This is a genomic window from Nostoc sp. PA-18-2419 (genome assembly GCF_005869855.1).
In the GTDB taxonomy this organism is placed as follows: domain Bacteria; phylum Cyanobacteriota; class Cyanobacteriia; order Cyanobacteriales; family Nostocaceae; genus Nostoc.
Genome location: NZ_SZNH01000044.1, coordinates 1 through 43,433 on the forward strand (window position 1 = coordinate 1; position 43,433 = coordinate 43,433).

The window sequence follows — 43,433 nt, forward strand, 5'->3', positions numbered from 1 at the left end:
ATTGTGGGTGGGAGCGGCTGTAGTCATGGATAATCTACCAGTACATCAAGCCCTAGTAATTCGAGAAGCTATTGAAGCTGTTGGTGCGCGGCTTGTCTTTTTACCTCCCTATTCGCCTGATTTGTCTCCTATCGAATTGTGTTGGTCAAAACTCAAACAGTGTTTACGTACTGCAAAAGCCCGTACTTGTGAGCAACTTAACCAAGTATTAACACAGATTGTGACTGAGCATATTTCCTCCGATGATGCTTGCGGCTGGTTTGCTCATTGTGGTCTATTCATTTGAAAACTGCTGTAAAATGTTAAAGCAGCTTAAATAAGTAAGTATTTTGTTATAATCAATACTTTTTAAACCAAAAAGATGAAAATAAGTAAGCTGCAATTTGTAATACCAGTATTTTTTCGACTGTTACTCTGGGTTGGGATAGTTGCAGCGATCGCCTATCTTGGCATCTGTCTATTTCTCTTTATTAATCAACCTCGGTTCATTTTCTTTCCCTCTGTTGTTATTGAAAAGACACCAGAGTTTTTCAATCTTCCTTATGAAGAGGTTTGGTTACCTGTAGCTGTTAAAACAGGTAAGGTAGAACACATTCATGGTTGGTGGATAAAAGCCAAACAACCAAATACCAAGGTGTTGCTATACTTCCACGGTAACGGTATTAATATTGGCGTAAATATAGCTCATGCCAATCGGTTTCATCAATTAGGGTTTTCGGTGTTGCTAATTGATTATCGGGGTTATGGTCGCAGTGAAGGTTCTTTTCCCAATGAAAAGCGGGTTTATGAAGATGCAGTCACAGCATGGAATTACTTGGTGCAGCAACAAAAAATTCCACCCAGGCGAATTTTTATTTATGGGCATTCTTTGGGGGGTGCGATCGCTATCGATTTGGCAGTGAAACACCCACAAGCCGCTGGTTTAATCGTGGAAAGCTCTTTCACCTCCATCCGCGATTTAATCACTTATCGAAATATGTTTTGGATGTTTCCTGTGGATCTAATCTTGACACAGCGGTTTGAATCGATTAAAAAATTGCCAAACTTAAAAATACCCGTTTTATTCATTCATGGCGTTGTGGATTCAGCTGTACCCTCTTTCATGAGCCAAAAACTTTATGCTGCTGCTCCCGAACCAAAGAAACTATTGTTGGTTCCAGGAGCAAACCATAATGACACCGCAGTAGTTGCCGGTTCCCAATATTTGCAATCGGTAGATTCTTTTGTTCAGCAAGTGCTGACAAGTCATAAGCTATAACTTCTAACGTAATATTACGCGTTTGCTCGACCTCATCAAAACACTTACATAACATACGTTTTACCCTTTCCTGAAGTTTGAGGAGGGGCAGTTTTGGCTTTGGATAAAACCGGGGCGGGTGAGTCGAAGAGTGATGATATAGCACGAAGCAGAAGGCAGGAGGCAGAACTATTATTATCCCTAGCATTCATGCTTGTCATATGTCCTAAAGGGTGTGACTACGGCTATACGTGAGTAAATTCAAAATCATGTCTTGACAAGGATTTCACATTACAGCAGTTTTCATCTATTTAGACCACATACTCATCTTCCTCTGTGCGACTTTGTCTTGGAAAGTTCCGATGCCTGGGGCAAGCCCTACGGGTTCGGGGGATCACAATCGACGGGAACCGCCAAGACCGCGACCTCCTCACCGTAAAGCGTCTACGGATAGCGCAGCAAAAAGTCTGCGAGCGTCGGAAACCTCCGCTCAGACTTTCCGCTGCGCCTGGAGCGTGAAAAAAAATCCCTGGTTGATTTACCTGAAAATAGCTGTAAGTTGACGCCTATGTACAGATACGCTCCTACTGGCATCATCTGTTTCATTCAAAAATCTTTACAAAATTCTATCGCGATATATCGCGATATATTCCGATATATCGTATAGTAGAGAAAGTTGATTGGAAATTTACTTATGTTTAGACACTTTCGCTCGCGCTTTGGAGTACCTGCATGGGCAGGAGTTAGCGAAGATGATTTTTTGTTTGTCAAGTCTCGGTTTGAGCATCGCAGGCATCATGGTAGAGATCGTGGCAAACACTTTGGTGATGAAATGTCCGGTCGTGGTTGGGGAGATGAATTTCGGACTCGTAGGGGTGACATCAAGTTCATCTTGTTGGAATTGTTATCTGAGCATCCCAGTCATGGTTACGACCTAATTAAAGAGATGGAAACTCGCTATGGTGGTTTCCGTCGCCTCAGTCCTGGTTCAGTGTATCCAACACTCCAATTGCTGGAGGAGGGTGGTTATTTAACTAGTTCACAGGAAGGTGGTAAGCGGATTTACACAATTACAGATGAGGGTAGACAACTTTTAGCAGAACGTGCCCAGCAAGAAACTTCAGACTCTCCTTGGGATACCTTCAAAAGTTTCATCACTGGTAAGCCCCAAGAGTTTATTGAGTTGCGGAATGTTGCAACAGAATTAGCTGCCGTAGTGGTGCAGGTTGCTCGCAGTGGAAATATAGAGCGAATAAATCGAGTGCGTCAGCTACTAGAAGAAGTTAAACGGGAAATTTACGCGATTTTGGCTGAAAAATAAATAGAGACGCTAAAAGTGTCTCTATTCTTGAAATTCTCAGTTTTGTACTTAAAAATCAGAAGCGATCGCAGTTAAATCTGGCTCGATAATTGAATTTAGCAGTGTCCACAACTGCAAATCAGTAAAATCTGGTATTGCCATGAATGCGCCGACTTCCAGTAAAATTAGAGGATTGTGGGTAGACGCTATACCAATAGTGCGGATATCTGCGCCCACTGCCGCCCGAATTCCAGAGGGAGAGTCTTCTAGGGCGATCGCTTCCTCTGGTTGAATCCCCAACTGATTTAAAGCAACTTGGTAGGGTGTGGGGTCGGGTTTACCCGCTATACAATTTTCAGCTAAAACAATTGTATGGAAAGCTTCTTTTATACCTAAAACTTCTAGCATATATTCTGCATTTAATCTTGGAGCATTAGTTACTAACGCACGTTTTAATTGATGTATCTCTGTCCATGCTAGTAGTTCAGAAAATCCACTCATTGGTTGTAGATGAGAGGCAAGTTTGCGAAAAAGTGCCTCTTTTTCGTCTGCAAATTTTTCTTTTTCTGCTAGTGATAGTTGTGGCAAAATATCTTCAACAATTTTTGGATTTAGCCGCCCGCTAATTCGTGATTTATAAAATGTTTCATCGAGTTCTATGCTGAAATTTAACAGCATTTCTTCCCAAGCTCGGTAGTGTATTGGATCGCTATTGACAATAGTGCCGTCTAGGTCAAAAAGAATTGCAGCCAGCATAATTTTTTGGTACTATGTAAATAATTGTTAACTTTATTCACATAGTTTACATTGTTTTTTGTCCTTTAGTGATTGTTTTGTCAATAGAGGGGACTAGTATTGCAAAGCGAAAGTCAAAAGTCAAAAAGCTTGTGTTGTCGCCTTTTCCATGATTGTGAATGGTATCTGTATTTATGCTGTGCTGGACTATGAGTTGGGGACTGTAGAAAAATTCTCCTATTAAGGGCAGCATTTTAACCAAATCTTAAGAGTCGCAAATTAATCTGCTAAATTCTAAAATCTATCTTCTATAACTGGATAAGGCATTTAAGCTCATGCCATCCATAAAAGGGTATGCAATCTCACATTAATTATTAAGCGTCAACTGTCAACAGTCAATATTATTGATAACTTCTGTGTAAGCAAATGTTAGCCGCTACAAACTTTTTTCATATTGACGATTTATTGGTGCAGATTTACAACTCTGAAGTCGAAATGGCGCTCTCAGTTGCACAAATCACCCAAAGGTATTTACAGCAGGTTCTCAACGAACAGGATACAGCTGCTGTCTTATTAGCAACAGGTAACTCCCAACTGAAATTTCTTGATGCTTTGATTGCACTGGGTGGTATAGATTGGTCGCGGATTACTTTATTTCATCTAGATGAATATTTGGGAATTAGTGCCGATCATGCTGCTAGTTTCCGGCGTTATCTACGAGAACGTGTAGAGAAACGGATTGCTCCTTTGGAATTTCACTATATAGAAGGTGATACATTGCAACCAGTGACAGAATGCGATCGCTATACTAAATTATTGCAAGCCCAACCAATTGACTTGTGCTGTCTTGGTGTTGGTGAAAATGGACATTTGGCCTTTAATGACCCAACAGTAGCAAATTTTCAAGATCCTTACAGCGTGAAACTAGTTAAACTAGATAATGCCAACCGCCAGCAACAAGTAAACACAGGTCACTTTCCGAATATTGAAAGTGTGCCGCAATACGCTTTTACTGTTACGATTACAATGATTTGTTCCGCTAAAAAAATTATTTGTCTTGCTCCAGAAAGACGTAAGGCAAATGTGGTAAAAGAAATGTTGCAAGGAGCCATAACTACGGACTGTCCCGCTTCTATTCTCCGTCAACAACCCCAGGCTACGTTATTTTTAGATATAAATTCTGCTAGTCTGCTTTAAGTTATAAACTAATCTGCGTCCAAGTTACATATTCTCTAGTTAAGACTCATCAAGTCAGACTACACTATTGCAGGTTCTTCAAATCTTTTAACCTGACCAACAAAATACTTAGCCTAATTGGTCATTAATCGCTTGTAAATACAACTCGACTAATGACCAATGACAAACAGATAATTTGATAGCTTGTGACTTCCTGAGATCTAAACTTCAGAGACAACAAGCCGATTATCTTATTTTAAGCGAGAACCTGTTACTTCATTAGGATCGCTATAAGTTTTGACTTTATCCCGATTACGGACTAGACCTGCTAAACCAGCTAGACCAAACAAACCTAGCCAACCCCAATCGAAACCGCGATCGCTACTTTGTTGGTAAACCGTAACAGGTGTATTCCGGTTAGTACCTGTAGTGCCAGTGCCATCTGTGGTTGCACCAGTGCCACTACTATCAGTACTTGTAGTGCCACCACTACCTGTGCCATCTGTAGTCGTTCCAGTACCTGTACCTGTAGTACCAGTGCCCGTTCCAGTTGTGCCAGTACCGTCAGTACCTGTAACGCCACCACCACCTGTGCTATCTGTAGTCGTTCCAGTACCTGTACTGCCAGTGCCTGTTCCAGTTGTGCCGGTGCCAGTACCATTTGTGCCTATGCCGGTACCTGTTCCAGTTGTACCAGTGCCAGTACCAGTTCCATTTGTACCAGTGCCAGTACCAGTTCCATTTGTACCAGTGCCAGTACCTGTTCCAGTTGTACCAGTGCCAGTACTACTTGTGCCACTTGTGCCTGTTCCACCTATACCAGTGCCAGTGCCTGTTGTGCCACTTGTGCCTGTCCCACCTGTGCCAGTGCCAGTACTACTTGTGCCACTTGTGCCTATGCCGGTACCTGTTCCAGTTGTACCAGTGCCAGTACCACTTGTGCCACTTGTGCCTGTTCCAGAACTACTTCCTGAGCTACTGCCACTGCCGGAACTTCCTGATTGAGCAGAAACAGAAATAGGTAAGGATGCAGAAGCGAAAGTGATCGCAAATAGACTAGCCAAAACAGCTTGAGATAAATTAATGGGTCTCATGATAATGGTTCCTCGTATGTCTTAGATTGCAATGGTTTGTTGATTTTTAAAACTGCTATTGCCTAGTAATATTTGCTACTTTCATAGAGTAGATTTTGACAATACAGATTTAGGAATCTCTCGCCTAATCTTTAAATGCTAAAAAGCATTTGATTAGTCCTCTAAATTAAATTCAAAATAATTTTCTAAATATTTCCGCATCATTTTACAGAAAACTATAATTCTATTTGTCAGCATGTTTTTTTTAGAGGAAAATAAATCATACCTTTTTCCGAACTTAATTCCTTGTAGAATGGCATCAATATAATATATTTTTGTTCTGAGACCTCCGTACTTTTAATTTACACTAACTATCGTCTACTCGCCGAGTTGGCTATTAAATATAATACATGCTCCTATTATGCCAAACTTCTATCATTAAGAATAAAACCATTTATACCAAAAGAATTAAATTTTTAGTAAATTTGTTCTTTGGAGTTTGACAATTCTCCTATATCTCTTAAGTAGGTCAAAACTCAAAATCTAAGATCTATTTTTTTCGCGATTGCTTCGCAACACTTCTCTACCTTGGGCTGCGCCAACAAGACGCACTCGCGTTCGCGTCTACATTTCATTTTGCTCGTAATGATATTTCACATTTAACTAGTTGAACTATTTATCGCTTAAAACTAGATAAGCAAGCCTCAAGATAAACACAATCTTCACATTGAAGGTTTTGTCCGGGACTGGTACATCCACAAGGAGGATTTATATAACATTCAGAAACGTCTTTATGTATTGAAGACTTATTAAACACAAAGTGTAAAATTGCTTCTTGTAGACAAAAAATTAAATCTTTTACCATAAAATCTTGAAATGATTGTAGTTAAAATGATAAATTATGAGATTATTCTTATAAACGAGGAAAAATTAAATACAGTTTGAGATTGCCAACTGTTAGAAGTTTACTGTCATGACATTTATATTTTCTTTCACCTGAGTACTTATAACTTCATACTCCAGGGGTGTCTTATTTAAGACTCAAGGTATATTTTTATTATCGTTTAGATTGTAACCAAGGATATATGGTAATACACTTCAAATCCCGACTTCTTGAAGAAATCAGGAATATTGTTGTCTAATTCTCTTGAAATTAGTCTATTAGCAAACTTCTTTGACTAAATAACCATCTTCCATATGAATTATGCGATCGGCAATATCTAAAATTCTGTTATCGTGAGTAACCATTAAAATGGCACAATTCTGTTCTTTTGCTAGTTCTTGCATTAAGGTGACAACATCTCGCCCTGTTTTACTGTCTAAAGCCGCTGTCGGTTCATCAGCTAAAACTAATTTAGGATGACTTACTAAAGCACGCGCAATCGCTACCCGTTGTTTTTGTCCTCCTGAGAGATCGGATGGATAATAATTAACTCTATTTTCTAATTTAACGGCATTGAGCATAACTTCTGATTTACTTTTAGCTTCAGATTCGGAAATATTTTTGTGTAATTCAAGTGACATTTGAACATTTTGTCTAGCTGTTAAAAAATCTAACAGGTTATGAGCTTGGAAAATATAGCCAATATGACGACGTACTTTAACTAATTGCTGATTATTAGCTCCCAAAAGTTCATGTCCTAGAAATTTCAAACTTCCCTCTTGAATAGAGCGTAGTCCACCAATTAAAGTTAGTAAAGTTGTTTTTCCTGAGCCTGATGGCCCAGTCATAATTACAATTTCTCCAAATTTTATATGAAAATTAATATCAAATAAGATTTGGGTGCGAATTTTTTTTTCGCCAAAATAGTGGTTGAGGTTTGTAATGCTAACAATATATCTTGTGTTCATTTGTTTATAATATGTAATTTAGAAAATATCTGCCGGATCTACTTTTCTCAGTTTATTTGTAGATAAAAAAGCAGAGGTTAAGCACATTAGTGTAGCTGATATTAATACTAATATTGCTTTATCACTACTCATAATTACTGGTAATTTTGTGGCATTTTTAGAAATATCATAGAGACCTATAGATATAATAAAACCGGGGACATAACCTAACGAAGCTAAAATTAAAGCTTGTTTAAAAACTACACTTAATAAGTATTTGTTTTTGAATCCCATTGCTTTTAAGGTTGCATATTCAGTTAAATGATTTGAAATATTACTATAAAGAATTTGATAGACAACGATTACACCAACAACAAAACCCATTAATACCATCAAATTAAATACAAATCCAATAGGTGTTCTGAGAGACCAATAGCTTTTTTCAAGAGCAATAAAGTCTTTTTTAGTAATAAGTTTTACATCATTAGGTAAATTAATTGATAAATCTGCCAAAACTTTTTCAGGATTAGCATTAGGTTTGAGCTTAATTAACCCTATATCTATCTTTTGTACCGAACGATCTTGAAATATTCTCAAAAATGTTGAATAACTAACAATTAAATTTCCATCAACTCCAAAGGAAGGGCCTAGTTTAAATAAACCACCAATTTTAACTTTGTAACCAACAAATCCAGAATAACTGTATATTTCAACTTTTACGGTTTTTCCTTGCTCAAAATCTTTAGCGATCCCTCCAAACTCAGGTCGAGAATCGCGGTCAAATAAAATAATATTAGGAATTCTAATTCTATCGATATTTTCTTGGATATTTGCTAATTTAAAAACTGTTCTAACTGGGTCAAAGCCAAGTACATATACTGGATATTTTAAACCATTATTTGGATTTTTAAATTTGGCAAATTGTACATATAAAGGGCTAACTGATTCTATACTGGGAAAACTTAGTAATTGGTATAAAGACGAACGATCAAAGCTTTGATTGGATGTCAGAGATTTATATTGGGCACTGATTAAGAATAAGTCTCCTTCTAAATTCTTATGTAGCTGTGTAGCACTGTCATAGAGAGCATCTTGGAAACCAATTTGCATAAACATGAGAACTGCTACAAAAGCAATCCCAGCCAAAGCTACAAGAAAGCGAATTTTTTGTCGGGCTAATTGTAGCCAAGCAAGAGGTATATTGAGAATCATTTAGTAAACCTCAACAATCTAAATTAGTCAAAATTTATCGTGATTGGAAGTGCTGAGTTAGGAGTTATTATTCTCCCTCTACCCTTCTATTGCCTCATCTGCTCCACCCCCATTCCTAATCATAATAAGATAACTACTATAGCAGAGCGGAAATAAACCAACCATTTTAAATGTCTCAAATCCTTCCTTATGAATTAAAAATTACGCCTTGCAATACTAGCAATTTACGTTAATAATTTAAGAGTCGATAATCAAAATCAAACTGAAAATTGAAAAAAAATATACTATAATTTATTTTTTTGTAGAATATTAAGATTGAATATCAAGGTTTACTGAATTATCGATTCGGAATTGTTACATTAAATATAAATCATTACCTCTACTTGTAAGTCCGTAAAGCCAGCGACTTGGCGATTATCTGCTGGGTTATCAATACGAATTTTAACATCAACTATTTTATTGTCTGTATCTGCTTGAATAGTGTTATTAAAAATATTTTGTTTGCCAATTTGTAAACCAATATCTGTAACTTTTCCTCGTAATTTTCCGGGGAAAACATCGCTAGTAATAGTGGCTGACTGACCTAGACGCACTTTTTGAATATCAGTTTCATAAATTTCTGCAACAACATACATCTGTTGTGTACGACCTAAATCAGCTATTCCTGTAGTGCCGATAATTTCTCCCGGCCAACTATTAATTTTCATGATTTGACCAGTTATGGGCGATCGCACTGTACTTAAATCGAATTCTGCCTGAGCCTGTTTAACTGAGGCGATCGCGCTGTCAACATCAGCTTGTGCTGCTGCTATATCGGTGGGACGAACCTCGGCAATACTCTTGAGTCTGGCTTTGCCTTCGGTTAACTGCTTTTGCAGAGTTTCGATAGTCCGCTTGAGAGAAGCTTTAGCTTCATTGATCTGTTGATTAACAGTATCAACTCGCAAACGTTTAGTATCTGCGTCGGAAGCGGAAATTGCACCGTCTTTATATAACTGCTGATATCGCTGATTTTCGCTCTCAGCATTACGCCATTCTGCCTGTAAGCGAGCGATCGTTGCTTGTTGTGCAGAAGTTTCACCCTCCAACTCAGCTTTTAAGCGGGCAATGGTTGCTTGTTGTGCAGAGATATCTCCGGCTTTTGCTCCGGCTTTTACCTGGTTGAGACTAGCTTGAGCAACTAAGACTTGTTGTTGGGCTTTTTCTAGGGCTGCGAGACGGGAATAGTAAGTGTCAAGAATTGCAACTACTTGCCCTTGTCGCACCATGTCTCCTTTATTCACCAAGAGTTTTGTAACTCGAACACCCGCTTGGGAGTCAGGAGCTGACAGACGAATAACTTCTCCTTGAGGTTCTAAACGTCCCAAAGCAGAAACAGCAGTTATTCTCGGAGAACTATTTGGAGTAGCCACAGGCTCGACTTTAGAAGACAAGTGAAATTGTGAAAAGGTGTAAAGTGATGCACCGGTAGCTACAGCCATAGTAGTTGCCAACATGACTGACGACCAACTTACAGGTTTGATAAATGGTTTTATAAATGACTGTTTTTGTTTTGGTATCATAATTATCTTTTAAAGTTCCCGAATAAGGTAAAAGAATTCAGAATTCAGAATTTAGAATCCAGAATTCTTATTTTTTTACTTTTATGCGTGGTAAAAATTCAGAATCCAGAATCAGTGAATCTATCAGACTTAGATAGCCTAAGTTGATAATTTTTAGAAAACCAAGTAGTTGTACCACCCTTGATTTTCCAGCCATCTGACCTTTGACTTAACTCCTAAATTCTGAGTCCTGAATTCTGACTATGGATTTAGCTAGGGCTATTTTTATTTATTTAGCACTGCCTCTTTTTTACTTTTAATGATCGCTAAGTATTCATTGCGAGTTCCATCTATCCGATAGTGATCACAAATTTGGCAGAGTTTCAAGATATCCAATCTGCTGAATACTTTTTGATGCTCAATTCCATTGTCATTTCTCCACCGCCAGAAAGTTGTTCTGTCGATGCGGCGATTGCTTTCAGGCCATCTTCGTCGGGATAAAAAATCTACCAGTTCTTCTTCATAAAACGAGTAGCCTTTTGGTAACTTTAGGAGTTCTTCTCTTAACTCAGTTAGCGGTATGAGTGGATCTAGCTCAGATAGTCTCATGCCAGCAAGCCCTTATATTTTAATGACAGTTCAATTATGCAGAAAGCTTCGTACAACACGGGTCATTGCATAAATTGCATTGTAATACTGTACAGTTAGGAATCTATGGAACGAGCGAGTAATCAGAGCAATTTATATTTTAATTCTTCCTACTTCTATATCTTTCCACTTTCGTTAACAAACAGTATTGAATTTCACTATTTAATTACATAAGATAAACTGACTGATACTCAATTGCAATCCATATGCAACATTTTGCTTAATAAATTACTAACAAAATGTTGCATAAAATTAAGTAAAGTAGTTGTAAAGAACGATAAAAATTGAACATTTTTCTGTCTTCGCTCTTACTCAGCATTTTCAAATATGTATTTAGTTTGTGATGACTTTGTTGTTTATTAGGATTTGTCATTCTTTAGATATAGTTGCTAGTGGCTAATTTTACTTGGTGAATAAATCATTGTTTTTCTACAAAAGTTTAGTTAATAAATTAACTGATTGATTAAGACATAAAAAATTTTCAAATAAATCAACTTTTGGATAGATGTACAAGCTATACTACTTATAAAGTATTCTCAAAAATGAATATTGCAACTTGTTTTATTTCAGAATTCAGAGGTACGTAGCTTTTTTAAGTATCAGATTTTATTAGATACAGTTTAAGATTATGACAAATTTTGTTACTAAATACAGAAGATTCATAAAAATGAAAGCTTTTACTTGCTAATTTGTTATTGAACAGTAAAGAGCTTGATAACTGATAAATATTGACTGTTAAACTTAGATAAATGCAATTTTTATGCAATTTCGGTAATGTATTTTTGCGATATGAGATACTAATTGAAAAGAGTTTTAATAGTTATGTGAGTGAAAGCGATCGCCCCAAAAAGACCCTGAACAAAATGAAACTACAGCGATTCATGCTCTCATTGCCAAGCTTTGATAACCAGCGACTGATTTTTCATGCAGCTCGCCAAACCCTTCGCAAAGCTGAGATGGCACGCGTTGCAGTGCGTGAATGGCTCAATCAACATGATTGTGAGCTAGAAGAGTGGAAAAGTAAAACAGCTTCTGAGCTGGGAATTAGTATTAGTAGACTTGAGCAAAAGCTATTAGCATCTGCTCAACATCAGGCGATAACAGCTAAAGGAGATGATGATGTTAATTCAGAAGAAAATTCTGTATAAGTTCGGATGTTATTTATAATTAATTTACACATCTTGAATAGTAGATTTAAAACAAAACATACAGTTTTGTTAATTTAAAGTTACTTAAAACACTATGCTCTCCAAATATTTCATTTAGCAACGATTATCTGATTTCATCTAAGTTGCATATCAATTGTCATGCAGTAATCATCAGTCTAATATTAACTGTAAGCGACAATTTAATCCGAATCCTGACTCAGAGAATTTGACCTATATCTGATTAACGATTTATATAGCATCGTTGAGGGCAAGCTAATGTACTTAAATATTGCACTATTTTCGGTAACAATCCCTATTATTCTGAAGTTTGCCAGTCAAAATGTACAAGAACTCACAAAGGTTGCTCTACACTCAATTCAGTAATTGATACTTCGTATACTCTACCCGCATAAATGCTGGAACTCAAGGTAAATCAATGGTAAGCTAAAAACTCGCTTCTCAAACTACTTTGACAATTTCTAATCAATAAAGCGAGTAAACAAAATTTTGCCAGCAGTTTTAGCTTCTAATTACTTTTTACCTGAGAATAACTTTAGATGAATTATCTGTCATTTGTTAGTTAACAATGACTCATAACTAATAGACCTGTTGATAAATAATTTTTTATTTCCCGCACTGGCACCCTATGAGCGACTGCCGCGCAAAGAAGAAGGACTTTTACAAGAGGTCTAACGACCAATGAATAATGACTAATAACTAATAGTGAAGATAAAGTCATGGCTGCTTCTAGGATTGAAGCTGTTTTGGCACAGTTGCAAGAGGAAGTGAGCAATTGTGAACAAGCTGTACTCAAGCTTATACAGAGGAAAAAGGTTATGGTTGAGAATACACCACTAGATAACAAAATAAATACACAGCGCCAACAAATCAATATCGCCATTATTGGTATGGCTTCTATATTCCCGCAATCAAAAAATTTACAGGAATACTGGGAAAAAATTATTCATAAAGTTGATTGTATTACTGATGTTCCCCCTTCACGCTGGAACACAGAAGATTACTACGATCCTAATCCCAGAGCAGCTGATAAAACTTATTGTAAAAGAGGTGGATTTATCCCAGATGTGAATTTTAACCCAATGGAATTTGGGTTACCACCTAATATTTTAGAAGTTACAGACATTTCGCAATTGCTAGGTTTGCTTGTTGCTAAAGCAGCGATGGAAGATGCAGGTTACGGAGAATCTCGAGAGTTTAATCGCGATCGCATTGGTGTAATCTTAGGTGTAGCACTAGGAAGACAGTTGGGTGTGCCACTAACTGCGAGAATGCAGTATCCGATTTGGGAGAAAGCCCTCAAAAGCAGTGGTTTATCAGACGAGGATGCACAAAAAATCATCGAGAAAATCAAAAGTGCATACGTGCAGTGGGAGGAAAATGCCTTCCCGGGTATGCTAGCAAACGTTGTTTCTGGACGCATTGCTAACCGTCTAGATTTGGGGGGGACTAACTGTGTTGTAGATGCCGCCTGTGCTAGTTCTTTGGGTGCCTTAAAAATGGCGATTAGTGAGCTAGTTGAACATCGCGCCGACATGATGCTGACTGGCGGAGTTGACACCGATAACTCAATTTTGGCGTATATGTGTTTCAGCAAAACTCCTGCTGTTTCCCCAAGCCAAAATGTCAAACCTTTCGATGTAGAATCCGATGGCATGATGCTCGGTGAAGGCGTCGGCATGTTACTACTCAAGCGCCTTGAGGATGCCGAGCGAGATGGCGATCGCATCTATGCAACGATCAAAGGCATTGGTACTTCTAGCGATGGTCGTTATAAAAGTATCTATGCACCGCGTCCAGAAGGTCAAGTCAGAGCATTACGTCGTGCTTACGAAGATGCGGGATTTGCTCCTGCGAGTGTTGGTTTGATTGAAGCACACGGCACAGGTACTATGGCTGGAGATCCAGCCGAATTTACATCAATCAAAGAAGTTTTTGGGGAAAACAATCCCAAAAAACAATATATTGCTCTGGGAACTGTCAAATCACAAATTGGACATACAAAAGCGGCTGCGGGTGCGGCGAGTCTGATCAAAACAGCTTTAGCATTGCACCACAAAGTATTACCACCCACGATTAATATCACCAAACCCCATCCTAAATTAGATATTGAGAATTCTCCATTTTATTTAAATACCGAAACCAGACCTTGGATTAGCAGCGATGAGCAACCAAGACGCGCTGGGGTGAGTTCTTTTGGCTTTGGTGGCACAAATTATCACGTCGTTTTAGAAGAATACAAAACCCAACACAATCTCCCTTATCGTTTACATAAACCGGCTCAATCAGTGTTGCTATTTGCTTCTACACCTGAAGAATTGTTGTCCCGTTGTCAACAAATCAAACATCAATTGCAATCCGATACCGGAGAGCAGCATTATACAGAATTAATTTCCACCTCTCAATCTTTAGAAATTCCGCTCACAAATGCCAGACTTGGATTTGTTAGTGATTCTCTTACCCAGGCTTGCGATTTATTGCAAACAAGTATTGATTTGCTGAAAAACAAACTGCAAGCAGAATCTTGGGAACATCCCCAAGGAATTTACTACCGCAAAACTGGCATAGTTACAGAAGGGAAAGTAGTTGCCCTATTTTCTGGACAAGGCTCACAATATTTAGATATGGGTCGGGAACTGGCGATTAACTTCCCTTCCTTGGGGCAGACTTATACTCAAATTGATCGCCTTTTGGGTGAAGATGGTTTGCAGCCGGTTTCAGAGGTTGTTTTCCCCGAACCTGTGTTCGATTTAGATCGAAAGACTGCTCAGATGAAAGTGTTGCAGCAAACAGAATATGCACAGCCTGCAATTGGGGCTTTTAGTGCTGGTTTGTACAAGATATTGCAACAAGCTAGGTTTAAGCCGAATTTTGTTGCTGGACACAGCTTTGGAGAACTTACCGCTTTATGGGCTGCGGGGGTTTTGAGCGAGGAAGATTACTTTTTCCTGGTGAAAGCTAGAGGTCAAGCGATGGCTACACCAACAGATCCCCAGTTTGATGCTGGAGCTATGTTAGCAGTCAAAGGGGATGTGACTCAGGTTAGAGAACTAATTGCGAGTTTTCCCCAAATCAGCATTGCTAACTTGAATTCTCATCATCAAATAGTGTTAGCAGGAGCGAAAGCTGAAATTGCTAATGTGCATGAAGCTTTGAAAACTCAAGGATTCTCTACAGTTTTGTTGGGAGTTTCAGCAGCTTTCCACACTTCATTAGTAGCTCATGCACAGCAACCCTTTGCTAAAGCAATTGAGAAAGTTACTTTCAACGAACCACAAATTCCGGTTTACAGTAATGTGACCGGCAAACGTTACCCAAATCAAGCCCAAGTTATTCAAAAAGTCCTCAAAGAACACCTGATTTCTCAAGTATTGTTTCAACAAGAAATTGAAAATATTTATGCTCAAGGCGGTTACTGCTTTGTTGAATTTGGGCCGCGAAGCGTTCTCACCAACTTAGTCAAAGATATTCTAGGCGATCGCGCTCATTTAGCTGTAGCCTTAAATCCTAGTCATCTCAAAGATAGCGATCGCTCTTTGAGGGAAGCCGTTGTCCAGTTGCGCGTTGCTGGGTTACCTTTACAAAACTTAGACCCCTATCAAGTTGAGCAGAAAATTCCAGAAGTTTCTCCAAATAAGGTTTTGAATGTCCGCTTAAATAGCACTAACTATGTGTCAGAAAAAACCAAGCAGTCCTTTGAAAAAGCTATGCAAAATGGACATCAAGTCAAATTTACTGTTGATAACGGCGATAAATCACCAACACCAAACTCCTCTCTACCAACAGAAAAAGTAGCTGTTAATAATGGCAATAACTATAACTCAGTAACATACAACCCTCCCCTACCAACAGAGAAGGTAACTGCTAATGGTGGAGTGAAATCTGTACAAAATGGGCAATCAGACCAAGTTGATATCAAGTCTTTGCAAACTAACACAGAAATTCCTCTAAATTACTTAAGAGCTATAGAGAACTTAGAATACACCCTGATAGAATTCAATCGCCATCAACATGACATCTTGCAGGTTCACGAACAATCTTTAAACCATCAGACAGAATATACCAAAACCTTCTTCCAACTCATGGAACAACAACATGGGTTGTGGAAAAATAGTAAATTTAACGAGTCACCAATACCAACACAGCAACTAATAGTCTCCAGTTCAGAGCGTAGCATCATACGCTTTCACGACCATCAAGGTGAAAGCCTCCGTATCCATGAGCAATATCTGAACTATCAGCAAGAATACACTCACAACTTTTTCCAATTGCTTCAGCGACATTATCAACTGCCGCCTAGCAATACTACTCAACAAAGTCTAATCCCGCCAGTCAATTATCAACAAAGTCCTGCGGCTCCATCATTCCCAGAAAATAACCTGGTTGTGAATAATCCATCGGTTGTTGTGCCCAGCAACGGATTTACTAGCAAATTTGAGCCAGTTTTAACTAATGGAAACGGTACAAGTAATGGCACAAATCATCAAGCAATAGCAGTTTTGGATATTGCTCCACCACAGGAGAATCAAACTGCAACGCCAATATCTGCACCAGCAACTCTGGATATTACTTCACCAAACGAGAATCAGACTGCAACCGTAGCACCCGCAGCACCAGTAGTCATCGATGAAGCGACCCTGAGTCAAACTCTGCTTAACGTCGTTAGTGATAAAACAGGCTACCCAACCGAGATGTTAGAACTGACGATGGATATCGAAGCAGATTTGGGGATTGATTCCATCAAACGTGTGGAAATTTTAGGAGCATTATTAGAACTATATCCCGATTTGCCCAAGCCAAACCCCGAAGAAGTGGGACAGCTAAGGACTCTGGCTCAAATAGCTGAGTACATGGCAAAAATCGCATCAGAAATCTCAGCAAGCCTTGCACCCGCAATTGCAGCAGGGAGAGATGAGGGAGTAGGGGGAGTAGGAGTAGTATCCCCCTCATCTTCAGAATTGACTAACATTTTCCTCAAAGTCGTTAGCGAGCAAACAGGCTACTCAACGACAATGTTAGATCTGTCAATGGATATCGAGACAGATTTGGGAATTGATGGCGTCAAGCTAGTGGAAATTCAAGGAGCATTGTCAGAACTATACCCCGATTTCCCCAAGCTAAATCCAGAAGCATTATCTCAAGTGCATACCCTTGGACAACTTCTTGGATATATACAAGAAGGACTAAGGACTCAAGAAGATGAGGGAAATCGAGAGATGAGGAGATGGGGAGATGAGGAGAGAATTTCTCCCGACCACTCCACCACCCCACCACCCCACACTTCTAATACCCAACCCCGAATTTTTCGCACTCCCATCAGACTGAAATATCTTCCCCAACCTGATGTTTTAGATTTCACCTTACCGGATGAGCATATCGCTTTGCTTACCGATGATGGTTCTCAGACAACGGCGAAACTTGCCCAGACTTTGTACAAGCGTGGTTGGAAAATTGTTGTCTTAACTTTTCCCCAAAATGTGATTGCTCAACAATCGTCTTTACCTGAAGAGATTACGCGCGTGGTGCTTGCAGATATGAGCGAGGAGCATTTGCAAGAACAGTTGGCAGCGATCGCTATTAACTATGGTAAAGTCGCCGCGTTTATCCATCTCAATCCCTCAAGTCACGATGATAGCAGCAATGATGTCCGCTATCTCGAATCAGAAAAAGCTATTCTTCGCCATGTCTTTCTGATTGCCAAATATCTCAAAGAACCACTCAATCAAGCAGCGACTCAAGGGCGTAGTTGTTTTGTAACAGTAGCTCGTCTTGATGGCGAATTCGGACTAGGACGAAATACCAACTTCGGTGCAATTGGCGCTGGATTATTTGGACTGACCAAAACTTTGAACCAGGAATGGGAAAATGTATTTTGTCGAGCGATCGACCTTAGTCCCGATCTAGATCCTCATACATCAGCACAGCATATCCTCGGCGAACTTCACGACCCCAATCTACTAGTCGTTGAAGCGGGATATACCTTACAAGGACGAGCAACCCTAGTCTGCGAACAGCCAGAAGAAGCAGAACAGCACAGGAGCAGGGGAGCAGAGGAGAAGTTGTACCAGTCCTTCCCAATCCTCAATGCCCAATCGCAAGTTTTTCTCGTCAGCGGTGGTGGCAAAGGGATAACGGCTCAGTGCGCCGTCGAGCTAGCGCAGCGTTATCAATGCAAATTTATTCTTTTAGGTCGTTCCGCTCCCGACCGCGAACCTGTGTGGGCTGAAGGCTACTTGAGTGAAGCAGATTTGAAAAAGCGGATTATGGAGGATTTCCTTGCTAAAGGTGACAAGCCGACACCTGCAATGGTGCAGAAAAAGTTTAACGCTATTTCATCAAGTCGGGAAATTGCCGCAACCTTACTAGCTATCGAACAGGCAGGTGGACAAGCTGAATATTTGAGCGTTGATGTGACTGATAGATTCGCTGTTTCTGAACAAGTTGCTGGTGTGGTTGAGCGTTTTGGTGCGATAACAGGAATTATTCATGGGGCTGGTAACCTAGCTGATAAGCGGATTGAGAAAAAATCAGTTCAAGATTTTGAAACAGTATACGCTGCCAAAGTTAAAGGTTTAGAAAACCTATTACGGTGCGTATCCCCCGATCAATTGAATTATTTAGTCCTGTTTTCTTCTGTAGCTGGTTTCTATGGAAATGTCGGACAATCTGATTATGCGATCGCTAATGAAATTCTCAACAAATCAGCCCACCTTTTCAAACTCAAATATCCTCATTCTCATGTCGTAGCAATTAATTGGGGCCCTTGGGACAGTGGTATGGTTTCGCCAGAATTAAAGCAAGCTTTCGCTGAACGCAATATCGAAACCATTCCGATTGAAATTGGCACAAAACTGTTAGCTGACGAACTAACTAACGCCAATCAAGAAACTGTGCAAGTTTTAATTGGTAGTCCCTTAATATATGTCCCAGATAAATTACCAAGCGAGTTGAAGACTTTTCGTATCCATAGGTATTTAACATCATTAGCAAATCCCTTTTTACAAGACCACGTAATTGCTGGCTATCCAGTTTTACCAGCGACTTGTGGACTACTATGGATTGCTAATGCTTGCGAACAACTCTATCCTGGTTATAAAGCCTTTAGTTGTACAAACTATAAAGTTTTAAAGGGACTGATTTTTGATGAGAATTTGCCCAGCGAATATACTTTAGATTTGCAAGAGATTGCTAAAACTGGTATTTCGGAAATAGACTTTGATGCCAAAATCTGGAGTAAAACTTCCGAAGGTAAAATTCGTTATCATTTCAGTAGCCAAATGAAGCTAAAGCGGGAAATTTCTGATGCCCCAATACACGAGTTTATAAATTTAAGCCAGGATCGTAAAATCACTGCTACCGCTTCATCACTTTATCAAAACGGGGCAACTACTTTATTTCACGGGGCTATTTTTCAAGGCGTAAAATCCGTCTTAAATGCCAACCTGGACAAAATTACCATAGAATGCTATTTGCCGGAACCAAAAGAAAGACAACAAGGACAATTCCCAGTCCAAACATTTAATCCATACATAGCAGATGTACAGATTCATGCCTTTTGGATTTGGGCACAGCATTTTTATCAGGTAGCTTGTTTACCTTCAGAAATCACAACCTTTGAACAGTTTCTACCTGTACCATTTGATGAAACATTTTACGTTTCTTGTCAAATCAAATCTAAAACAGAATCGAGTTTAGTTGTTGACGTCATCGCCCATAATCACCAAGGACAAATATATACCCAGATGCTAGGAGCCAAAGGAACTATTTTGCCCAAGCAATTAGATGAAATTTAAATAGAATTAGTAACTTAAAAACGGCTGTTGCTGAATCTTTATCTTTTACATCTGTGCATAACCCTTTCCCCAATTCAGCAACATCAAAAAATCTTTAAATCAGCTTGAGGAGACAGGTGATGGAAGAATTTACCAAAAATAAAACTCCGAAAATAGCAATTGTAGGAATGGATTGCCATTTGGGTGGTGATTGCAAAGGGTTAAATACCTTTGAACGCAGTATTTATGAGGGAACTCAGCATTTTATTTCCATACCTCCTCAGCGATGGCAAGGAATAGAAACACAAGAGGAATTGCTGAAAAATTATGATTTTGCCGATGGTGTAGCACCACTAGGCGCATATATCAAAGATTTTGAAATTGATGCTTTGCGTTTAGAAATTCCATTAGAAGAAATAGATAATTTTAATCCTCAAGAACTGTTGATGCTTGAGGTAGCCGATCGCACTTTGAAAGATGCGGCACTTCGTCAAGGAACAAGGATAGCAATTATTATTGTTACAGCTAGAGAATTGGCTCTGCATCCACTTCCCAAAACCGATGTTGGTAAAGACAATGAATATCCAAATTATCTCGAAAATAATTTAGCTAATTATATTTCTAAATTGTGGAATTTTGCTGGGCCTACATTCACATTAACGGCTGAACAAAATTCTGTTTTTAAAGCCTTAGAACTGGCACAAAAACTACTAGTAATTAGAGAAGTAGACGCTGTTTTGGTTGGTGCAGTCGAGCTTGCTGGGAATGGTATTAGTGTTTTATTACGAAATCAAATCAGCAAACTCAACACGGGCGTAAATACTCTCAGTTACGACCAAAATGTTAATGGCTGGATAGTAGGTGAAGGTGCAGCAGCCATAGTATTGAAGCTCCACGAAACAGCAAAACAAGAAAACGATCGCATCTATGCAACGATTGACGCTCTCAGTCTCATAGAAAATTTAATAAATCATAGTAACGAGTCCCTATTCCCCCTTATTCCCAGAGAAAGCCCTGAGTTACCCAATCCCCAAAAAGCAGTAATACAAGCTTGTCAGATGGCTTTTGAACTGGCAAATATCAAACCAACAGATATCAATTATTTAGAAGTTGTTGGTAGTGGAATTCCCCAGCAAGATGAGTCAGAAATTCAAGGATTGATTGAGGCATATCGCACATCTGAAGTAAATTTAAGTTGTGCGATCGGCAGTGTCAAAGCGAATATTGGTCATACCTATGCTGTATCAGGAATAATTAGTTTAGTTAAAACAGCATTGTGTTTATATCACCGCTATATTCCCGCAGTTCCTCAATGGACTAAACCTAAAATGCCAGAGGTTTGGCAAGCTAGTCCTTTTTATATTGCTACTGAATCAAAACCTTGGTTTCTAGAAAAAGGAGGTATTAAAAGAATAGCTGCAATTAATGGAATGGAAGTAGATGGGAGTTACGCACATTTAATTTTATCAGAGGAAGTATCTCACAAACATCAGAGCAGCAAATATTTAGAGCAAATGCCATATTATGTATTTGCGATCGCTGCTAACGATGAATCAAGTTTATTAGCAGAAATCCGTAATCTTCAACAAATTATTAAAAATTCTTCTTGCCTACCTACTGCTGCTAGCCAAACTTTTGCAGCTTTTCAACAGCGTCAACAGGCAAATTATACAGTAGCGATTCTCGGACACAATCAAGATGAATTGCAGCGGGAAATTCAGCATTCCTTCAAAGGTATTCCTCATGCCTTCGAGACAGGGAAAGACTGGCAAACACCTTTAGGCAGCTATTTTACAGCAAAACCATTGGGACGAAGAGGAAAAATTGCTTTCGTTTACCCAGGTGCTTTTAGTGCTTATCTCGGACTAGGCCGAAATCTGTTTCGCTTGTTTCCTCAACTTTATGACGACCCCCTCATCGGTAGTATTTATAACCGTGTCGCCAACGTCGAAAAACTTATTTATCCCCGAAGTTTAGAAAAATTATCCAACAGACAACTAGAAGTTTTAGAACAGCAATTAATTAACAATCCTGTAGCAGTACTGGAATCGGAAATGGCTTGTTCTGGATTGATGACAGCAATTTTGAAAAATTATTTTCAACTCAAAGCTGAATGTGCTTTTGGTTATAGTCTAGGCGAAATTAGCATGATGCTAGCTCAAGGTGTCTGGACTGAGTTTCAAGAAGGTAGTGAAGGCTTTAATTCATCATCTCTGCTGAAGACAAGGCTATCTGGGCCAAAAAATGCTGTCCGGGAGTATTGGGGATTAGCTCAAAAAGAAGAAAAAGGCGAAGATTTGTGGCGCAACTATATTCTGATGTGTCCAGTATCTCGTGTCAGAGAAGCAATTAAGCAAGAAAAACGCGTTTATTTGCCTTTAATTAATACTACAGAAGAAGTGGCGATCGCTGGCGATATCCAAGCTTGTCAGCGGGTAATTGCTAATCTAAATTGTGATGCTTTTTCTGCTCCTTTCACTCACGTTATCCATTGCGAACCAATGTGTTCTGAGTACGATGAGCTTGTGAGATTAAATACATTACCTACTGACAAGTTGTCAGAAACTATCTTTTATTCCGCAGCCCAGTACAAACCCATTCAACTAGACAGCCATTCTATTGCTCATAATCTTGCTAAAAATCTTTGTCAGCAGCTGAATTTTCCTCAGTTAATTAATCGCGTTTCTCAAGATGGTTTCAACATATTTATCGAAGTCGGCGCTGGTAGTAATTGTTCTAGATGGATTGATAAAGTCCTTAACCAAAAAGAACATGTCACAGTCACACTTAACAAAAGAGGTGTAGACGATCATGCTTCTTTTGTTAAAGCTTTAGCAAAACTCCTTAGTTATAAAGTTAATTTAGATTTATCGTCACTATATTCTCAGGTACAAGAAATTTCACACAACAACCAGCTTAGAGTTAGAAATATAACTTTAGACAGTAGCAGCATTAATTACACATCTTTAAACAGAAACAATCAAAAAATTGTTCAAGACATATCTTTGCATTCCACAATAAATGTAAATCAACACGAATATACCCTACCACAGTTAAAGGAATTAACATTAATGAATTCTTCTTTTACAGAAACTTCGAGCAAAAATTCAGAAAACATCTCTAAAAAATTAGAAAATATCCCGGAGCAAGTCAATCTTCAAAATGGCAAACCTGCTCAATTATTGCTACAAGAACATATTTTGCAGCAATCACAAGCCAACGAAAATTGGACAACAGAACAGGAAAATAGTCAATACAATTTGACCACTTACAGTGTTGCTGACGAAGCCCATTTACTTAACTTACATAGCCCTTTATATCAAAAACTGACTGATAACGCTTCCCACATGACCAAAGCTCATGCTGTTTTTTTACAAGCACGACAAGAGTCGCTAAAACAGATCAGCACCATAATTCAGTTACAAATAGCTTGTTACCAAAGGTTATTTGAATAATCATTGTTAAACAATTTGACCAAAGGGCTAAAAACATGATCGGCACAAACAATATACTCAATAAAAATGGTAATTATCTGATATATTCAGATAAACACCATCACAATCAAATTTGGCAAGGTACTTTAGACTCTATATCTTTTGACGAAAAAGGTATAAAATCTAAATTGTTAAATTTAGATAAACCTTGTTATATTATTAGAGTTGAAGGAAAAATTGGTGCAACTAACGAAGGTTATTTGTATGCTTACAACCCAGAAAAAATAGAACAAGCAGAAATACTAATAGCTGTTCCACCAATATTAACTAAACAGTTAGGTGATCAAAATTTTCTCAACTTTCATGGTGTAAAATATGCTTATGCCACGGGAGCAATGGCTCAGGGTATTGCTTCCGAAGAATTAGTAATTGCTCTTGGCAAAGAAAAAATATTGAGTTCATTTGGGGCTGGTGGCTTGTCTCCTGCTCGCGTTGAAGCAGCCATTAACCATATTCAACAAGCACTACCCCAAGGACCTTATGCTTTTAACTTACTCCACAGTCCGAGCGAACCTGCAATTGAACGCAGTCTGGTTGATTTGTATCTTAAATATCAAATCAGAACAATAGAAGCTTCTGCCTTCTTAGATTTGACTGACAATATCATCTATTACCGAGCTGCTGGACTTAGTTTGAATCCAGCTAATCAAATCGAAATCAAAAATAAAATCATTGCTAAAATTTCTCGCCGAGAAGTTGCAACGAAATTTATTCAACCTGCTCCGATAAAAATTTTAAAACAATTAGTTGAGCAAGGTTTGATTAGTGAATTACAAGCAAGCCTAGCTGAAAAAATTCCTGTTGCCGATGATATTACAACAGAAGCCGATTCTGGTGGTCATACCGATAATCGTCCTCTGATTTGTCTATTACCTTCTATCTTAGAATTGCGAGATGAAATTCAAAAGAAATATTCTTATGAAAAACCGGTCAGAGTTGGAGTAGCAGGAGGAATTGCTACACCACAATCAGCATTAGCTGCCTTTATGATGGGAGCAGCTTATGTTGTGACTGGCTCAATTAACCAGTCTTGTATTGAAGCTGGAACTTCTGAACATACTAAACATTTGCTGGCTCAAGCTGAGATGGCTGATGTGATGATGGCTCCAGCAGCAGATATGTTTGAAATGGGTGTAAAACTCCAAGTTCTTAAAAGAGGAACTCTGTTTCCTTTACGAGCGCAAAAACTGTTTGAGTTATACAAAAACTATGACTCAATTGAAGACATTCCCCTTCCAGAAAGAGAAAAATTAGAAAAACAAGTTTTAAGAAAAAGTTTGGAAGCAGTTTGGGAAGAGACAGTTACTTATTTGTCTCAACGCAATCCTGATAAATTAACCAAGGCTGTTAACAATCCGAAACTGAAAATGGCTTTAATTTTTCGCTGGTATCTTGGATTATCATCCCGTTGGTCTAACTTTGGAGAAAAAGGAAGAGAAATGGATTATCAAATCTGGTGTGGTCCAGCTATGGGTAGCTTCAATGACTGGGTTAGAGGTTCTTATTTATCTGATTATAAGAATCGCCATGTAGTTGATGTTGCTAACCAAATTATGACTGGAGCGGCATTTTTATACCGGATGCAAAGTTTGAAAATCCAGGGTTTACAAATGCCACCTTCTTATAGTGAATATCACCCAATTAAATTTAGATAAAGAGGAAAATTATATGATGACTGTTAAAATTAATGACCGACTGACCAAAATTCAAAATAAGCTTTTTGAGCAAGCACACACTAAATCTTTAGAATTAAAGCCACTGGCTATAGCTATTAATAGACAGGGAATTAATGGAGAAAAACTGTACTCTAATCCTGGAATAATTCCTTTACCTATGCCGCTTTGTGGTTATTTACGTTCTTTAAGTAAACGTCAAAAAGCAATTTTATCAGCAGCATTTTTAGCTAATTTCTATAAATTTGTTGCCAATAGTGAATCACAAGCTATTGTATCCAATATCAGTGTTTCTGAAAAAGTTTTTGCTCCATATTCAGACGAGTATATGATTCTGCATCAAGAAACTAACGAAGAGTTGGATCATATTTGGTCTTTCCGAACTATACATAGTATGGTTGTTAGAGAAACAGGAGTTAAAAATTCATTTGACGAGCCTGGTTTTTTCTATGGAAATGTTGGAATTATATCTCAATTAGACTTTGAAAAATTAACTACTCATTTTACTCTTGATGTAGAGCTTGAGCAAGCTCTGTCTCATCTGATGGAGGGTAAAAGTTTTCTCAAAAATCTAGTAGAGCAGCTACAGTATCAAGATAGAAGTTGGTTATATCGAACTTTACGCTTTATAGTTGGGGATGCTATAAGGATGTTACCTGCTCAAAAAGTTCAAGAGTATGGATTGGGTGGTTTATGGTTACTTTACCGATATGTTGCCAATGTAGAGTTAAAACAAGCTGAAAGCTTTTTATTTGATGAACCGGAAAATTTTGATTATGAACCATTGGCTTTTGAATTGAATCAGGGTCACTTAGCGGATGAAGCCCGTCATTACACAACATCTTTTGATTTAGGCTTAGAACTGTATAAAAATGCTTCTCCAGAAGCTCAAGATTTCATTCGTCATTTTCTACAAAAAATTGTGGAAGATAACATTAACGGTGCTTTCAGAACTTATCTAGAGAAGATAGATCTAATTAAGCAAGGATTAATATCTACTGAGGTTAGAGTTGGGCTTGATGCATTACGTATGTCTTTACATCATCCTGAATTTGCCGATAAGCAAATAGATTTAGAGCAATTAATTGATTCTTGGAGAGATATGAGCTTGAGTTGGCGAAAAATAATTGGCTCTTTAGAACAAAAATCTTGGCATTATAGAGCACAACAGCTATCTCGTCTTATTCAATCACTAGAACTTGAATTAGATCAAGAGCGACTAGGAAATCGCTACGATCGCTACAAGGATGCTCTAGCAGCTAAAGACATTCAAAAACTTGTTGAAGTTGCTCAATAGGTTCTAAATTTATTAACCCTCTTTTATGATATTGATTGATGAGTTGAACAATGCTAGTATCTATTCATTTTGAAGACGACCAAAAAACAATTCAAGTCGAAGCAAATCAACGTTTAACTAAAATTTGCGATCAGCATCCTAGTTCAATTTTATTTGGTTGTCGTAGTGTTGCTTGTGGAACTTGTTTGGTAGAAGTTCTAAGTGGGATAGAAAATTTAGCTCCCGTCATGGATGAAGAGCAGATTTTACTTGATGTGTTGGCTCCAGAAAATCCTAATGCTCGCTTAGCATGTCAATGCATAGTAGAGGGTGATATTCGGATTCAGGTTGCTAATTAATTGATAGTTATCACATAGACTGATACAGATTTGTAAAATCTGAAATATATATAAGTTTGGCACTGTGACAAATATAAAACTTGAGTTTTTAGCTTTATTAGACAGTGCCAAATCTTAAAAAATAGAGACACAAGACAGTAGCCAAGGCTAAATCTTTTTTTGATGAATTTAAAGGTGTGCAAATGAACCAACCTACTCCTGAAGCAACTAAAAAACAATCTTATACCGCAGAAGAAATTCAAGCTTGGTTAGTCTCTCATATTGCAGAGCAGCTAGGAGTTGAACCTAAAGATATAGATGTCCGACAGCCTTTAGATAGTTACGGTTTAGAATCAGCGCAGGCAATGTTTCTTGTTAGCAAAGCAGAGAAGTTATTTGGTTTTGAGCTATCTCCAATTTTATTGTGGCATTACCCTACTATTGAAACGTTGTCTGGGCGCTTAGCTGAAGAATCTAAGGCTTCACAGTCAGAAATGTTTGAGATTTAAACGTCAAAGCTGTTCTTGAATAGACATCAGTTAATATGATTGACAACAGAAAGCTGGGACGCCTTGAGCAGGCTATGGAAATTTTAAATAGCCGCGCTAAAACTTGGAACATAGTAACTATTAGTCGAATAAATGGCTATATATATGAAGAAACTATGAGACAGGCTTTAGATATGATTCGGTGTCGTCATCCTCGTCTTAATTCTCGAATTGTTCGTTATCAAAATAGTCTCAGTTTTCAAACTCAAGAAACAGCAAATATTCCTTTACGCTTTCTCAAAGTATTAGATAATCAGCAATGGCAAGAAGTTGTTTGTGAAGAGATGAATCAGGGAATTGATAGTAGTAAAGGACTACTGCGAGTGGTTCTTCTCCATCTTTCGGGTAATGAGCAGATAAGCTATTTGATTACAACAATACATCATGCGATCGCAGACGGTTTATCATGCATCCGACTTCACTCAGAAATCTTAACTTTTTGTCAAAAAATTGTCTCGAATGAACCAAATAATTCTGTAACTAGTTTAACTTCACTTCCACCCATCGAAGAACTAATGCCTCGATGGACTAAGGGATTTAGAGGTAGGATAAATAGTGCAATCTTTTTGTTACAACTTAGCTTGCAAGAAATTTGGAATCAACCAAAAACATTAGGTTTTGAAAAGTATGTATCTATTCCAAAACGTAGTTGCAATATTATCCACAGACAACTTGACCAAGAGTTAACCCAAAAGTTTGTAGATTCTTGTAAACAAGAAAATACAACAGTACACAATGCTTTGTGTGCTGCACTGATGTTAACAGTAGCTAGAACAATCGTTAAAGGTCAAAGAAAAGATATACGAGTAAATTGCATATCATATCTTGATTTAAGAAGACATTTCAAACCTGCAATTAGTGATGAGCATCTGGCTGTATTATCCTCATCTATTATGGAATTTTACCTGATAAAGTCAAATAGCTCCTTCTGGGAATTAGCTAGAGAAGTGAAATATAAGCTAGAAGCGAGTAAAAATCATGGCGATTTTTTTAAAATGGTTTTAGTCGCCAAGTATCTCATAAATTTTTGTTGTATTTATCCCAAAAAAATAGCTGCCACAGTATCAGTTTCTAATATCGGCAAAATTAATATCTCCAAAAACTACGGCAAATTTGAACTGGAAGAAATCAGTTTCATTGGTTCTAATGCTTTTTTTGCAGGGATTTTTGCAATCCATGTTTCGACATTTCAGGGGAAAATGATATTGAATATTTCATTTTCTCAACCTTCAATTAGTCAAGTCACTATGGAGCATCTTGTAAACAATTTTATATCTTATATTTATGATATTTGCAATTTAAATTGTGATTCTTCTTGAAACTGTTACATATTAAATACTTAATAAATAACATAAAGTTTGCTTCTTCTGAATTTTGATAGTTTGGCGAGCCTGAAATCATCAATTCCACTCTAGAAAGCTGATAAACTCACATTTTAAAACAATTAGGAGATTATAAAACGATGAACGTATCAGAACTTGTAGGAAACCTTACACAACAAGGTGTTCATTTGTGGGTTGATAACGACAAATTAAAGATTCGTTCGCCGAAAGGAATAATCACACCAGAAATCCAGGAAAAAATAGTTGCTTACAAGGCAGAAATTATATCATTTGTGCAAGAGATGGATGTAGCTGGTAATTTAGAATCTGTCCATTTAAGTCAGGGACTAAATCTACAAACTATTGGTCGTTTAATTGGTGGATTTGCAGAACAATCATCTGTGGAGTATAAACCGCCAATTATTGACCCCCAAATTATGGCTCAAAAGCTAACAGTTACATTTAAACCTTTACCTAGTAGCTACAAAAATCAAGAAATTCTTGAATTTCGCCAAGAATTAGAAGAAAAGCTCAAATATTATGGCGTTAAAATTTTAGCATGGGAAGAGGCGATCACCGAATTAAACTATGATTTTATTCTTCCAATAATTAATAAAAAGAAAAATTTTAAATTTAAGGGAGTTAAATCAGAAGTTAATGCAATCATTGATGTAGAAATACCTCCTTCTTTTCTTAGGAGAGGGGGTATAATTTTAGCAGAGTTTCTCTATAAACTTTATTCCAGCTTAATCTTAAATAATCGCAAAATTCCTGTGATCAAAATAGCTAGATTGAGCAGTTGGGCTGAAGATTATGCAGCTAAGTATATTGATAATCCTAGCAAAACACAAGTAATTGTAATTACGAATATAGACCATGACTTTATTAATCCTCTGATTCCATATAAACAAAAAATTAATATTGGTTTAAATACTTTAATTAGAAATTTTTCTGAGATTGTTATTGGAGTTTCATCGGAGCAAATTTCTATACTAAATATGAATCTTTCTGATTCTATTTTTACAAGAAAGCAGATTAGTAATTTTGTTCTTAAATCACTAATTCCTAAAGTATTTGTACCAATCGCACCCCTTTTACTAAGTCGATTTGAGGTAGAGCAATATAATCCTCAAGATTCTACTTATGCTGCAAAATTAGTCAGATTAGGCCAAGAATTAGCATCAACAGGTTTATTTCCTCCTGGTTTTAAACTAGATAAAGTGATTAAAAGAAAATCCCATAGAGATATTGTCAGTATCATTATAAATGGTAGGACAGGTGTTTCTTATGGTTTTGTTGCTTATGCTGAACCACCTCAATATTTTGGAGAAATTGAAATCACCAAAAATGACTGGGAAAATTTATTATCTGTTAGAGGATTTAGCAGTAATGAAATTCGTCAAAATGATAAAGGTAGACGCTATGTAAAAATCAATAAATCAGAAGAATATATATTTAGGCAAATACCTGATATTTGGCTTGTAAGTTCTCGTTCTGGGTCAAATAAAACAGATTTAAATATCACTGACGATATTATCAGAATTGGTTTGAAAGAAAAGTTACATCTTCAACTACCTAAAGTTATTCGTTCGGAGTTAGTAGACATAAAACCTTCTTATGATATCTATGTTATGCTAGCCATCAGTCTTTCTGCGGCTTTATATACACCAGAATTAATCAAAGATGGTGCGCCAATTGTTCATTTTCACGGCTATCCGGCATTTGATTGGTTTAAACCAAATGAATACTGCGTTGGAGTAGATAATCCTTCTGTACCTTGTGGAACTTATGAATCTGGTGTATTCAATTTTCTGGGTATTTCTAGCTTGGCGACTCAACAAACAAGCAATATATCTTTAGTAAGTTTAATAGAACCAGACCACGGTGCAAATTTTATCGCTCATGATTTGGAAAATTTAGTTCAAAGATTGAAAGACGGGTGTAAACAAGGACAAATTGAACTAGGGGGAAAACATTTTGCTTCTCTAAAATCTAAGATAGAAGAATGCAGAATCTAAAATTAACCAATAGACTTTGACAGCAGTTTTCATCTAAAACGAATCAGGGATTGGCTAAAAGTGGAAAAATTATAAATTTGCTTTAACTCCTTCCAAATTTTCAAATACTTTCCTAATAAAAAGGAAACTGCATAGGTTGGGGAACCACTGCGTTGGAGGTGTTTCCCAGCTTAAAATAAGTGACGTTTGATGAACGTAGACACTTGGAAAATAGCTTATTGTACTTCTACGGAAAAGCGCAAGGGTAGGCGCAGCGTCTCGTAGTAAAAGAGAGGGTAACCCAACATTATGCGTTAATTATTGGGCTTGGTTTCGTACCCTACACTATCTTGCTATAAGCTAATTTATATCTATTCTATATAAATAGTGAGAATTGAAAGCTACAGAACCCCGACTTCTTACCAGAAGTTGGGGTTCTTATTTACAAATTTATTACTATTTCTCAGAGTTATATATGATGAGTTGCATATGAGTTGCAATTGAGTATCTCACTGACATAATATACTTATAAATAAAAACTTATAAAGTTGTTATTTTAGCAATTTTAACAGGGTTTTTACAGCAGTAATATGATTTTTACCAGATAGTAGCTTTAAAATTTAAACTTTTCAAACATCTATAATTAAATCCCTGGTTTTGACTCAGCATCACCTTGATTTGTGTTGCTCATATCAAAAATTCTAGTGTTAGAGCGTTAACCATGTACACCAAGTATTAAACCATGAATAAACAACATGGATTAGACCAAATGTTGTAAGTTGTTAATTAATTATATTATGAACCTGATTCGCCTCCTATTACATACTTCTTCTCTTCACCTCAGTTTTGCAGTGTTAGCTGGTATTTTGAGCGGTGGTACTGCTGCTGGTCTAATCGCCTTAATTAATACAACATTGAATCAAAATCAGGCATCCAAAACTTTACTAATTTCGAGTTTTGTTGGTCTTTGTTTGCTGCGGCTAGTTGCTAATTTTGTTTCTCAAGTTTTATTAATTAAAATTTCCCAAAAAGCAATTCTCAACTTGCGGATGCTTTTAAGCCACCGAATTTTGACTTCACCATTACGGCAGTTAGAAAAAATCGGTGTTCATCGTCTTTTAGCTGTTCTCATTGAAGATATTCAAACAATCTCTAACACAATTATTATTATTCCTTTTTTGTGCATTAATATTGCTATTGTAGTTGCCTGCCTAATTTATCTAGGCTGCTTATCTCAACTTATTTTATTTATAGGTATTAGCTTTATGTTCCTGGGCATATTTAGTTATTCATTACCAACAATGAAAGCCATGTCTGTTTTGAAACTAGCTCGCGAACAGGAAGATAAATTGTTTAAGCATTTCCGCACTGTAACTCAAGGTACAAAAGAACTCAAACTACATCGCCGACGACAAGAAGCGTTTCTTTCAGAAGACTTGCATAGGACTGCTTTATCATCCCGCTATCATAATGTTGTGGGTATGAGTATCTTTGCTGCCGCAGCTAGTTGGGGACAAATTCTCTTTTTTATTGCCATTGGTTTGCTTTTATTCACTATACCTACTATTAACAAAATTAATCCAAAAATATTATCTGCATATGCTTTAACTACTATTTATTTAATATCACCTTTAGAATATATTATGAGTACAATGCCTACTATAATTAAAGCTTTAGTTGCTTTAAAAAAAGTTGAGTCTCTAGGTCTTTCGTTAGCAAGTTATCCAAAGGAAATTGCTGATAAAAACTCATTTATTTTAGATAAATATTGGAAGAGTTTAGAATTAGTAAATATTACTCATAGTTACTATCAAGAGCGAGAAGAAACCAATTTTATTCTTGGGCCTATTAATTTGAAATTTTCTCAAGGAGAACTTGTTTTTATTTTAGGAGGTAATGGTAGTGGTAAATCTACTCTTGCTAAATTAATTACTGGGCTTTACACTCCTGAAACAGGAAAAATTTATTTAGATGATAAGCTTATCAATAATCATAATTTAGAGTGGTATCGTCAGCAATTTTCTGTAGTATTTTCCGACTTTTATCTTTTTGATCGCTTCTTAGGTTTGGATAGTAATAATCTCGATTTTCAAACTCAAAAATACCTCATTCAATTACAACTTGACCATAAAGTTAAGGTCAATAACGGCGTACTTTCTACAACCGATCTTTCTCAAGGACAACGCAAACGCCTTGCTTTGCTTACTGCCTACCTTGAAGATCGTCCCATTTATATCTTTGATGAGTGGGCATCAGATCAAGATCCTCTATTTAAGGAAATTTTCTATACTCAACTTCTCCCGGAGCTAAAGAATAGAGGAAAAACTGTACTGGTTATTAGCCACGACGATCAGTATTTTTACTTAGCAGATCGGATTATTAAGCTGGAATACGGTCAAGTTCAAACTGAACATTTAAATATTGGAAAGGAGCAAATTAATGCTTTTGAATAATTTATTAAAAACATCTGAGCAGTCTATGAATTTTTTAAAAGAAGAAAGAATTACGTTACGAGAAAAACAAAACAGAACTTTAAAAGCAGATGTTAAATCTGTTCTACATTATAGAGATTGGATTCAAGCGAAAACTAATCATACTTTCGACAGCACCCGAATATTAGGAATAGTTGCAACTACTAAAGGGGCTGAAAGTTATTTACCCTATACTATCCCTAAAATCATTCAACAAATTTCGCAAATGGCGATGATGGCTGATATAATCATTGGTTTAAATAATGGTTTTGAATGTCCAGCTGTTATTGAGCGTTTGAGTTTGTTGCCAAATATCCAAATTATTCATCTCTATACTGAAGAAAAGTTGGCAAATAATATTCCAGCGTTAATATTTGATAATGTAATATGCCAAGGTCAACCATATTTTTTGACTAACATTGACACTTACCAATACAGACATAGAATATTTGTTGTCCATCAAAAACAGGGGCAATACTCAGCAGGAAAAATTCGAGTTTTGGCAGATATTTATAGTTCATTACTACTCAAGAGTATAGAAAATGGATGGATACCACCTAGCATCTTAGTGACTTTTGATGCAGAGTCTCAGTTTTTAGTGTCGCACAATTATTCAGTTATAGAGCTAGAGTCGAATGGGTTAGAATTAATAGTAAATCAACTGCAAAACCAGCGTAAAATCGATATTATAGGTACAAGAAATAAGTTCGCTGTTTACGAAAAAGCAACAGTAGATGGAATTGAAGTTTTATTACCTAATTTTAGTGAACAAGTGCCTCCTATCCAATGGTTTATAGATATTGTTCATGGTAGATTCAGCGGCTTTCAGTGTAAATGGGGAGGAGGCACATTTGGTAGAACTGATGTGATAGTTAGCTTGTTAGCAGTGATTTCTATAAATTATCCAGGTATCAGGACTGAAGATACTCAACTCACTATCTTAGCTAAATATGCAGGATTTGTAGACAATATATTTTTAGATGTGATTTCTACAAATAGAACTCCCAGTTTGACAGATATGACGATGGAACAGCCACCAAAAAAAGCTTGGATAGAACAAATATATAGATGGTCAGCTTCTCTTCATGGATTAAAATTACTATATGGAGAGCATAATATTAAAATATTAGTAAATGATGGTTTTCCTTGGTTTACTTTCACGAGTCCTATTACTTTTTTAAAATTGTTAAAATTAAATCAAAAGCCTAGTATTTTAACAGCATTTTTTAAAGTAAGTTTTTTATTTATTGCATTTTCAGTTTTTAAAAAAGTAAAAGAAGATAGTAGAAAATATCCTGATTTTTTACAAGGCGAAAAAGCAAAAGCTTTTTGGTGATCCAATCATAGTTATTTAAAAATATGATAAATGTTTTTAAATTGTTTAATTTATTTTTTAATTTTATAAATATGCAGCATCAAATAGTAAAAATAACTTATATTAAGTTAACTTTTTTGTAGAAATTATTTTTTAAAGTTGCTCTAAATACAGTAATAAATTTGAAATTATACTCCTTGAAATTAAAATATTTTAATATATCTGCGAAAAAATATTACTGATATATAGAGCTTCAGTTTCTAAAAGAGTCTGACAGTAACAGGATTAGTTTAAGGTGTTTATCATGACAACTTTAGTAGGTAAAACAGTGCTTTTGACAGGTGCATCACGCGGTTTAGGAGTATACATTGCTCGCACTCTAGCTAGAGAGCAAGCAACAGTGATTTGTGTTTCTCGTTCTAAGTCAGGACTAGATGCAATATGCACTCAAATCAAAGCTTTAGGTGGTAAAGCGATAAGTATTCCTTTTGATATTAAAAATATGGCAGAATTATCAACTCTCAAACAACAGATTAATAAAATTGTTGGTCCAGTTGATATTTTAATTAATAATGCTGGTATAGAAAATTATCAAGATTTTGTTGATTACTCTCTAGAGGATCTCCAGTCAATATTGACAATTAATTTACTTGCTGCTATCGAACTAACTCGTTTATTTCTGCCAAGTATGTTGGAGCGGCGTGGTGGTCACATTGTTAATATTGCTTCTCTTGCTGGTAAAAAGGGAGTCCCTTACAACAGTATTTATTCTGCTAGTAAAGCTGGTTTAATTATGTGGACTGATGCGATGCGACAAGAATTAGCTGCTACTGATACCAATATCTCGGTAATCTGTCCAGGATATATCTCTGAAACTGGTATGACTGTTAATAGTCACGTACCTACACCTTGGTTAGTAGGTGTATCTACACCGATAGATGTCGCAGATGCAGTAATTAAAGCTATTAAACAAAACAAAGCGGAGATAATTGTTAATCAAAATCTGCTAACAGCAAGTATAACTAAACTAATGTTTGCTATTGGACAATTTTGTCCCCAACTTGTGGATAAATTTTATCATTATTTAGGCGTAGTAAAGCTGAATTATAAGCGTAAAAATGTCAAAAACTTTGCGAAGGATCGTATTATTATGCCAGTTCATAATTATGGAAGATTTACAAAAAAGTAAAACGATTTAAGAATTTATTTACATGTGAGTGAAGAAAAATCTGGTAGTTTAGTAATTTATGTTTTAATTTACTTACAATTTTTAGACTACCTGAATATGTAATGCCCATCGCTTTGGTAATAGAGCAATATATATCATATCGCTTGGATGAAAAAAGCGATCGCTATTTGTAATTTAAAAGCTTTAAACAATCTGAGTAATACAAAACTTAGATATATAGCTTTTTTAAAATGTACTTATTGAGGATACTAATTAATGTATTTTTCTGAAAAACCAATCACGATTTTTACTGTACCTAAACCTTTTATAGGACATATTGGTATTATTCAGCGAAATGCAATCAAAAGTTGGAAATTGCTTTGTCCTCGCCCACAAATTATTTTATTTGGTAATGAGAAAGGTATTGAGGAAATTTCTCATGAACTAGATGTAATTCACGTACCAAATATCAAATTAAATAAATATGGTACACCTTTGTTAGATGGTATATTTCGACAGGCTCATGAACTTGCGAAAGGTTCTATTCTCAGTTATGTAAATACCGACATTATTCTTTTAAATAATTTTTGTCTAGCTATCAAACAATTACAAACTACCTCTTTCGATTCTTTTGTGATGACTGGACAGCGTACAGATGTGAATATTACAAAATCGCTTGACTTCGATTTACCTGATTGGGATAGTCAGCTTCAGCAATCTGTTTTTAAACAAGGCTCTTTAGCGTCAATTGTGTGTATGGATTATTTTGTATTTCCCAGGCCGCTGTATGCAGAAATTCCATCTTTTGTTGTTGGTAGAGGTCATTGGGATCATTGGATGGTTTATTATGCCCGTGAATTGGGAATACCCGTTATTGATGGTACAAATGTGGTTACGGCCATACATCAAAATCATAACTATAGTCACTTATCAGGTGGTCGCGGTGTGGCTTATGTTAAAGGTGAAGAAGCTCAACATAATGCTAAGTTAGCCGGAGATGTGCATATGGCTAATGGATTTGTTGCAACCTGGAAGCTAACACCTTGGGGACCGAAAAAACGTAACTTATTATCTGCTCTTTTCTCATTTTTAGTTGACATGCCTCGTTTCGCCAAGTTGGTTGTTTCGCTAAGTTGATTGGCAAGTCTAAAGTCAAAAGTCACGTATTTAAAATTAAAAAAATGAACATTACTTTCAGCACATGGAGCTTCGTCTTTGCTGCTAGCATCAATACTTGCATTGGAAATTTGTTATTAAAGCGATCGCGCCTTGAAGCTCCCGATCCTGGTTTAGTATCATTGGTATTATCTCCTTGGTTTATCAGCGGACTGGTTTTCTACAGCATAAACCTCGTGCTATTTGGTAAAGCATTGGATAAATTACCAGTTTCAACCGCTTACCCCGTCTTCGCCGGGTTGGGATTTGGTTTAATTGCTGCTACTGGGAGTTGGTTTTTTGGAGAACGCCTCAGCCTTAACCAATACCTTGGACTAGGAATAATTTTGATTGGAATCATTATCATGTCACGTTCTTAATTCATCGACCTCAATTTGCGCTCGTCGGGAGCAAACCGCAACTCCCTGACTTCTTACCAGAAGTTGGGGATTTTGTTTTTCACCAATGATTTTAGATTGCTATAGATTTACAACCACTAATTCAGCATAAATTCTGGTAACAGAATTACCACGAATCTTTGAAAAATCCTATCGCCTTCCTCATGCAGACATCTGGAATCAAGGTGGTTTAGGGCTAAGTTTTTCTATAGTACAGAAATTAGTCGAACAACTGCAAGGAAAAATTTAAGTATAAAGCAATAATGAATGGACGATATTCACTATGACGTTACCTAATTTATAGTTTGCTAGCTTCTATCAGTTCCAAAAACTGAGATAATTAAAGCAAATTTTTATAAATACACAAATGTCATTATCTATACCTTTGTCACCTCAAGGTTTTAGTGCATTTATTACTAACTTGGGAATTCGAGATACAACAGATGATTTTGTCTTGATTAAATCAGAAGTTCCTTGTGTTGCTGATGGAGTTTTTACTCAAAGTCTTTTCGCTGGGCCGAGTGTTACTATCAGCCGCGATAACTTAAAAGATTCACAAGCACAAGCAATTGTTGTTATATCTAAGAATGCAAATGTCGCTAATGGTTCTGTTGGTATCGCTGATGCTCAAGAGGTTCTGCAATTAGTTGCAACTGAAACTAGAGTTGCTGCACAAAATATTGTAATAGCTTCTACAGGTGTAATTGGCAGACGTTACCCCATTGAAAAAATCCGCGCAGGTTTATTAGGATTAGGAAAAAAATTGAGTGCTGCTGATTTTCATGCCGCAGCCCGTGGTATTATGACCACCGATACAGTAGCGAAACTAGCTACACGCCAAATCGGAAATGCCAAGTTAGTAGGAATTGCCAAAGGTGTCGGTATGATTGAGCCGAATATGGCTACCCTTCTAGCTTTCTTTTTTACTGATGCTGCTATTGAAGCAAACAGCCTACGTTCTATTTTTCGCTCTACTATTGATAAAACATTCAACTGCTTGAGTATAGATACTGACACTTCTACTAGTGATTCTGCCGTCATTTTAGCAAATGGTTTAGCAGGTGAAGTTCCACAACTAGATTTTGCTAATGCATTGCAAGAAATCGCACATGAACTGGTGTTGAAAATTGCCAGAGATGGAGAAGGTGCTACTAAAATTATTCAAGTAACTGTAGATTTTGCTATTAACTATGCGCAAGCTAAAAGGGTAGCTAAAGCAATTGTAAATTCACCATTGGTCAAAACCGCCGTTTATGGAGCAGATCCAAACTGGGGACGAGTTGCTATGGCTATAGGCAAATGTGAAAAGGAACAACAGATAAATCCAGAACGAGTTATTATCAGGTTTGACAACGTGAAAGTTTATCCTGATAGTTTAACCGAGGAAAATCTGCACCAGTTGCGGCAAATTATGTCCAAAGAACGAGTAGACATTCATGTTAGTCTTAATATTGGCGAAGCTTCTGCAACTGTATGGGGTTGCGACCTTTCAGAAGGTTATGTAGAAATTAATGGTAAATACTCAACTTGACGTTTTTACAGTTATGGGAGACTTTGCTTCGCCTTCATGCTTCACAGTAGGCAGCACAGCAATCCTACCCTACAATAATTTAATCTTATTTTCAAGTGTGTTCCATTCAATTGAAAACCTTTGTATCAATTGATTTATCAAAATAGTTGACATGTATATTTATGTTATAGTACATATATTACAAAAGTAATTAGTTTAGATTAAAGAGCTTTTCTAATTAACTGGTTCCAAGTGACAAAAAGAGTGGGTTTACAGTCCTTATCATCTATCTAGCTCGATTATTGACAATTTGAATTCTCACAGTGAGTTATAAACAACCTGGTAGGTTGACGCAGAAGTAGCTATCCTTGAAAGAGTGTGTATAGTCACTTACCACTGTAGTTATTTCAACTGATGTATACTTTGGCTCTGGCGACTTCCACGCAATTGGTTTATATTACGAGAAAACTTTTCCCAATCTCCCACTTACACACCAAATAACTCAGTAACGCTGTATAACTAAACAAATATGGATTTTGATTATTATAGAAGCATTGATGGTACTCCTGCGAATAATACTCGTCAAAGCTTACTTGCTAGCGGTTGGCGACCGTTTCACCGAGAATTAGACTGGAGCTTTTTATGGCATCTATTATCTCATGACTCACGCGAATTAACTCAAAAAAGTTTTAATTTAGCAAGTAATGTTGCTGATATTTTGGGACGAAATAATTATGCTTGGTGGGCAAATCTATTAAGTATTGTATCTGATAATACGCGTTACGAAATTGAAAAATTTTGGAATTATATTACACCAGATCCTCAATCACCAGATCATCGCTACAAAGATGTTTTGAGTACAGAAACACCTATCGTTCAATTTGTCAGTCGTACCAGTATTCCTATTGATTATGTTCTGAACCGATTGCAAGAAATTACTGTAGTGCGAGTTTTACATTTATTAGCTCGTCCCGATATTATTACTCAATATTACTCAGAAAGAGATTTTTACTTTCCTGTAGAAAAATTTTTTAACTGGGAACGATTAGATGTAATCAATACTGTTTATGCTTACTGGTCTAAATATGACATTTGGTTGCAAATCGATCCTTATGATCGTGGACGACGACAATATACTTTAATGGCGAAAAATTTAGCACCATTAATTAACAAAGCAACTTACGACTTAGCAGTTATGCTGAGTGGATATCAAAGCCGTGTAGGCAAAGTTCACAGTCAATTTCCCATTCGCACATTTCCAGCAGATATCCAAAACTTTACTGATTCTGTACAGCAAGCAATTCTCAATCAAAATCAGTTAGCAGTTGTTGTACATGGAGAACCGGGGACGGGTAAAACAGCTTGGACACAAGCAGTAGCAAAAGAAATTCTTGTACCTTTAGGTTTTGTAATTTTTATTTTAGATCATGATGCGATCGCCAATTTTGTCCCACCCACTTATTTAGAGCGGATTTGTATTGTTATCAACGAAGCTGATAACTTAGCACAAAATCGTGCATCCGAAGTAGCACAATACAATAACAAAACCGAACACATTCTCAGTTTGCTGGATGGTACTTTGTATCAGAGTGTAATTGATGACTCTGATATTCAGATGCAGCAACGGTTAGTTGTCTTAATGACTTGCAACACTACTGAAAGATTAGATCCAGCCATGTTACGTAAAGGTAGGGTGGATTTAATGTATGAGTTTACGCAACTGTTTGTGTAAAGTTGTTTTTTTGTGAAAACTTAGCTTCCCGACTTTTCTAATAAATCGGAGAGCTAGCTGGACAACACTGATTTTTAGAAATTATGCGAATCTTAATTTTTGTCACAAATGAAACAAGATATTTAAATAATTAAGACTTAGGGGACTGATACAGCAGTTTTCGTTTACATGAAGTACAAAGTTATAGGTTTTGAGGCAGAAGGGAGAAGGGATAAAGAATAATTAGAGTTTTGAATTCTTAGTTTTGTACCTCATAAACCTGCAATACGCTGTAAATAAAAAATATCCTACTGTTCACACTCAACCGTCAACAGGAGTCAGTGCGTTGTGTATTTTCCAAGAGTTTGAAGTAACTGACATTCATCAATCAGCAACTTCAAACGGGATACTTTATTTGTTGGAGTTACCTAAAGTTGAAAATATTCAATTTGCTGCGAAATTTATCTCAGAGGTCTTGTAGTTAAACACCAGTGTGACGATTTCCAGACCAAAACTTACCAGGGAAATAAATAATTGTGAAAATTCAACAATTGATTACAGAAGCGCTGAGTCTACCTAATAATGCGATCGCCTACCATATCAGTCAAGAATTAGCAGCAATCTATCCCCAGAAAGGAATGGTAGAGGGGGACGATCCGACATTCAATTTGGAGAAGTATACCAAGGTAAACTCCTCTACTCTCCAACAGAATATCTTTATCCACAACCAGATTATCACTAGCTGGGATGGAATGGAGCAAGAAATTGATAATCATACTGAAAATGCTAGTTTTGAAGTTACATGGCAAGGACATAAACTCGATATCCTGTTAATGAGTTGGCAAGAAGGTTATTGTAAAACTCGATATTACTGGATTTTGGCTGATGACAAAGAAATAGCTGAAGATTTTTTTGTTAATGTTTGTGATTGGAATTCGGAAATTCGTGACGAAGTTTTAGTCTTTGAAAATGGTTATTGGCAAAAAAATACTGAACTATTTCAATCAATTCAAGGTGCTACTTTTGACAATTTGATTTTGCAAGGTAATCTCAAGCAAGATATTCAAGATGACCTGAATAGATTCTTTGCATCCCGCGAAACTTACACAGCATATGGTGTGCCTTGGAAGCGAGGCATTTTATTTATAGGTTCACCAGGAAATGGCAAAACGCACACAGTAAAAGCATTGATTAATCAAATGCAACAGCCTTGCTTGTATGTCAAAAGCTTTAAGTGTGAGTATGACATTGATAGTGAAAATATTCGTAAAGTATTCAAGCAAGCTAGGCAGTCAGCACCTTGCATTTTGGTGCTAGAAGATATCGATTCTCTATTAACTGATGAAAATCGCTCTTTCTTTTTAAATGAATTGGATGGCTTCGCCTTGAACGAAGGAATTATCACTATTGCAACTACAAATCATCCTGAACGTTTAGATTCAGCAATTAGCGATCGCCCCAGCCGTTTTGACCGCAAATATCACTTTGAATTACCAGATATTGTAGTCAGACAAGCTTATATAGCGTTGTGGAATTATAAATTAACAACAGCAATGCAGTTGTCTGAGGAAGCTATTAATCAGATAGTTGCATTGACAGATGGCTTTTCTTTTGCATATCTCAAAGAACTATTTCTCTCATCAATGATTCGCTGGATAGGAACTTTAGAAACCGGGGCTATGGATAAAACTATGCTTTCTCAAGTTACAATTTTACGAGAACAAATGAGCAGCACAACTATTGGTAGCGAGAAATGAGCAAACTAGGATGACCGTGACATAGTGATAACAAAGTTTAGTGGATAACCAGTGGGGAGTTGTTGGTAAACGCTTAAGTGAGTTTAAAGGGGTACTGATTGCAGGGTTTGTAATTAATTTTATTACTTAGGATGGTTTTGAGTTAAATAAAGTTGTATTTAAGATTACAGGAAATGAAAAACTAGATTTGTAAGAAATTAATTTTCCCCTGCTATCAAGGAGTAACAATGGTTTTAAGTCAATATCAACGTGCTGTAGGCGTTTTTACTCATCGTCGAGATGCAGAACGGGCATTACATGAGTTGAGAGATTCTGGCTTGGCGATGGATAAAGTATCTGTAGTTGTCCAGAATGCAGACCGCAATCATGAGATGGCTGATGATGAAATTAGAGACCGCACTGGTGATAAAGCTGATGAAGGTGCAACAGTAGGAGGGCTTTCAGGCGGCGCTGTTGGTGGACTAACTGGTTTATTAGTAGGTCTTGGTACTTTAGCAATCCCTGGAGTTGGGCCAATAATGCTGGCTGGCGCAGCTGCAACTGCTTTGGTTACAACCCTTGTTGGGGCAAGTATTGGTGCTGCGACTGGGACTTTTGCTGGTGCATTAGTTGGTTGGGGAATATCGGAAGAGCAAGCTAGAGCATATAACCAACGAGTAGAGTATGGACACTATTTAATAATTGTGGATTGTACATTTAGTGAAATTGCAAAAGTAGAAGCAATTTTAAAACGTTGGGGTATTGAAGAGTTTGGTATTTACGAGCATCTCAACAGAGACCAATTACCTACAAATTATTTAAGTACGGCAAATTCTACTAGTGCCATTCCTAATAAAACTGGGATTCTGACCAAGTATGCTGTTAGTTACTTCGATAACATAGATAATGTTGAAGCGACAATTAACGATATGTATGTCGCAGGTTTTCCAGCAAACCAGATTTTCTTAATTTCCAAAAACTTTTCCCAATTAATCGGGTCAATAGACATTAATTTAAGTGACCGTTTTGATGCTATGAGGCTAGGAATAGGAGATGAGTGGGCACGCTTTTACAACGAGCAAATTGCTGTAGGCAACTATCTACTCATCGTTAGTGGCACAGACAATGAGCTTGAGCAAGCTAGCTTGATTTTGGGCAATTATGGGGTTGAAGAATGTCAAATTTATGACCCTATGTTAATTCGTTCTTAAAAACGAGTACTGAAATTAACAATTTTGTCAGAGCAAACAACTGTACAGCAATACTTTTAAATTCCTACAGTATTTAGCTGTATTTGTTACAGCTTATAAGTTAGTTAGAAAGATAAATATTTTTAGTGTGTCAAAAGAGGTAAATATTCTTCAATAAGTAGAGTAATTTATCATATTCCGCCCGGAAACCGGGCGAATATATGACTAAGCAATTGTGCTGGCTAAATTACTTCATCTAAATCTGCCCAGAAATTTAAAAATGTAATTAATAGCCTTCGATTGTGAAACCAGCAGATTGAACTATCTGTTTAATTGACTCTTCAGAAGCGGCAGTTTCTACAGTTACAGTTTTAGTATCAACGTTCACATCTACTTTGGCATCAGATTCCATAGTCTGAATAGATTTAGTTATTTTCTTGG

Annotated in this window: 29 protein-coding genes and 1 pseudogene; 23 read left to right on the forward strand and 7 right to left on the reverse strand. The window is 36.9% G+C overall.

Going from position 1 to position 43,433, the window contains the following annotated elements; genetic code table 11:
* The 4 genes and pseudogenes from FCR06_RS28025 to FCR06_RS28040 form a co-directional block, all read left to right on the forward strand.
* Positions 1-200: pseudogene (locus tag FCR06_RS28025) on the forward strand (transposase); the annotation flags it as partial.
* A gap of 161 nt (positions 201-361) precedes the next feature.
* Entirely contained in the window at positions 362-1,258 is an 897-nt protein-coding gene (locus tag FCR06_RS28030) for an alpha/beta hydrolase (RefSeq protein WP_189523609.1), read from the forward strand.
* Positions 1,259-1,599: 341 nt separating this feature from the next.
* Positions 1,600-1,800, forward strand: a complete 201-nt coding sequence (locus FCR06_RS28035) for a hypothetical protein (RefSeq protein ID WP_138505618.1) — start codon at positions 1,600-1,602, stop codon at positions 1,798-1,800.
* A gap of 131 nt (positions 1,801-1,931) precedes the next feature.
* The gene (locus tag FCR06_RS28040; RefSeq protein WP_138505620.1) at positions 1,932-2,558 is read left to right on the forward strand and encodes a PadR family transcriptional regulator; all 627 of its coding nucleotides are present in this window, start codon (positions 1,932-1,934) and stop codon (positions 2,556-2,558) included.
* Positions 2,559-2,606: 48 nt separating this feature from the next.
* Here the strand turns inward: FCR06_RS28040 and FCR06_RS28045 are convergent, their stop codons facing one another.
* Positions 2,607-3,293 (reverse strand): HAD family hydrolase, encoded by a 687-nt coding sequence (locus FCR06_RS28045; RefSeq protein ID WP_138505622.1) that lies wholly within the window; start codon positions 3,291-3,293, stop codon positions 2,607-2,609.
* Between the two features lie 405 nt (positions 3,294-3,698).
* Between FCR06_RS28045 and FCR06_RS28050 the strand changes: the two genes are divergently transcribed.
* Positions 3,699-4,469 carry a glucosamine-6-phosphate deaminase gene (locus FCR06_RS28050; protein WP_138505623.1) on the forward strand — a complete coding sequence of 257 codons (771 nt, stop codon included), beginning with the start codon at positions 3,699-3,701 and terminating at the stop codon, positions 4,467-4,469.
* A 230-nt stretch (positions 4,470-4,699) separates the two neighbouring features.
* Here the strand turns inward: FCR06_RS28050 and FCR06_RS28055 are convergent, their stop codons facing one another.
* The 5 genes from FCR06_RS28055 to FCR06_RS28080 form a co-directional block, all read right to left on the reverse strand.
* Complete coding sequence (locus FCR06_RS28055; RefSeq protein ID WP_138505625.1) at positions 4,700-5,542, reverse strand: WGxxGxxG-CTERM domain-containing protein; 843 nt, start codon at positions 5,540-5,542, stop codon at positions 4,700-4,702.
* A gap of 1,140 nt (positions 5,543-6,682) precedes the next feature.
* The gene (locus FCR06_RS28065; protein ID WP_138505639.1) at positions 6,683-7,372 is read right to left on the reverse strand and encodes a DevA family ABC transporter ATP-binding protein; all 690 of its coding nucleotides are present in this window, start codon (positions 7,370-7,372) and stop codon (positions 6,683-6,685) included.
* Positions 7,373-7,390: 18 nt separating this feature from the next.
* Positions 7,391-8,563 carry an ABC transporter permease DevC gene (devC, locus tag FCR06_RS28070; protein WP_138505641.1) on the reverse strand — a complete coding sequence of 391 codons (1,173 nt, stop codon included), beginning with the start codon at positions 8,561-8,563 and terminating at the stop codon, positions 7,391-7,393.
* 359 nt (positions 8,564-8,922) lie between these two features.
* Positions 8,923-10,125 carry an ABC exporter membrane fusion protein gene (locus FCR06_RS28075; RefSeq protein WP_138505643.1) on the reverse strand — a complete coding sequence of 401 codons (1,203 nt, stop codon included), beginning with the start codon at positions 10,123-10,125 and terminating at the stop codon, positions 8,923-8,925.
* A gap of 264 nt (positions 10,126-10,389) precedes the next feature.
* Positions 10,390-10,713, reverse strand: a complete 324-nt coding sequence (locus FCR06_RS28080; protein WP_138505645.1) for a hypothetical protein — start codon at positions 10,711-10,713, stop codon at positions 10,390-10,392.
* A gap of 920 nt (positions 10,714-11,633) precedes the next feature.
* Here FCR06_RS28080 and FCR06_RS28085 point away from each other — a divergent pair.
* The 18 genes from FCR06_RS28085 (at position 11,634) to FCR06_RS28175 (ending at position 43,013) form a co-directional block, all read left to right on the forward strand.
* The gene (locus FCR06_RS28085; RefSeq protein WP_138505681.1) at positions 11,634-11,900 is read left to right on the forward strand and encodes a hypothetical protein; all 267 of its coding nucleotides are present in this window, start codon (positions 11,634-11,636) and stop codon (positions 11,898-11,900) included.
* A gap of 737 nt (positions 11,901-12,637) precedes the next feature.
* Complete coding sequence (locus FCR06_RS28090) at positions 12,638-19,711, forward strand: type I polyketide synthase (RefSeq protein WP_138505647.1); 7,074 nt, start codon at positions 12,638-12,640, stop codon at positions 19,709-19,711.
* 119 nt (positions 19,712-19,830) lie between these two features.
* Complete coding sequence (locus tag FCR06_RS28095; protein ID WP_138505649.1) at positions 19,831-23,145, forward strand: beta-ketoacyl synthase N-terminal-like domain-containing protein; 3,315 nt, start codon at positions 19,831-19,833, stop codon at positions 23,143-23,145.
* 35 nt (positions 23,146-23,180) lie between these two features.
* Entirely contained in the window at positions 23,181-24,839 is a 1,659-nt protein-coding gene (locus FCR06_RS28100; RefSeq protein WP_138505651.1) for a PfaD family polyunsaturated fatty acid/polyketide biosynthesis protein, read from the forward strand.
* Complete coding sequence (locus FCR06_RS28105) at positions 24,811-26,154, forward strand: hypothetical protein (protein WP_223280334.1); 1,344 nt, start codon at positions 24,811-24,813, stop codon at positions 26,152-26,154. The genes FCR06_RS28100 and FCR06_RS28105 overlap by 29 nt, the downstream gene beginning before the upstream one ends.
* A gap of 50 nt (positions 26,155-26,204) precedes the next feature.
* Positions 26,205-26,492 carry a 2Fe-2S iron-sulfur cluster-binding protein gene (locus FCR06_RS28110; RefSeq protein ID WP_138505653.1) on the forward strand — a complete coding sequence of 96 codons (288 nt, stop codon included), beginning with the start codon at positions 26,205-26,207 and terminating at the stop codon, positions 26,490-26,492.
* 182 nt (positions 26,493-26,674) lie between these two features.
* The gene (locus tag FCR06_RS28115; protein WP_138505655.1) at positions 26,675-26,980 is read left to right on the forward strand and encodes a phosphopantetheine-binding protein; all 306 of its coding nucleotides are present in this window, start codon (positions 26,675-26,677) and stop codon (positions 26,978-26,980) included.
* Between the two features lie 35 nt (positions 26,981-27,015).
* Positions 27,016-28,338 carry a phthiocerol/phthiodiolone dimycocerosyl transferase family protein gene (locus tag FCR06_RS28120; RefSeq protein ID WP_138505657.1) on the forward strand — a complete coding sequence of 441 codons (1,323 nt, stop codon included), beginning with the start codon at positions 27,016-27,018 and terminating at the stop codon, positions 28,336-28,338.
* A 143-nt stretch (positions 28,339-28,481) separates the two neighbouring features.
* A complete protein-coding gene (locus tag FCR06_RS28125; RefSeq protein ID WP_138505659.1) occupies positions 28,482-30,359 on the forward strand; it encodes a hypothetical protein in 1,878 nt (625 codons plus the stop codon).
* A 776-nt stretch (positions 30,360-31,135) separates the two neighbouring features.
* Positions 31,136-32,791: a cyclic peptide export ABC transporter gene (locus tag FCR06_RS28130; RefSeq protein ID WP_138505661.1), complete on the forward strand. Its 1,656-nt coding sequence runs from the start codon at positions 31,136-31,138 to the stop codon at positions 32,789-32,791.
* Positions 32,778-34,145, forward strand: coding sequence for a hypothetical protein (locus FCR06_RS28135; protein ID WP_138505662.1), 1,368 nt, complete (start codon positions 32,778-32,780; stop codon positions 34,143-34,145). Before FCR06_RS28130 ends, FCR06_RS28135 begins: the two co-directional genes overlap by 14 nt.
* A gap of 283 nt (positions 34,146-34,428) precedes the next feature.
* Positions 34,429-35,313: an SDR family NAD(P)-dependent oxidoreductase gene (locus FCR06_RS28140; protein ID WP_138505664.1), complete on the forward strand. Its 885-nt coding sequence runs from the start codon at positions 34,429-34,431 to the stop codon at positions 35,311-35,313.
* Positions 35,314-35,568: 255 nt separating this feature from the next.
* Positions 35,569-36,429, forward strand: coding sequence for a hypothetical protein (locus tag FCR06_RS28145; RefSeq protein ID WP_138505666.1), 861 nt, complete (start codon positions 35,569-35,571; stop codon positions 36,427-36,429).
* A gap of 44 nt (positions 36,430-36,473) precedes the next feature.
* Entirely contained in the window at positions 36,474-36,827 is a 354-nt protein-coding gene (locus FCR06_RS28150) for a DMT family transporter (protein ID WP_138505668.1), read from the forward strand.
* A gap of 385 nt (positions 36,828-37,212) precedes the next feature.
* Complete coding sequence (gene argJ / locus FCR06_RS28160; protein WP_138505670.1) at positions 37,213-38,376, forward strand: bifunctional glutamate N-acetyltransferase/amino-acid acetyltransferase ArgJ; 1,164 nt, start codon at positions 37,213-37,215, stop codon at positions 38,374-38,376.
* 508 nt (positions 38,377-38,884) lie between these two features.
* Positions 38,885-40,087 carry an AAA family ATPase gene (locus FCR06_RS28165; RefSeq protein ID WP_138505672.1) on the forward strand — a complete coding sequence of 401 codons (1,203 nt, stop codon included), beginning with the start codon at positions 38,885-38,887 and terminating at the stop codon, positions 40,085-40,087.
* A 515-nt stretch (positions 40,088-40,602) separates the two neighbouring features.
* Positions 40,603-41,823, forward strand: coding sequence for an AAA family ATPase (locus FCR06_RS28170; protein WP_138505674.1), 1,221 nt, complete (start codon positions 40,603-40,605; stop codon positions 41,821-41,823).
* 227 nt (positions 41,824-42,050) lie between these two features.
* Positions 42,051-43,013 carry a hypothetical protein gene (locus tag FCR06_RS28175; RefSeq protein ID WP_138505676.1) on the forward strand — a complete coding sequence of 321 codons (963 nt, stop codon included), beginning with the start codon at positions 42,051-42,053 and terminating at the stop codon, positions 43,011-43,013.
* 265 nt (positions 43,014-43,278) lie between these two features.
* On the opposite strand, the gene FCR06_RS28180 is transcribed toward FCR06_RS28175, so the two are convergent.
* A partial coding sequence (locus tag FCR06_RS28180) for a heavy-metal-associated domain-containing protein (RefSeq protein WP_138505677.1) occupies positions 43,279-43,433 on the reverse strand: 155 nt, incomplete at its 5' end.

Excerpts from the sequence above, each read along its gene's own strand:
- FCR06_RS28055 (WP_138505625.1), bottom strand. The coding sequence starts at position 5,542 with ATGAGACCCATTAATTTATCTCAAGCTGTTTTGGCTAGTCTATTTGCG.
- FCR06_RS28125 (WP_138505659.1), top strand. The coding sequence starts at position 28,482 with ATGAACGTATCAGAACTTGTAGGAAACCTTACACAACAAGGTGTTCAT.
- FCR06_RS28130 (WP_138505661.1), top strand. The coding sequence starts at position 31,136 with ATGAACCTGATTCGCCTCCTATTACATACTTCTTCTCTTCACCTCAGT.
- FCR06_RS28075 (WP_138505643.1), bottom strand. The coding sequence starts at position 10,125 with ATGATACCAAAACAAAAACAGTCATTTATAAAACCATTTATCAAACCT.
- FCR06_RS28095 (WP_138505649.1), top strand. The coding sequence starts at position 19,831 with ATGGAAGAATTTACCAAAAATAAAACTCCGAAAATAGCAATTGTAGGA.
- FCR06_RS28110 (WP_138505653.1), top strand. The coding sequence starts at position 26,205 with ATGCTAGTATCTATTCATTTTGAAGACGACCAAAAAACAATTCAAGTC.
- FCR06_RS28085 (WP_138505681.1), top strand. The coding sequence starts at position 11,634 with ATGCTCTCATTGCCAAGCTTTGATAACCAGCGACTGATTTTTCATGCA.
- FCR06_RS28090 (WP_138505647.1), top strand. The coding sequence starts at position 12,638 with ATGGCTGCTTCTAGGATTGAAGCTGTTTTGGCACAGTTGCAAGAGGAA.
- argJ (WP_138505670.1), top strand. The coding sequence starts at position 37,213 with ATGTCATTATCTATACCTTTGTCACCTCAAGGTTTTAGTGCATTTATT.
- FCR06_RS28080 (WP_138505645.1), bottom strand. The coding sequence starts at position 10,713 with ATGAGACTATCTGAGCTAGATCCACTCATACCGCTAACTGAGTTAAGA.
- FCR06_RS28045 (WP_138505622.1), bottom strand. The coding sequence starts at position 3,293 with ATGCTGGCTGCAATTCTTTTTGACCTAGACGGCACTATTGTCAATAGC.
- FCR06_RS28150 (WP_138505668.1), top strand. The coding sequence starts at position 36,474 with ATGAACATTACTTTCAGCACATGGAGCTTCGTCTTTGCTGCTAGCATC.
- FCR06_RS28040 (WP_138505620.1), top strand. The coding sequence starts at position 1,932 with ATGTTTAGACACTTTCGCTCGCGCTTTGGAGTACCTGCATGGGCAGGA.
- FCR06_RS28030 (WP_189523609.1), top strand. The coding sequence starts at position 362 with ATGAAAATAAGTAAGCTGCAATTTGTAATACCAGTATTTTTTCGACTG.
- FCR06_RS28065 (WP_138505639.1), bottom strand. The coding sequence starts at position 7,372 with ATGAACACAAGATATATTGTTAGCATTACAAACCTCAACCACTATTTT.
- FCR06_RS28035 (WP_138505618.1), top strand. The coding sequence starts at position 1,600 with ATGCCTGGGGCAAGCCCTACGGGTTCGGGGGATCACAATCGACGGGAA.
- FCR06_RS28135 (WP_138505662.1), top strand. The coding sequence starts at position 32,778 with ATGCTTTTGAATAATTTATTAAAAACATCTGAGCAGTCTATGAATTTT.
- FCR06_RS28145 (WP_138505666.1), top strand. The coding sequence starts at position 35,569 with ATGTATTTTTCTGAAAAACCAATCACGATTTTTACTGTACCTAAACCT.
- FCR06_RS28115 (WP_138505655.1), top strand. The coding sequence starts at position 26,675 with ATGAACCAACCTACTCCTGAAGCAACTAAAAAACAATCTTATACCGCA.
- FCR06_RS28140 (WP_138505664.1), top strand. The coding sequence starts at position 34,429 with ATGACAACTTTAGTAGGTAAAACAGTGCTTTTGACAGGTGCATCACGC.
- FCR06_RS28100 (WP_138505651.1), top strand. The coding sequence starts at position 23,181 with ATGATCGGCACAAACAATATACTCAATAAAAATGGTAATTATCTGATA.
- devC (WP_138505641.1), bottom strand. The coding sequence starts at position 8,563 with ATGATTCTCAATATACCTCTTGCTTGGCTACAATTAGCCCGACAAAAA.
- FCR06_RS28050 (WP_138505623.1), top strand. The coding sequence starts at position 3,699 with ATGTTAGCCGCTACAAACTTTTTTCATATTGACGATTTATTGGTGCAG.
- FCR06_RS28175 (WP_138505676.1), top strand. The coding sequence starts at position 42,051 with ATGGTTTTAAGTCAATATCAACGTGCTGTAGGCGTTTTTACTCATCGT.
- FCR06_RS28120 (WP_138505657.1), top strand. The coding sequence starts at position 27,016 with ATGATTGACAACAGAAAGCTGGGACGCCTTGAGCAGGCTATGGAAATT.
- FCR06_RS28165 (WP_138505672.1), top strand. The coding sequence starts at position 38,885 with ATGGATTTTGATTATTATAGAAGCATTGATGGTACTCCTGCGAATAAT.